The sequence below is a fragment of the Halopseudomonas sp. genome, assembly GCF_036960865.1.
Lineage (GTDB): Bacteria > Pseudomonadota > Gammaproteobacteria > Pseudomonadales > Pseudomonadaceae > Halopseudomonas.
On record NZ_JBALWE010000012.1, the window covers coordinates 1 to 57,671 of the forward strand.

55 protein-coding genes (1 of these 55 running past the window's edge) are annotated in these 57,671 nt (G+C 59.7%); 28 read left to right on the top strand and 27 right to left on the bottom strand.

From position 1 onward, the window contains the following. Window positions 1–172: 172 nt before the first annotated feature. The gene (locus tag V7747_RS16195; RefSeq protein WP_335617054.1) at window positions 173–508 is read right to left on the bottom strand and encodes a hypothetical protein; all 336 of its coding nucleotides are present in this window, start codon (window positions 506–508) and stop codon (window positions 173–175) included. Between the two features lie 231 nt (window positions 509–739). Between V7747_RS16195 and V7747_RS16200 the strand changes: the two genes are divergently transcribed. Next, window positions 740–1,705 (top strand): integron integrase, encoded by a 966-nt coding sequence (locus tag V7747_RS16200; protein ID WP_335617055.1) that lies wholly within the window; start codon window positions 740–742, stop codon window positions 1,703–1,705. Between the two features lie 311 nt (window positions 1,706–2,016). Here the strand turns inward: V7747_RS16200 and purL are convergent, their stop codons facing one another. Next, window positions 2,017–5,913 (bottom strand): phosphoribosylformylglycinamidine synthase, encoded by a 3,897-nt coding sequence (gene purL, locus V7747_RS16205; RefSeq protein WP_335617056.1) that lies wholly within the window; start codon window positions 5,911–5,913, stop codon window positions 2,017–2,019. 167 nt (window positions 5,914–6,080) lie between these two features. On the opposite strand from purL, the gene mltF reads away from it, so the two are divergent. Continuing rightward, entirely contained in the window at window positions 6,081–7,523 is a 1,443-nt protein-coding gene (mltF, locus tag V7747_RS16210) for a membrane-bound lytic murein transglycosylase MltF (protein ID WP_335617057.1), read from the top strand. A 106-nt stretch (window positions 7,524–7,629) separates the two neighbouring features. Here mltF and tadA read toward each other — a convergent pair whose 3' ends face one another. From tadA to V7747_RS16230, 4 genes are all read right to left on the bottom strand, one after another. Beyond that, window positions 7,630–8,091, bottom strand: coding sequence for a tRNA adenosine(34) deaminase TadA (gene tadA, locus V7747_RS16215; RefSeq protein ID WP_335617058.1), 462 nt, complete (start codon window positions 8,089–8,091; stop codon window positions 7,630–7,632). Window positions 8,092–8,104: 13 nt separating this feature from the next. After that, window positions 8,105–10,012 carry a sulfate adenylyltransferase subunit CysN gene (cysN, locus tag V7747_RS16220; RefSeq protein WP_335617059.1) on the bottom strand — a complete coding sequence of 636 codons (1,908 nt, stop codon included), beginning with the start codon at window positions 10,010–10,012 and terminating at the stop codon, window positions 8,105–8,107. Window positions 10,013–10,167: 155 nt separating this feature from the next. Continuing rightward, on the bottom strand, window positions 10,168–11,073 hold the full coding sequence (cysD, locus tag V7747_RS16225; protein ID WP_092287902.1) for a sulfate adenylyltransferase subunit CysD: 906 nt from the start codon (window positions 11,071–11,073) through the stop codon (window positions 10,168–10,170). A 153-nt stretch (window positions 11,074–11,226) separates the two neighbouring features. Next, complete coding sequence (locus V7747_RS16230; protein ID WP_335617060.1) at window positions 11,227–11,985, bottom strand: Nif3-like dinuclear metal center hexameric protein; 759 nt, start codon at window positions 11,983–11,985, stop codon at window positions 11,227–11,229. Between the two features lie 306 nt (window positions 11,986–12,291). Between V7747_RS16230 and V7747_RS16235 the strand changes: the two genes are divergently transcribed. Continuing rightward, entirely contained in the window at window positions 12,292–13,431 is a 1,140-nt protein-coding gene (locus V7747_RS16235) for a S1C family serine protease (RefSeq protein WP_335617061.1), read from the top strand. Between the two features lie 5 nt (window positions 13,432–13,436). On the opposite strand, the gene hisC is transcribed toward V7747_RS16235, so the two are convergent. From hisC to V7747_RS16285, 10 genes are all read right to left on the bottom strand, one after another. After that, complete coding sequence (gene hisC, locus V7747_RS16240) at window positions 13,437–14,492, bottom strand: histidinol-phosphate transaminase (RefSeq protein ID WP_335617062.1); 1,056 nt, start codon at window positions 14,490–14,492, stop codon at window positions 13,437–13,439. Between the two features lie 24 nt (window positions 14,493–14,516). Beyond that, complete coding sequence (gene hisD / locus V7747_RS16245) at window positions 14,517–15,827, bottom strand: histidinol dehydrogenase (protein WP_335617063.1); 1,311 nt, start codon at window positions 15,825–15,827, stop codon at window positions 14,517–14,519. A 39-nt stretch (window positions 15,828–15,866) separates the two neighbouring features. Then, window positions 15,867–16,508 carry an ATP phosphoribosyltransferase gene (gene hisG, locus V7747_RS16250; protein WP_335617064.1) on the bottom strand — a complete coding sequence of 214 codons (642 nt, stop codon included), beginning with the start codon at window positions 16,506–16,508 and terminating at the stop codon, window positions 15,867–15,869. An 11-nt stretch (window positions 16,509–16,519) separates the two neighbouring features. Then, window positions 16,520–17,785, bottom strand: a complete 1,266-nt coding sequence (murA, locus tag V7747_RS16255; protein ID WP_335617065.1) for a UDP-N-acetylglucosamine 1-carboxyvinyltransferase — start codon at window positions 17,783–17,785, stop codon at window positions 16,520–16,522. 22 nt (window positions 17,786–17,807) lie between these two features. After that, on the bottom strand, window positions 17,808–18,047 hold the full coding sequence (locus tag V7747_RS16260; protein ID WP_335617066.1) for a BolA family protein: 240 nt from the start codon (window positions 18,045–18,047) through the stop codon (window positions 17,808–17,810). Between the two features lie 61 nt (window positions 18,048–18,108). Beyond that, window positions 18,109–18,432, bottom strand: coding sequence for an STAS domain-containing protein (locus V7747_RS16265; protein WP_335617067.1), 324 nt, complete (start codon window positions 18,430–18,432; stop codon window positions 18,109–18,111). Continuing rightward, on the bottom strand, window positions 18,429–19,073 hold the full coding sequence (locus tag V7747_RS16270) for an MlaC/ttg2D family ABC transporter substrate-binding protein (protein WP_335617068.1): 645 nt from the start codon (window positions 19,071–19,073) through the stop codon (window positions 18,429–18,431). Before V7747_RS16270 ends, V7747_RS16265 begins: the two co-directional genes overlap by 4 nt. A gap of 26 nt (window positions 19,074–19,099) precedes the next feature. Continuing rightward, entirely contained in the window at window positions 19,100–19,564 is a 465-nt protein-coding gene (gene mlaD, locus V7747_RS16275) for an outer membrane lipid asymmetry maintenance protein MlaD (RefSeq protein WP_335617069.1), read from the bottom strand. A gap of 19 nt (window positions 19,565–19,583) precedes the next feature. Then, window positions 19,584–20,354 carry a lipid asymmetry maintenance ABC transporter permease subunit MlaE gene (gene mlaE, locus V7747_RS16280; protein ID WP_335617195.1) on the bottom strand — a complete coding sequence of 257 codons (771 nt, stop codon included), beginning with the start codon at window positions 20,352–20,354 and terminating at the stop codon, window positions 19,584–19,586. 5 nt (window positions 20,355–20,359) lie between these two features. Continuing rightward, a complete protein-coding gene (locus tag V7747_RS16285) occupies window positions 20,360–21,178 on the bottom strand; it encodes an ATP-binding cassette domain-containing protein (protein WP_335617070.1) in 819 nt (272 codons plus the stop codon). A 213-nt stretch (window positions 21,179–21,391) separates the two neighbouring features. On the opposite strand from V7747_RS16285, the gene V7747_RS16290 reads away from it, so the two are divergent. The 10 genes from V7747_RS16290 to V7747_RS16335 all read left to right on the top strand — a co-directional run bounded on the left by V7747_RS16290 (window position 21,392) and on the right by V7747_RS16335 (window position 28,358). Further along, window positions 21,392–22,363: a KpsF/GutQ family sugar-phosphate isomerase gene (locus tag V7747_RS16290; protein ID WP_335617071.1), complete on the top strand. Its 972-nt coding sequence runs from the start codon at window positions 21,392–21,394 to the stop codon at window positions 22,361–22,363. Then, a complete protein-coding gene (locus V7747_RS16295) occupies window positions 22,360–22,893 on the top strand; it encodes a KdsC family phosphatase (protein WP_335617072.1) in 534 nt (177 codons plus the stop codon). Before V7747_RS16290 ends, V7747_RS16295 begins: the two co-directional genes overlap by 4 nt. Beyond that, window positions 22,890–23,468, top strand: coding sequence for an LPS export ABC transporter periplasmic protein LptC (gene lptC, locus V7747_RS16300; protein ID WP_335617073.1), 579 nt, complete (start codon window positions 22,890–22,892; stop codon window positions 23,466–23,468). Before V7747_RS16295 ends, lptC begins: the two co-directional genes overlap by 4 nt. Continuing rightward, window positions 23,455–24,033, top strand: coding sequence for a lipopolysaccharide transport periplasmic protein LptA (gene lptA, locus V7747_RS16305; protein ID WP_335617074.1), 579 nt, complete (start codon window positions 23,455–23,457; stop codon window positions 24,031–24,033). The genes lptC and lptA overlap by 14 nt, the downstream gene beginning before the upstream one ends. Continuing rightward, window positions 24,030–24,755, top strand: a complete 726-nt coding sequence (lptB, locus tag V7747_RS16310; protein WP_335617075.1) for an LPS export ABC transporter ATP-binding protein — start codon at window positions 24,030–24,032, stop codon at window positions 24,753–24,755. Before lptA ends, lptB begins: the two co-directional genes overlap by 4 nt. Window positions 24,756–24,848: 93 nt before the next feature. Further along, a complete protein-coding gene (locus V7747_RS16315) occupies window positions 24,849–26,357 on the top strand; it encodes an RNA polymerase factor sigma-54 (protein ID WP_335617076.1) in 1,509 nt (502 codons plus the stop codon). A gap of 78 nt (window positions 26,358–26,435) precedes the next feature. Then, a complete protein-coding gene (gene hpf / locus V7747_RS16320) occupies window positions 26,436–26,744 on the top strand; it encodes a ribosome hibernation promoting factor (protein WP_092287884.1) in 309 nt (102 codons plus the stop codon). Between the two features lie 21 nt (window positions 26,745–26,765). Further along, the gene (gene ptsN / locus V7747_RS16325; protein WP_335617077.1) at window positions 26,766–27,221 is read left to right on the top strand and encodes a PTS IIA-like nitrogen regulatory protein PtsN; all 456 of its coding nucleotides are present in this window, start codon (window positions 26,766–26,768) and stop codon (window positions 27,219–27,221) included. Between the two features lie 5 nt (window positions 27,222–27,226). After that, complete coding sequence (gene rapZ, locus V7747_RS16330; RefSeq protein WP_335617078.1) at window positions 27,227–28,081, top strand: RNase adapter RapZ; 855 nt, start codon at window positions 27,227–27,229, stop codon at window positions 28,079–28,081. 1 nt (window position 28,082) lies between these two features. Continuing rightward, on the top strand, window positions 28,083–28,358 hold the full coding sequence (locus tag V7747_RS16335; RefSeq protein WP_092287881.1) for an HPr family phosphocarrier protein: 276 nt from the start codon (window positions 28,083–28,085) through the stop codon (window positions 28,356–28,358). Between the two features lie 106 nt (window positions 28,359–28,464). Here V7747_RS16335 and pmbA read toward each other — a convergent pair whose 3' ends face one another. Then, a complete protein-coding gene (gene pmbA / locus V7747_RS16340; RefSeq protein ID WP_335617079.1) occupies window positions 28,465–29,820 on the bottom strand; it encodes a metalloprotease PmbA in 1,356 nt (451 codons plus the stop codon). 137 nt (window positions 29,821–29,957) lie between these two features. On the opposite strand from pmbA, the gene yjgA reads away from it, so the two are divergent. From yjgA to egtB, 3 genes are all read left to right on the top strand, one after another. Next, window positions 29,958–30,488, top strand: coding sequence for a ribosome biogenesis factor YjgA (yjgA, locus tag V7747_RS16345; protein ID WP_335617080.1), 531 nt, complete (start codon window positions 29,958–29,960; stop codon window positions 30,486–30,488). A gap of 117 nt (window positions 30,489–30,605) precedes the next feature. Further along, entirely contained in the window at window positions 30,606–31,586 is a 981-nt protein-coding gene (gene egtD / locus V7747_RS16350) for an L-histidine N(alpha)-methyltransferase (protein WP_335617081.1), read from the top strand. After that, window positions 31,583–32,794 (top strand): ergothioneine biosynthesis protein EgtB, encoded by a 1,212-nt coding sequence (egtB, locus tag V7747_RS16355; RefSeq protein WP_335617082.1) that lies wholly within the window; start codon window positions 31,583–31,585, stop codon window positions 32,792–32,794. Before egtD ends, egtB begins: the two co-directional genes overlap by 4 nt. Window positions 32,795–32,868: 74 nt before the next feature. Here egtB and V7747_RS16360 read toward each other — a convergent pair whose 3' ends face one another. The 8 genes from V7747_RS16360 to bioB form a co-directional block, all read right to left on the bottom strand. Then, window positions 32,869–34,674: a phenylacyl-CoA dehydrogenase gene (locus V7747_RS16360; RefSeq protein ID WP_335617083.1), complete on the bottom strand. Its 1,806-nt coding sequence runs from the start codon at window positions 34,672–34,674 to the stop codon at window positions 32,869–32,871. A gap of 224 nt (window positions 34,675–34,898) precedes the next feature. After that, window positions 34,899–35,660 carry a putative metalloprotease CJM1_0395 family protein gene (locus tag V7747_RS16365; protein WP_335617084.1) on the bottom strand — a complete coding sequence of 254 codons (762 nt, stop codon included), beginning with the start codon at window positions 35,658–35,660 and terminating at the stop codon, window positions 34,899–34,901. A 62-nt stretch (window positions 35,661–35,722) separates the two neighbouring features. Then, the gene (locus tag V7747_RS16370; RefSeq protein ID WP_335617085.1) at window positions 35,723–36,031 is read right to left on the bottom strand and encodes a hypothetical protein; all 309 of its coding nucleotides are present in this window, start codon (window positions 36,029–36,031) and stop codon (window positions 35,723–35,725) included. A gap of 77 nt (window positions 36,032–36,108) precedes the next feature. Further along, a complete protein-coding gene (bioD, locus tag V7747_RS16375) occupies window positions 36,109–36,789 on the bottom strand; it encodes a dethiobiotin synthase (protein WP_335617086.1) in 681 nt (226 codons plus the stop codon). Between the two features lie 11 nt (window positions 36,790–36,800). Next, the gene (gene bioC, locus V7747_RS16380) at window positions 36,801–37,598 is read right to left on the bottom strand and encodes a malonyl-ACP O-methyltransferase BioC (RefSeq protein WP_335617087.1); all 798 of its coding nucleotides are present in this window, start codon (window positions 37,596–37,598) and stop codon (window positions 36,801–36,803) included. Next, entirely contained in the window at window positions 37,595–38,305 is a 711-nt protein-coding gene (locus tag V7747_RS16385) for an alpha/beta fold hydrolase (protein ID WP_335617088.1), read from the bottom strand. The genes bioC and V7747_RS16385 overlap by 4 nt, the downstream gene beginning before the upstream one ends. Next, window positions 38,292–39,479, bottom strand: coding sequence for an 8-amino-7-oxononanoate synthase (bioF, locus tag V7747_RS16390; protein ID WP_335617089.1), 1,188 nt, complete (start codon window positions 39,477–39,479; stop codon window positions 38,292–38,294). The genes V7747_RS16385 and bioF overlap by 14 nt, the downstream gene beginning before the upstream one ends. Window positions 39,480–39,594: 115 nt before the next feature. Next, window positions 39,595–40,644 carry a biotin synthase BioB gene (bioB, locus tag V7747_RS16395; protein WP_335617090.1) on the bottom strand — a complete coding sequence of 350 codons (1,050 nt, stop codon included), beginning with the start codon at window positions 40,642–40,644 and terminating at the stop codon, window positions 39,595–39,597. 302 nt (window positions 40,645–40,946) lie between these two features. On the opposite strand from bioB, the gene V7747_RS16400 reads away from it, so the two are divergent. The 11 genes from V7747_RS16400 (at window position 40,947) to yaaA (ending at window position 55,372) form a co-directional block, all read left to right on the top strand. Then, complete coding sequence (locus V7747_RS16400) at window positions 40,947–41,453, top strand: ComF family protein (protein ID WP_335617091.1); 507 nt, start codon at window positions 40,947–40,949, stop codon at window positions 41,451–41,453. A gap of 71 nt (window positions 41,454–41,524) precedes the next feature. Beyond that, window positions 41,525–42,505, top strand: a complete 981-nt coding sequence (locus V7747_RS16405) for a serine/threonine protein kinase (RefSeq protein WP_335617092.1) — start codon at window positions 41,525–41,527, stop codon at window positions 42,503–42,505. An 87-nt stretch (window positions 42,506–42,592) separates the two neighbouring features. After that, the gene (locus V7747_RS16410) at window positions 42,593–44,395 is read left to right on the top strand and encodes an acyl-CoA dehydrogenase (protein WP_335617093.1); all 1,803 of its coding nucleotides are present in this window, start codon (window positions 42,593–42,595) and stop codon (window positions 44,393–44,395) included. Window positions 44,396–44,561: 166 nt separating this feature from the next. Beyond that, entirely contained in the window at window positions 44,562–47,978 is a 3,417-nt protein-coding gene (mscK, locus tag V7747_RS16415) for a mechanosensitive channel MscK (protein WP_335617094.1), read from the top strand. Between the two features lie 89 nt (window positions 47,979–48,067). Further along, a complete protein-coding gene (gene efpL, locus V7747_RS16420) occupies window positions 48,068–48,634 on the top strand; it encodes an elongation factor P-like protein EfpL (protein WP_335617095.1) in 567 nt (188 codons plus the stop codon). Between the two features lie 262 nt (window positions 48,635–48,896). Beyond that, window positions 48,897–50,039 (top strand): PepSY-associated TM helix domain-containing protein, encoded by a 1,143-nt coding sequence (locus tag V7747_RS16425; RefSeq protein ID WP_335617096.1) that lies wholly within the window; start codon window positions 48,897–48,899, stop codon window positions 50,037–50,039. Then, window positions 50,036–50,218: a hypothetical protein gene (locus tag V7747_RS16430; protein WP_335617097.1), complete on the top strand. Its 183-nt coding sequence runs from the start codon at window positions 50,036–50,038 to the stop codon at window positions 50,216–50,218. The genes V7747_RS16425 and V7747_RS16430 overlap by 4 nt, the downstream gene beginning before the upstream one ends. 37 nt (window positions 50,219–50,255) lie before the next feature. Beyond that, window positions 50,256–50,918, top strand: coding sequence for an alpha/beta hydrolase (locus V7747_RS16435; protein ID WP_335617098.1), 663 nt, complete (start codon window positions 50,256–50,258; stop codon window positions 50,916–50,918). A 118-nt stretch (window positions 50,919–51,036) separates the two neighbouring features. Then, entirely contained in the window at window positions 51,037–52,587 is a 1,551-nt protein-coding gene (rhlB, locus tag V7747_RS16440) for an ATP-dependent RNA helicase RhlB (RefSeq protein ID WP_335617099.1), read from the top strand. 450 nt (window positions 52,588–53,037) lie between these two features. Then, a complete protein-coding gene (locus V7747_RS16445; protein WP_335617100.1) occupies window positions 53,038–54,420 on the top strand; it encodes a PhoH family protein in 1,383 nt (460 codons plus the stop codon). A 175-nt stretch (window positions 54,421–54,595) separates the two neighbouring features. Beyond that, window positions 54,596–55,372, top strand: a complete 777-nt coding sequence (gene yaaA, locus V7747_RS16450) for a peroxide stress protein YaaA (protein ID WP_335617101.1) — start codon at window positions 54,596–54,598, stop codon at window positions 55,370–55,372. Window positions 55,373–55,387: 15 nt separating this feature from the next. On the opposite strand, the gene V7747_RS16455 is transcribed toward yaaA, so the two are convergent. Both V7747_RS16455 and V7747_RS16460 read right to left on the bottom strand, forming a co-directional pair. Beyond that, on the bottom strand, window positions 55,388–56,299 hold the full coding sequence (locus tag V7747_RS16455; protein WP_335617102.1) for an alpha/beta fold hydrolase: 912 nt from the start codon (window positions 56,297–56,299) through the stop codon (window positions 55,388–55,390). A 3-nt stretch (window positions 56,300–56,302) separates the two neighbouring features. After that, window positions 56,303–57,076, bottom strand: coding sequence for a class II aldolase/adducin family protein (locus V7747_RS16460; protein WP_335617103.1), 774 nt, complete (start codon window positions 57,074–57,076; stop codon window positions 56,303–56,305). A gap of 163 nt (window positions 57,077–57,239) precedes the next feature. Between V7747_RS16460 and V7747_RS16465 the strand changes: the two genes are divergently transcribed. Next, window positions 57,240–57,671 carry the 5' portion of a Crp/Fnr family transcriptional regulator gene (locus tag V7747_RS16465; RefSeq protein ID WP_335617104.1) on the top strand. The gene runs 285 nt beyond the window's last position, so the window shows 432 of its 717 coding nt (coding positions 1–432); its start codon is at window positions 57,240–57,242; its stop codon lies beyond the right edge, outside the window.

Genomic DNA, 57,671 nt, shown 5'->3' on the forward strand with positions numbered 1-57,671 from the left:
CCTAACGATAGATTGTTGAGGTTTGAATTTTGCGGACTTCCATGCGGGCACATTCCTTTGCTTTTATGCCTAACGCCTCAAACACTGGCTTGGTGAAGTTGGCGGCTTTTTTGCGCAAGCGAAAAAGGTGACAGCTTTACCAAGTCCGCGTGCTTTGACTTGTTAGAGGTTTTTAGATGATCCAAGGTTCGCCCCCACCAATTGAAATTTGCATTGTTTCAAATTGTTCTGAGTTATCACAAAGATGAACAGATAAACCATTCTCTAGGGTAATAACAATGGCCTTTGCACCCTGAGTTCGTACAGATTCTACCGGTACATTCATTATTTCGTAGAAAGCAGAGTCTGGCCAATTCCCTTCTTCCCACGCTCCAATCTCTACTTCGTTTTTAAACAAGCCAATTCTAGATTGGACGGCGAAGTCAACCTCACCAAAAGAAAACTGGATGTCAAATTGCCCGACTCTGATTTGAGTACACTCAGAGCCTGCCATTAGATCAAGATTCAACTCCTTTGGTATTCCGTACATATGACCTCTAACAGCTAAGTGGACCGCCGGCTTTATCATTGCATATTAGTGCCGTCTTCATATCAACGCACTACGCCGACTTCCAAGGATTAAAATTACCAAACGAAAACAATAGCTTGCGCGCGCAACGCAGTCAGCAAGCTGTAATCGCTTGACTTCCTCTTTTTCTGCTCTCAATAATACTGTACAAACATACAGCAAGGACGCCGCATGGAAACCACTGCTCCCAAACCGCGCCTGCGCGAACAGTTTCGCAACGTCATCAGGGTCAATCATTACAGCATTCGTACCGAAAAGACTTACTGGTACTGGATACGCTACTTCCTGCGTTATCACCGCATGCGTCATCCGCTGGACATGGGACCGGCTGAAGTCAACGAATTTCTTACCTGGCTGGCGGTGAGCAGGCATGTGGCTTCTGCTACACAGAATCAGGCGCTCAATGCTCTGGTGTTTCTGTATGGCAAGGTGCTGGATCGTCCGCTGGGCGATATCGGCGACACTGTTCGGGCCAAACGCCCTGCGCGCATTCCGACGGTGCTGACGCATTCCGAGGCAACCCAGATCATTGGGCTGCTGCCTGAGCCTCATAAGCTGATCGCTTCGCTGATGTACGGCTCGGGGCTGCGTGTTGTCGAAGCCTGTAGGCTGCGAGTTAAAGATATCGACTTTGACCGGCAGATCATCACGGTGCGCAGCGGCAAGGGAGATAAGGACCGCACCACGCTGCTGCCGGCGCCACTGATTGAACCACTGCGAGAGCGCCGGGCCCGCATACGGTGTGCCTGGAGCGAGAAAGACGCGTTCTACCAGTGTGACGCCAGCCTGCCCTACGCTCTGCGCCGCAAATACCCTAACGCGGCACGGTCGCTGGAGTGGCAGTGGCTGTTCCCTTCCACGGGGTTGTGCGCAGACGATGAGGGCAACATAGTTCGGCACCACTTGCATGTTAGCGCCGTGCAAAAAGTGGTGAGGCGCGCAGTGCGCGAGGCAGCGATTGGTAAGCCTGCCAGCTGCCATACCTTTCGACACACCTTCGCTACCGAGCTGCTTCGCCGTGGTAGCGATATTCGCACCGTGCAGACGCTGCTGGGGCATACCGATGTACGTACCACGCAGATTTATACCCATGTCCTTGGTAATGCCTTTGCCGGTGTACAGAGCCCGCTGGGTTAGCGGCTAATCAACAAGCACGCTACCGCCCTATCCTATCCACGGACAAGTTGGCGGAATATCAATATTAATGAGAAAAGGAGTGCCGGCTGTCCTTGCCGGGACGGTGGTTGTGAACCACCGCAGAGGCGGGATAACTGCAATTCCTTTGCTTGAACTGAGAGTAATTCAGGCCGGGCTTTTTTGTCCAAGGGCTTTTTCAAGGCGGGCGTTTCAGGGCACGCCTTTTTAGGCCGGCGTTTCAAGGTATAACGGCCAGAAAGCACAATCCCGGCGGGCGCCGGGATTGTGGGGATTTGCTACTGCAGGCGAGGTTAACCCACCCACACCCGCGCGTTGCGGAACATGCGCATCCAGGCGCCGTCCTCACTCCAGTCATCCGGGCACCAGGAGTTTTGCACAGCGCGGAACACACGCTCGGGGTGCGGCATCATGATGGTGACGCGACCATCGCGGGTGGTCAGGCCGGTAATGCCACGCGGCGAGCCGTTAGGGTTGGCCGGGTAACGTTCGGTCATACGCCCGCGGTTATCCACGTAGCGCAGGGCAACCGCGTTGGCGGCTTCACAGGCGTCGACGGCGGCGCTGTCGGCAAACTCGGCGTGGCCTTCACCGTGGGCGATGGCAATCGGCATACGTGAACCGACCATGCCGTTGAGGAAGATCGACGGCGAAGGCTGTACTTCTACCATAGCCACCCGTGCCTCAAACTGCTCGGACTTGTTGCGCACAAAGTGCGGCCAGTGGTCACTGCCAGGGATCAGTTCGCGCAGGTTGGAGAGCATCTGGCAACCGTTGCACACGCCCAGCGCAAAGGTATCCGGGCGGGCAAAAAACTCGCTGAAGGCCTCGCGGGCGATGGCATTGAACAGGATCGACTTGGCCCAACCTTCGCCGGCACCCAGTACGTCGCCGTACGAGAAACCACCACAGGCGACCAAACCACGGAAGCCTTCGAGCGTGACGCGACCACTGAGAATGTCGCTCATGTGCACGTCGATGGCGGTGAAACCGGCGCGGGTGAACGCGGCGGCCATTTCTACCTGACCGTTGACGCCCTGCTCACGCAGGATGGCGATGCGTGGCCGGTTGCCCGAAGCGATCAGCGGCGCGGCGACGTCTTCGTTCACATCAAAGCTGAGCAGCGCCTGCAGGCCAGGGTTGGCATCGTCGGCGATGGCTTCAAATTCCTGGTCGGCGCATTCGACGTTGTCACGCAAACGCTGAATCTGCCAGCTGGTCTCGGCCCAGGCGCGCTGCCAGGCGGCACGCGAGTGCTCAAGAACGTTATTACCGTTGAACTGGAAGACGATGGCCGGATCACTGCTGGGCTGGCCGATCACGGCGCAGCAGTCACCCAGGCCGGCGGCGGAGAACTGACTCAGTACGTCGGCGGTATCGTCCTGGGAGACCTGTATCACGGCGCCCAGCTCTTCGCTGAACAGCACAGCAGGCAGGGCCTTGGCATCCTGCGCCAGCACGTCGAGGTTGATGCTCAAACCGCAGCGCGCGGCAAAGGCCATTTCTGCGAGCGTGGTAAACAGGCCGCCGTCGGAGCGGTCGTGGTAGGCCAGCAGCAGCTCGTCCTGGTTCAGCCCTTGAATGACCGCGAAGAAGGCCTTGAGGTCTTCGGCGTCATCCAGGTCAGGTACGCTTTGGCCGATCTTGTTGTACACCTGCGCCAGAGCAGAACCGCCCATGCGATTCTGACCACGCCCCAGATCGATGGCGATCAGGTCGGTGGGGCCATGGTCCAGCCGCAATTGCGGCGTGAGGGTGGCGCGCACATCCTGCACTGGGGCAAAACCGGTCACCACCAGCGACAGCGGGGAGGTCACCGACTTCTCGGCGCCGGCGTCATCCCAGCGGGTTTTCATCGACATGGAGTCCTTGCCGACCGGGATGGTAATACCCAGCTCGGGGCACAGCTCCATGCCGACGGCCTTGACGGTGTCATACAGGCGGGCATCTTCGCCGGGATGGCCGGCGGCGGACATCCAGTTGGCCGACAGCTTGATGTCAGACAGACGATCAATGCGCGCGGCGGCCAGGTTGGTCACGGTTTCTGCCACGGCCATGCGGCCAGAGGCCGGGGCGTCCAGCAGGGCCAGGGGTGTACGCTCGCCCATGGCCATGGCTTCACCGGTATTCACATCAAAACTGGTGGCGGTGACTGCGCAATCGGCAACCGGCACCTGCCAGGGGCCGACCATCTGGTCGCGTGCGACCAGACCGGTAATGCTGCGGTCACCAATGGTGATCAGGAAGCTCTTGCTGGCGACCGCCGGCAAACGCAGTACGCGCTCGGCGGCTTCGGCCAGATCAACCGCGCTGGCGTCAAAGTCATCGCCCTGCTCGGCTTCGCGCTCGACGCTGCGGTGCATGCGCGGTGGCTTGCCGAGCAGTACTGAAAGCGGCATATCGACGGGCTGGTTATCGAAGTGTTCGTCGTTGAGCACCAGCAGCTGCTCTTCGGTGGCCTCGCCAACTACCGCGAACGGGCAGCGCTCACGCTGGCAGATCGCCTCAAAGCGCTCGTAATCGGCGTTCGGTACGGCCATCACATAACGCTCTTGCGACTCGTTCGACCAGATTTCCAGCGGGCTCATGCCGGGCTCGTCGTTCGGTACGTTACGCAGCTCGAAGCGGCCGCCACGGCCACCATCGTTGACCAGTTCCGGGAAGGCATTGGACAGCCCGCCCGCGCCCACATCGTGAATAAAGGCGATGGGGTTCTTGTCGCCCAGTTGCCAGCAGCGGTCGATGACCTCCTGGCAGCGGCGCTCCATTTCCGGGTTCTCGCGCTGCACCGAAGCAAAGTCCAGGTCTTCGGCGCTGCTGCCAGTAGCCATGGACGACGCGGCGCCGCCGCCCAGACCAATCAGCATGGCCGGGCCGCCAAGCACGATCAGCTTGGCGCCAACCGGAATCTCGGACTTCTCGACGTGGGTCGCGCGGATGTTGCCCATACCGCCGGCCAGCATGATCGGCTTGTGGTAACCGCGCGTTTCCGGGCCGCGCGGCGAGGCGACGGTCTGCTCGAAGGTACGGAAGTAACCGTTCAGGTTGGGGCGACCAAATTCGTTGTTGAAGGCAGCCCCGCCCAGCGGGCCTTCGATCATGATCTGCAGCGGCGTGACGATACGCGCCGGCTTGCCGTTGTCTTCTTCCCAGGGTTGGGTAAAGCCGGGAATGCGCAGGTTGGAGACGGTAAAACCGGTCAGGCCGGCCTTGGGTTTGCCGCCGATACCGGTGGCGCCCTCGTCACGAATCTCACCACCGGAGCCGGTGGAGGCACCCGGGAAAGGCGCAATCGCCGTCGGGTGGTTGTGGGTCTCGACCTTCATCAGGATGTGCACCGGCTCTTCATGGGCACGGTACTCGTTGCTGCCAGGGGCCGGGAAGAAACGACCGGCGGTAAAGCCTTCTATCACCGCGGCGTTGTCTTTGTAGGCCGAGAGCACCCCTTCGCTGTGCAGTTCGTAGGTGTTCTTGATCATGCCGAACAGGCTCTTGTCCTGCGCCTGGCCGTCGATATCCCAGGTCGCATTGAAGATCTTGTGGCGGCAATGCTCGGAGTTGGCCTGGGCAAACATCATCAGCTCAACGTCGCTGGGGTTGCGCTCCAGGGCGGTAAAGCTCTCGACCAGATAATCGATTTCGTCATCGGCCAGCGCCAGGCCCAGAGTGCTGTTGGCCTCAACCAGGGCAGCGCGGCCACCGGCCAGCACGTCGACGCGGCTGAAAGGCTTGGGCTGGGTATGCTCAAACAGGCCGGCGGCGGCCTCCAGGTCATCCAGCGCCACTTCGGTCATGCGGTCGTGCAGTTCGGCGACCAGTTGCTGACGCTGCGCAGCGTCAAACTCACCCGTGACGTAATAGGCCACGCCGCGCTCCAGCCGAGCCACCTGACTCAAGCCACAGTTGCGGGCAATGTCCGTTGCCTTGCTTGACCAGGGTGAAATGGTGCCGAAACGCGGCATCACCAGCACCAGCTCGCCAGCGGGCTCTTCAACCGCGACCGAGGGGCCGTAGCGCAACAGGCGCTCCAGCACCTGCTGGGATTGCTCGTCCAGCGCTGCGTTCAGCTCGGCAAAATGCATGAATTCGGCATACACACCGGTCACACCAGCGACGCGGTTTTGCAGGCGGGCGAGCAGTTTGCTGCGGCGAAAATCGGAAAGGGCTGGGGCTCCACGCAGGATATGCATGTCGGTAACGGCCTCGGAGATGCGGAAATGGGAAAAAGAAGGCGCATAGGATACCTCAAGCCGCGCCAACGGGCCATGCCGCGCGCAACCGCGCTGCGCACAGAATCCACCAAAACAGGGTAAAGGTCGCGCTATTGTGCTGCTGCGCTTTTGCCTATACTGGCGCCATGCAACAAAAACCGGCCCGCAAATGTCATTTCCCGGCTCTGGCAGTCGCCCTGTGCGCAGCGCTGCTGACGGCCTGCGAACAAAGCACCCAACTGGAAGATATCCGGGAGGCCGGAGAGCTGCGCGTCATTACCCGTAACACCCCTACTACCTTTTATCAGGACCGCAACGGCGATACCGGGCTGGAATACGAGCTGAGTAAGCGCTTCGCCGACAGCTTGGGGGTAGAGCTGCAAATACAAAGCGCCGATACGGTCGAGAATCTCTACCAGCAGCTCGGCAGCGACAAAGGCCCCGATCTGGCCGCTGCCGGTCTCACCGTCAACCCCGAGCGCGAGGCTCAGATACGCTTCGCCACGTCCTATCTGCAAGTCACCCCGCAGGTGGTTTACCGTCGCGGCAGCAGCAAGCCGCGACGCATCGAGGATCTGTATGGCCGCCGTCTGATGGTACTCAAGGGCAGCACCCTGGCCGATGAATTGCGCGCCCTGCAAAGCGATCATCCAGAGCTGATATTCGAGGAATCCGACAGCGTTGAAGTGGTCGACCTGCTGCGCATGGTCAACGATGACGAGATTGACGCCGCCGTGGTCTACTCCAACGAGCTGGTGGTCAACCAGGCGTTCTATCCGGCCGTCAGCGTGGCCTTTGATCTGGGTGAAGAGCAGCCCATGGCCTGGGCTCTGAAACAGCGCCCCGACAGCACTCTGCTGGAGGCCATCAACGGATTTTTTGCCGACATCAAGTCCGATGGCACGCTGGATCAGCTGATCGAGCGATTTTACGGCCACTCCGACGTACTCGACTACGTGGGCGCACGCGCCTTTGCCGAGCACATGCAGTCCCGGCTGCCGCGGTATGAAACCTTTCTGCGTCAGGCTGGCGAGCAATACAGCCTGGACTGGCGCTTGCTGGCTGCCATGGCCTATCAGGAGTCGCTCTGGGACGAGACGGCACGCTCGGCCACCGGGGTGCGCGGTTTAATGATGCTGACCCTGCCCACGGCCAAATTTGTGGGTGTCACCAATCGCGTGGACCCGCAGCAGAGCATCATGGGTGGCGCACGCTACCTGGTGTGGGTGCGCGATCAGCTGTCTACCGACATTCCAGAACCGGACCGCACCTGGTTCGCGCTGGCCGCCTACAACGTCGGGCTGGGGCATCTGGACGATGCACGCAAGCTGACCGAGAAGAACGGCCGCGACCCGAACCGCTGGATCGACGTGAAGGATTTTCTGCCACTGCTGCAGAAAAAGCAGTGGTACACCCAAACCCGTTATGGCTACGCCCGCGGTTCGGAACCCGTGCACTACGTACAGAACATTCGCCGCTATCACGATATTCTGCAGTGGGTAACGCAGCCGCAATCGGAATCGCGCCAACAGGCAACCGAGCAATATCTGGCACCGGGAATTCTCGAGCAACTGCCGGACGGCATCTAACAGGGAAGCACCACACAGCGGCGCAGCAAGCATCTTGCCACTAGCGCGCCAGCAAGGCGCGCGTTATTGCAAACGACTCAACCCCATTGCAGGGTAAGCCCATCATTCAACCCTTCGCGCGCCGCTCCCGGAAAAATCCCGTCAGCAGTTCACTCGCCTCTTGCGCCAACACCCCACCCTCGACCAACATCCGGTGATTCATCCAGCTTTGCTCCAGCACCTGACTGCGACTGATCACAGCGCCGGAGCGTGGCTCCTGTGCACCATAGACCAGGCGTCCGATGCGGCTGTGAATCAGCAGCCCGGCGCACATAGTGCAGGGTTCCAGAGTGACATAAAGGGTGGCACCAGGCAGACGGTAGTTCTGCACGGCAGCGGCGGCCTGCCGAATGGCAACCATTTCTGCGTGAGCACTGGGGTCCTGGCTGCTGATCGGCTGATTGAAGCCCCGGCCGATCACCTCGCCATCGCGCACCAGCACGGCACCGACCGGGACTTCACCCAGCTCGGCGGCGCGCTGCGCCTCAGCCAACGCCAGCCGCATGAAGTCGATATCCGCTGGCGTCATGGCTGTACCCGCATCAGATCAGCTTGCGTTCGCGCAGCAGGCCAACCACCTTCTCGACACAGCCGTTAAGGTCCAGCTCGGCGGTGTTGAGTACCAGGTCGGCATCTTCCGGCGCCTCGTAGGGGAAGGACACACCCGGGATGGTGCCTTCTACATTCGCGGCATAGATACCGGACGGATCGCGCGACTGGCAAACATCCATAGGGGTATCCAGATACACCAGCAGGCAGCGCTCACCCAGAATGTAACGCGCCGTCGCGCGGCTTTCTTCGGTCGGTGCCACAAAGGCGCCAATGGCGATCAGACCCGCTTCGTTCATCTGGCGAGCAATGCGTGCCCCCTTGTGCAGGTTTTCGGCACGGCCGGCGGCGTCCAGCGGTAGGCCCTTGCTCAGATCCTGACGCAGCTCTTTGCCATCCAGCACGTAGCAGGCGCGACCGGCGTCAAACAGTTTGCGCTCCAGCGCGTAGGCAATACTGCTCTTGCCGGAGCCCGACAGACCGGTGAACAACAACGTGACTGGGTCCTGACCAAAACGCTCGGCGCGCTCGCGTGCGGTCACGTGTGCAAAGGCGCCATGCTGGCTGGTACCGTCGCTGTGACTCTGCGCTCCTTTGGCGACGATCATGCCGGCACCCACGGTGCCGTTGGTCATGCGGTCGATGACGATGAAGGCACCCGAGGTGTGGTTGCTCTGGTAGTCGTCATAGGCAATCGGACGCTCAAGCGACAGCTCGACGCGACCGATTTCGTTGAGCGCCAGCTGCGCCGCGCTCTGCTCTTCCAGCGTATTCACATCAATACGGTGCTGAATGCGGGTGAAGGAGCCTGGGCTGTTGCTGGTGGCGCGCTTGATGTCGTACTTGCGGCCAGGTTGCATTGGCTGCTCAGCCATCCACACCAGGGTGGCGTCGAACTGATCGCCGATCAGCGGGCGGTTGTCGGCGTGGCACAGCACGTCACCGCGGGAAATGTCGATCTCGTCTTCCAGCGTCAGGGTTACCGCCTGGCCGGGGCCGGCCACTTCCAGTTCGCCGTCAAAGGTGACAATGGATTTGACCTGGCTGCGCTTGCCCGAGGGCAGCACGACCAGCTCGTCACCCTTGTGCACCACGCCCGAGGCGATGGTGCCGGCAAAGCCACGGAAGTTCAGATTCGGGCGGGTCACCAGCTGCACCGGGAAGCGCAGATCGGTGAGGTTGCGATCGGCCGCGATCTCGACCGTTTCCAGAATTTCCATCAGCGTCTGGCCGGTATACCAAGGGCTGCGTTCGCTGCGGTTAACCACGTTGTCGCCCTTGAGCGCGGACATGGGCACAAAATGCACACTGTTGCCATCGAGCAGTTCCAGGCCCTTGGCAAACTCGCGGTAGTCGTTGCAGATGCCTTCAAAGACGTCCTGATCAAAGTCCTTCAGGTCCATCTTGTTGACCGCTACCACGATGTGCTTGATGCCCAACAGCGAGGCGATAAAGCTGTGGCGCTTGGTTTGCGTCTGCACGCCGTAACGTGCGTCAATCAGAATGATGGCCAGATCGCAGGTGGACGCACCAGTCGCCATGTTGCGCGTGTACTGCTCATGGCCAGGAGTATCGGCGATGATGAACTTGCGCTTGGCGGTTGAGAAGTAACGGTAAGCCACATCAATGGTGATGCCCTGCTCACGCTCGGCTTGCAGACCATCGACCAGCAGCGCCAGATCCACTTCTTCACCGGTGGTACCGGATTTTTTGGAGTCGCGGGTGATGGCTTCCATGTGATCTTCATAGATCATTTTGGAGTCGTGCAGCAGACGCCCGATCAGCGTGCTCTTGCCGTCATCCACGTTGCCGCAGGTTAGAAAGCGCAGCAATTCCTTGCGTTCATGCTGGGACAGGTAGGCCAGGATGTCCTGACTGATCAAATCCGACTGGTGACTCATTGTGCTAGCTCCAAGCTGCAGGCATCACGCTCTTGCCTGCATCCATAAAATAATTCGTGTGGCGCAACCCGTTTCGGGTTGATCGGTGCGCTGGCGACTGCCTGCACTCACCGGCCTGTCTGTTCACTGCTCCGCCGCGTGCGGTCGGACACAGCCTAGAAGTAACCCTGACGCTTCTTCTCTTCCATCGAGCCGGCCTGGTCGTGGTCGATGACCCGGCCCTGGCGCTCGGAGGTACGCGTCAGCAACATCTCCTGAATGATTTCCGGCAGGCTGGCGGCGGTAGACTCCACCGCACCGGTCAACGGGTAGCAGCCCAAGGTACGGAAACGCACCTGCTTCATTTCCGGCGTTTCGCCCGGCTCCAGCGGCATACGGTCATCATCAACCATGATCAGTGAACCGTTGCGCTCCACCACCGGACGCTCGGCAGCAAAGTACAGCGGGACAATCGGGATGCTTTCCAGATAGATGTATTGCCAGATGTCCAGCTCGGTCCAGTTGGACAGCGGGAAGACGCGAATGCTTTCGCCCTTGTGCACCTTTCCGTTGTAGACATTCCACAGCTCGGGGCGCTGGTTTTTTGGATCCCACCGGTGGTGCTTGTCGCGGAAAGAGTAGACGCGCTCCTTCGCACGGGACTTTTCCTCGTCACGGCGGGCGCCACCGAAAGCGGCGTCAAAGCCATACTTGTCGAGCGCCTGCTTCAGACCCTGGGTCTTCATCACATCGGTGTGCACCGCACTGCCGTGGGTGAAGGGGTTGATGCCCTGCGCTACGCCCTCGGGGTTTTGGTGCACCAGCAGGTCGAGGTCCATTTCCTTGACCATTTTTTCGCGAAACTCGTACATTGCCTGGAATTTCCAACCGGTATCGACATGCAGCACCGGGAACGGCAAACGGCCGGGATAGAAGGCCTTGCGCGCCAGGTGCAGCATCACGGCGGAGTCTTTACCGATCGAATAGAGCATGACCGGGTTCTGGAACTCGGCTGCCACTTCACGAATGATGTGAATGCTTTCCGCTTCCAGTTGCTTTAGATGGGTCAGTTTTTCCAGCATGGTGTACTCGCGTTGAACGGGGGGAATTAGTCCCGGGCACAAATTTGGCAGGCATTGTAACAAAGCGCTGTGATTCTAATAAGCGCCGCCCCAATACCTATAAGTTATAAAGATATAGCCGGAACGTGGTTGTTCTTCCTTACTCCGGCGTGCTCATACCGGGTTATCCATATCGATAAAACGGTGCTCCAGGCCGAATTGCTGCGCCAGGTGCTCACCCAGCGCCTGCACACCATAACGTTCAGTGGCATGGTGGCCTGCGGCGTAGAAGTTAATCCCGTTCTCGCGCGCAGCGTGCACAGTGGGTTCCGAGACCTCGCCGGTGACAAAGGCATCCACCCCCTGGGCGATCGCCTTGTCGATGTAGCCCTGCGCTGCGCCAGTACACCAGGCAATACGCTTGACCGCGCGCTGATGACCAGCAATGAACAGCGGCGCACGACCCAGCGCAGCCGCCAACGCCTGCGCCAGTTGCTCGCCAGTCTGCGCTTGCGGCAACTCACCCACGAGCCCCACCGAGCGCGGATTGCCAAGCTCCAGCGGACCTCTGACCTGCCACCCCAGCAGCTTGGCCAGTTGAACGTTGTTTCCCAGCTCGGCGTGCACGTCCAACGGCAGATGGTAGGCCAGCAGATTCAGGTCATTGCTCAGCAGCGTCTTCAGGCGCCGCTGCTTGATCCCCGTTACCGGTGCGGACTCGCCTTTCCAGAAATATCCGTGATGCACCAGCAGCAAATCGGCCTGCGCGGCGACGGCTGCATCGAGCAAATCCTGGCTGGCGGTGACGCCGGTAACGATGCGCTGCACCTGCTGCGTCCCTTCAACTTGCAGCCCATTGGGGCAGTAGTCGTTAAAGGCGTCGCTGGCCAACAGGGTATTGCAGTAATCCACCAGTGTGTTGCGATCCACCATCCAGCGTTCCTCCTATACAGATCAGGCGGCCATTTTCCGGCCTCTGCGCCCTAGTTACAACAATAGGTAGATCACGCCTGCATAATCCGTGGTTAACCCTTATAATGCGGGCCACGTAGGCGGTATTCACAATCACCGCCACGGCCTCGCCAACATCCACTGCAACAGGCCAGGCGAGATAGCCAGATTCAACAGCATATTGGCAGCGCAGATCGATCTTCATGCAACCTGCCAGACAGTACAGATCGAGCGCAATCTCGGCACCAAGGTGCCCCTAGCGCTCAACACACGTCAGGACAGGGTTTGATGAAGAATCTCTTGCGCAGTATGGGCTGGCCAGTGGTTTGCGGGGTATTGCTGGCGATGGTGATCATTCAGCAGTTCCCCCAGTGGCTTGGCCTGCCGGCACACGATATCGTACTGCGTGAAGTCTCCGAAACACGTTCCGACATGGGCCTGGTGTCTTACTCGGCCGGCGTCGAACGCGCAGCACCAGCGGTCGTCAATATCTACACCAGCAAGCAGACGGCCTCACGTGCCAACCAGAACTTTGATAATCCGAGCGTCAGAGACTACGCCGACTCGCTGCCGAATCCCGAGCGTCGCCAATCCAGCCTGGGCTCGGCGGTAATCCTCAACTCTGATGGCTACCTGCTGACCAATAACCACGTCATTGCCGGCTCGGACGAGATTCTGGTGGCGCTGCAGGACGGCCGCGAAGCCCTGGCCAGATTGATCGGCACCGACCCCGAAACGGATCTCGCAGTACTCAAGATCGATCTGCCCAACCTGCCGGCTGTGACCATCGACTCGCGCGACCAGCAACGCATTGGTGACGTGGTCATGGCCATTGGCAACCCCTTCGGGCTGGGTCAGACAGTCACTATGGGCATTATCAGCGCCACCGGCCGCAACCAGTTGGGGCTAAATACCTACGAAGACTTTATCCAGACCGACGCGGCGATCAACCAGGGCAACTCGGGTGGCGCACTGGTGGATGCCCAAGGCAACTTGATTGGCATCAATACCGCGATCTTCTCCCAAGCCGGTTCGGCACAGGGCATTGGATTTGCTATTCCAGCCAAGCTGGCGGTCGAAGTGATGCAGGCCATCATTCAGCACGGACGGGTCATCCGCGGCTGGCTGGGTGTTGAGGTACAGCCGATGACACCAGAACTGGCCGAATCCTTCGGGCTGGATATCAGTCAAGGCATTGTAGTGGCCAGCCTGTACCGCAACGGGCCGGCGTGGAATGCGGGCCTGCTGCCCGGCGATGTGATCCTGCGAATTGACAACCAGCCCGCCACCAGCGGCCGTCAGGCGATGAACCAGGTCGCCCGCGCCAAGCCCGGCGACCGTATCAAGCTGAATGTGTTGCGTAACGGCGAAGAGATCAGCTTCAGCGCAGAAGTGGGTGTGCGCCCCAGCTTCCGCGCAGCCAGCTAAGACAATTACAGGATCGCTTTGAGCGCGGCCAGTAGCGCCTGGTTCTGCGCTTCGGTGCCAATGGTGATCCGCAGGAACTGGTCGATACGCGGCAGCTTGAAGTGCCGCACTATCACTTTCTGCTCGCGCAGTCCCTGCGCCAACTCGGCAGCGTCACGCTGCGCGTGTCGGGTAAACACGAAGTTGGCCTGCGATGGCAGCACTTCAAAACCCAACGCCAACAGCGCCTCGGTGAGCTGGTCACGGCTAGCAATAACGGCCTTGCGGGTGTCATCGAACCATTGCCGGTCCTGCATCGCCGCTACGGCGCCCACAATCGCCAGACGATCTAGCGGATAGGAGTTAAAACTGTTCTTGATGCGCTCCAGCGCCTCGATCAAATCAGCGTGCCCTACCGCGAAGCCGACACGCAACCCAGCCAGCGAGCGCGACTTCGACAGGGTCTGAGTGACCAGCAGGTTGGGGTAGCGGCCGACCAGGGCAATAGCTGTTTCGCCGCCGAAATCGACATAGGCTTCATCCACTACCACCACCGAATCCGGACTACCCCGCACTATTTCCTCGACCTCCGCGAGCGGCAAGCCGACGCCGGTAGGCGCATTGGGGTTGGGAAAGATAATGCCGCCATTGGCTTGCCGGTAATCAGCGGGCGACAGGCAGAAGTCCTCATCCAGCGGCTGCGGCGCAGCGTCTATACCGTACAGCCCACAGTAGACAGGATAAAAACTGTAGGTGATGTCCGGATAGAGCACCGGTTGCCCATGCTGAAACAGGCCGTGAAAGATATGCGCCAACACCTCGTCCGAGCCATTGCCGACAAATACCTGGGCGCTGCTAACGCCGTAATACTCGGCAATCTCTGCTTTCAGCGCGTCGGCGTTGGGCGCCGGATAGAGGCGCAGGCTGTCATTCAGTTCCCGCTGAATAGCGTCCACCACCCTGGGCGACGGGCCGTAGGGGTTCTCGTTGGTGTTCAGCTTGATCAGGTTTTCAACTTTGGGCTGCTCACCTGGCACATAGGGCACCAGATCCTTGACGAAAGGGCTCCAGAAACGGCTCACAGGGACTCTCCAGATGTGCAGGGGTCAGGGTTTAATTCGGTATTCCGCGCTACGCGCGTGGGCGGTCAGGCTTTCGCCGCGGGCCAGTACCGATGCTGTTTTGCCCAGATCGGAGGCGCCTTCGGGCGAGCAAAAGATCACCGAGGAACGCTTCTGGAAATCATACACACCAAGCGGCGAGGAAAAGCGCGCGGTGCCCGAGGTAGGCAGCACATGATTCGGGCCCGCGCAGTAATCCCCCAAGGCTTCCGGAGTGTACCGCCCCATGAAGATTGCACCCGCATGACGAATCAGCGGCAGCAGGGCATCAGGGTCCTCAACGGACAGCTCAAGGTGTTCTGGCGCAATGCGGTTGGCCAGTTCACAAGCCTGTGCCAGATCCTCTACCTTGATCAGCGCCGCGCGGTTTTCCAGCGAGACCCGCACGATGGACTCGCGCTCGAGCTCGCCCAGCAAGCGATTGAGACTCGCCTCTACGGCATCCAGGAAGTCGGCGTCAGGTGAGAGCAGGATGGACTGCGCGTCTTCGTCGTGCTCTGCCTGGGAGAACAGGTCCATGGCAATCCAGTCCGGGTCGGTCTGACCATCACATACCACCAGAATTTCGGAAGGGCCGGCGATCATGTCGATGCCCACCTGGCCGAACACCGCACGCTTGGCGGTCGCCACATAAATATTGCCGGGTCCGACAATCTTGTCGACCCGCGGAATGGATTCGGTACCGTAAGCCAGCGCGGCTACCGCTTGCGCACCACCCACAGTAAACACGCGATCGACACCCGCCAGGCAGGCTGCCGCCAGTACCAGCTCGTTGATTTCACCACGCGGCGTGGGTACCACCATCACTACCTCGGGCACGCCGGCAACCTTGGCCGGAATCGCATTCATCAGTACCGATGAGGGATAAGACGCCTTGCCGCCCGGGACGTAGAGGCCGGCGCGATCCAGCGGAGTGATCTGCTGACCCAGCACGGTGCCATCGGCTTCGGTATAGCGCCAGGACTCCTGACGCTGATGCTCGTGATAGCGCTTGACCCTTTCGGCGGCCACCGCCAGGGCTTCCCGCTGCTCGGCGGTGATGCGCTCAAGAGCTTGCTCCAGACGTGCGCGATCCAGCACCAGATCAGCCATGCTGCTGACCTGCAGGCCATCGAAGCGGCCGGTGTATTCCACCAGCGCCGCATCACCACGCTCGCGCACAGCCGCAATGATTTCCTCAACCCGGTCATTGACCGCCTTATCGGAGACACCCTCCCAAGCCAGCAGCGCGTCCAGATGCTGGGAAAAATCGCTCTGATTGGCGTTCAGACGGGCGATTTTCAGCGGCGTGCTCATAAGGGGTACCTTCGACAGTGGGGTAGGAATAAACAAATACTAATTGGCGCGTTGTTCGACCGCGGTCGCCAGCAAATCAATCAGCGCCTTGATACGCGCGTGCTTCATTTTCATGGATGCCTTGTTGACGATCAGCCGCGAGCTGATGTCAGCGATCATCTCCTGTGGCTCAAGCCCATTCGCCCGCAGCGTGTTGCCGGTATCGACAACGTCGATGATCTTGTCCGCCAGACCCACCAGCGGCGCCAGCTCCATGGAGCCGTAGAGCTTGATCACATCAACCTGACGCCCTTGCTCGGCATAGTAACGGCGCGCCACATTGACGAATTTGGTTGCAACCTTCAGCCGCCCGCTTGGCTCCGGCGTATTCACCGGGCCGGCCGTCATCAGCTTGCAGATAGCAATCTTCAGATCCAGCGGCTCGTAGAGCCCCTGGCTGCCGTACTCCATAAGCACATCCTTGCCGGCCACACCAAGGTCAGCGGCACCATGCTCGACATAGGTCGGCACATCGGTGGCCCGCACGATCAGCAGGCGCACATCCGGATCGGAGGTGGAGAAAATCAGCTTACGGCTTTTCTCCAGGTCTTCAAGCGGCTCGATACCAGCTTCTTTCAGCAGCGGCAGGGTATCGTCGAGGATGCGCCCCTTGGACAGCGCGATGGTCAGACTCTGGCTCATGACAACTCTCGTTATGCCGGCACCCGACGGATGATACCGCCAAGGGCCTGCAGTTTTTCTTCAATGCATTCGTAGCCGCGATCAATGTGATAAATGCGGTCAACCATGGTGTCGCCTTCAGCAACAAGACCGGCAATCACCAGACTGGCAGAAGCGCGCAGATCCGTTGCCATGACGGGGGCACCTTTGAGCTGCTCCACGCCGGTCACAATGGCCGTGTTACCTTCAACCAGAATGTGCGCGCCCATGCGGTTCATTTCCTGCACATGCATGAAGCGGTTTTCAAACACGGTCTCGATCACGGTACCGGTCCCCTCGGCTACGGTATTCATAGCCACAAACTGCGCCTGCATGTCGGTCGGGAAAGCCGGGTACGGCGCCGTACGCAGGTTGATAGCACGCGGACGGTTACCTTTCATATCGAGCTCGATCCAGTTCTTGCCGGTATCGATATGGGCGCCCGCCTCTTCCAGTTTGAGCAGTACCGACTCGAGAATAGAGGCGTCGGTGTCCTTTACCTTGATACGGCCGCGCGTCGCCGCGGCCGCGACCAGATAGGTACCGGTTTCAATACGGTCAGGCATCACCGAGTAACGCGCACCATGCAGGCGCTCCACACCGTGAATGGTGATGGTGGCAGTACCGTGGCCGGAAATCTGCGCGCCCATGGCGATCAGGCATTCAGCCAGATCCACTACCTCAGGCTCACGCGCAGCGTTCTCCAGAACCGTTTTACCCTTGGCCAGGGTCGCGGCCATGAGAATATTCTCGGTCCCCGTCACCGACACAGTGTCGAAAAAGAAATGCGCGCCACGCAAGCCGCCAGGTGGCGCTTCAGCCTTGATATAGCCACCGTCGACGGTAATGGTTGCGCCCATCGCCTCAAGACCGCGAATGTGCAAATCCACTGGCCGCGAACCGATCGCACAGCCACCGGGCAGCGCCACCTCTGCCTTGCCGAAATGCGCCACCATCGGCCCAAGCACCAGAATCGAGGCACGCATGGTTTTCACCAATTCGTAGGGTGCAACCAGCGTGGTGATACTGGTGGGATTGACCTCTACGTTGAGCTTTTCATCCACCACCGGTTGCACGCCCATGCGACCAAACAACTCGATCATGGTCGTGATGTCGTGCAGGTGCGGCAGGTTGCAGATGGTGACCGCCTCATCCGCCAGCAGTGTGGCAGCCAGGATCGGCAGGGCGGAGTTCTTGGCTCCGGAAATACGAATTTCCCCATCCAGGCGGTTGCCGCCGGTGATGATCAGCTTGTCCATACGGAATCTCTTTCTCCAGACCTCAGGCGCGACTCGCCCAGGCCTCTTGGGTATAAAACTTCATGGTTACCGCATGGATACGACCATCGGCAATATAGTCATTCAACAAGGCATAAATCTGTTGCTGGCGCTTGACCGGCGATTGCGCGGCAAGTGCATCGCTGATCACGTTGAGCTGAAAGTTGCAGCCCTCACCTTCTACCGCCACCTGGGTATCGGCCAGGCTGGATTCAATCAGCTGTTTCACTTCAGTGGATTGCATGGTCTGTGTCTCCATCGGCTGGCCTGCCTCGCGGCAAACCACAACATAGGCAAAACGGGGTTCAGGCAGCGGATACCTGATGCAGCCATACATCCAGACCACACACCTCGGCAATGCTCCGCAGACCTGCGGGCACACCGCTCAAGCGCAAGGTACGCCCAGACTCGGCTGCCTGCTCGGCAACGCGCAACAACAGCGACAAACCGACGCTGTTTACCCGCTGCAACCCCGAAAGGTCGAGCATGATATCACCTCTGCTGGCAGCAATCCGCTCTGCCAGCTGTTCACGCACAGCCAGCACGCTGACAAAGTCGAGATCGCCCTGCAATTGCAGCAGGCCGTTCTCGCCCGTCTGCACGCTGGCGCGTGCCGGCTCGACACTCACTGATTGGCTTCCTGCTTGACAGTGTCACGCGACTTGGCAACCACGCTGCCCCAGTTATCGATCACGGCATCGAGATCGTTGCGATTGGCTTTCATCGCCTGGGCAAACTGATCGCGGAACAGCAGCCCGATATTGATGCCCTCGACGATCACGTTGCGCACTTTCCACTGACCATCAACTTCACTCATGGTGTAGGTGGCGGTGTAGATCTGACCATCATTGGCCTTAACCTGCATGTCGACGCTGGCCCGATCCGGGCGTGGCTCACGGCTGTTCGGCGGCAGCACGGTAATTTCACCGCTCTTGAACTCCAACAGCGCATTCCCGTAGAACTGCACCATGCTGCGCTTGAAGGTATCAATGAAGCGTTGTACCTGCTCATCTGACGCGCTACGGCTGTAGCGAACTGTCATCACACTGCTGGCAATACCTTCAAAGTCGACGACCGGATCAAGCACTTCATTGAGCCCCTGCAAAAAAGCGTCAGGATCGTTGCGATAGGTTTCACGGTTGGCGTCCAGCACCTGCATGACCTTGCGCGAGGTATCGTCCACCACCTGCTGAGGTGTGGCTGCAGCGGCCAGCACCAAGGCAGGCATACTGACCATCAGGGCCAGAAAAAACTGGGTTACTGCACGCATGGTGACTCTCCTGTTAGCTACGCTGATCAATCTTCTTTGCTCACGGTATTGAGCAGAAAGCGCCCAATCAGCTCTTCGAGCACCAGGGCTGACTGGGTGTCATAAATTTCCGAACCGTCAGTCAGCACTTCATCATCGCCACCCACGGAGATGCCGACATACTTCTCGCCGAGCAGCCCGGCGGTCAGAATCGAGGCTGTACTGTCCGCCGGCAGGGTATTGATATTGCTTCTGATCGCCATGTCGACGCGGGCACTGTAACGGGTCTTGTCAAACTCGATAGCGGTGACCTGGCCGATGGTTACCCCCGACATGGTGATTTTGGCCTTGGGCGTGAGCCCGGCCACATTATCAAAATAGGCATGCACGCTATAGGTGTCGCCGGCACTACTGGGGGTGAGCCCACTTACCCGAACCGCCAGCACAGCCAGGGCAAGCAGCCCCGCCAAGATAAATACACCGACGATCAATTCCAGATTACGGGTACGCATTGGTTGTTTCCTTGGCTAATCAGAACATCAAAGCAGTGAGAATAAAGTCCAGCCCAAGCACGGCCAGGGAGGCATAGACGACAGTGCGCGTGGTTGAGCGACTGATGCCCTCCGAGGTCGGCTCACAGTCGTACCCCTGAAATACCGCTATCCAGGTAACCACAAAGGCAAAGGCCACCGCCTTGACCATGCCGTTGAGCACGTCATCGACGAACTCAACCGAATTTTGCATATTCGCCCAGTAAGAGCCGGAATAAACCCCCAACCAGTCCACCGCGACCAGTGAGCCACCCCAGATGCCGACCACACAGAAGATCATGGCCAGCAATGGCATGGATATAAACCCGGCCCACAGCCGCGGCGCTATCACGTACTTCAACGGATCAACACCGATCATTTCCATGCTGGACAGCTGCTCGGTGGCCTTCATCAGACCGATCTCGGCGGTCAGCGCAGACCCCGCACGACCAGCGAACAGCAGCGCCGTCACTACCGGGCCCAACTCTCGCAACAGCGTCAGCGCAACCATCTGACCGACCGCCTGCTCTGAGCCGTAACCAACCAGAATGTTGTAACCCTGCAGGGCCAACACCATGCCGATGAACAACCCCGACACGATAATAATGGCCAGCGACAGCACACCCACCGAATAGAGCTGCTGGAGCAGCAACGTAAAGGCGTTCCCGAAACGCGCGCGCCCCAGCAATGCGTTGAATAGAAACAGTCCAGAGCGACCCAGTGCCGAAAGGGTATCCAGACCAGCGCGGCCAAGCAGGCCAACCCGCGACATCACGCTCACTGCTTGTGCTCCCGCTGCAACAGGTCCGACAAGTATTCAGGCGCCTGAAAGTGGAAGGGGACCGGACCATCCGGCTCACCCTGCATGAATTGACGAATGCGCGGATTATCCGAATTCATCAGTTCATCCGGCGTACCCTGGCCCAGAACCTGACCGTCACCCACTACATATAAATAGTCAGCAATGCTCGCGGTTTCCGCCAGATCGTGCGAAACGACAATACTGGTCAGCCCCAACGCATCGTTCAGCAAACGGATCAGGCGTACCAGCACCCCCATGGAAATCGGGTCCTGGCCCACGAAGGGCTCGTCGTACATCATCAACTCAGGATCCAGCGCAATCGCTCGTGCCAGCGCTACCCGCCGCTTCATACCACCAGACAGCTCATCGGGCATCAATTCGCGCGCACCGCGCAGGCCAACGGCCTGCAGCTTGAGCAGCACCAAGTCACGAATCATGTCTTCCGACAGCTCGGTATGCACACGCAGCGGAAAGGCTACATTCTCGAAGACGTTGAGATCCGTAAAAAGGGCACCACTCTGAAACAACATGCCCATATGCTGACGCGCGGCAAACAGCTGCTCGCGACCCAGCTCGGGAATATTCTGACCATTGACCCAGATGGCGCCACTGTCCGGCCGCAGCTGCGCGCCAATCAGGCGCAACAACGTGGTTTTGCCGCAACCCGACGGCCCCATGATGCCGGTCACCTTGCCGCGTGGAATGCGAATATCCACGCCATCGAAGATCAGCCGCGAGCCCCGTCGAAAGGTAATCTGCTGCAGATCAACAATGTAATCCGAAGAATCGGTCATATCTGGATGTGCTCTTCCCGATCGCGCCCACACCTCGGGCAAGTTAAGCCGCGTAATATATCAGTTACACCAGTACAGCCCAAGGCGGGAAACAATCCGTTACCCATAATTGGGTACTAGGTGGGACAGTCCGATCCGGAAAACGTGCCGGCTGGTGAGTTACGCGACACAACCCGCTATACTTCACCGCTCAGCGATCACAGATGAAGCACGATGCCCAACTTTGATTACATAGCCTCCGCGCGCCGCACAATCGGACTGGAACGCGACGCCGTAGACTCCCTGCTACAGCGTTTGAACAGCCATTTCGAGAAGGCGTGCGAAACCCTGCTAGCCTGCACCGGACGGATCGTCGTAACCGGCATGGGCAAGTCCGGCCACATCGGTCGCAAACTGGCCGCCACGCTGGCCAGTACCGGCACCCCCGCCTTCTTCGTCCACCCGGGCGAAGCCAGTCACGGCGACATGGGCATGATTACACCCCAGGACGTAGTCATCGCCCTGTCCAACTCCGGCAATACTGCTGAAGTCGTCACCCTGCTGCCGCTGATCAAGCGCATGGGCGTGCCGCTGATCAGCATTACCGGCAACCCTGAATCCACCATGGCTCAAGCCGCCGTTGCCAACCTCGATACGGCAGTGGAGCAAGAGGCCTGCCCACTGAATCTGGCGCCGACTTCCAGCACCACAACCGCTCTGGTCATGGGCGACGCACTGGCCATCGCATTACTTGAAGCCCGCGGCTTCAGCGCTGAAGATTTCGCCTTCTCGCACCCGGGCGGCAGCCTCGGCCGGCGCCTGCTGTTGCTGGTCGACGATATAATGCATAGCGGCGACAGCATGCCTTTGGTTAAGCAACAGACCTCGTTGCGCGATGCGCTGCTGGAAATGACTCGCAAGGGGCTGGGGCTGACCGGCGTGATCAATGAGCAACAACAGCTGATCGGCATTTTCACTGACGGCGATTTGCGCCGCACGCTGGACCAGAGCGTAGACTTCCATGCGATGACCATCGCCGAAGTGATGACCGCACACAGCAAGACCGCACGCAGTGGTATGCTCGCCGCCGAAGTGCTGAAAATCATGGAAGACGCGAAAATCAGCGGCCTCTTTGTCGTGGACGCCGAAGGCCTGCCCGTCGGCGCCCTGAACATGCATGACTTGCTGCGCGCAGGAGTAGTATGAACCAGACCCCGAAACAACTGACCGAGCGCGCTCGCGCCATCCGCTTGGCCATCTTTGATGTCGATGGCGTGCTCACCGATGGTCGCCTGTACTTCATGCCCGACGGCACCGAATTCAAGTCGTTCAACACGCTCGACGGCCATGGCATCAAGATGCTCATCGCCTCGGGCGTGGAGACCGCCATCATCAGCGGCCGCAAGTCACCCCTGGTGGAGCGCCGTGCTGCCGCCTTGGGCATCAAACACCTCATTCAGGGCCGCGAAGACAAGCTCACCGCGCTCGGCGAGCTGCGCGAACTGGTGCCGGTTGAGCTGGATGAAATCGCCTTTCTAGGCGACGACCTGCCCGACCTGCCGGTGATTCGCCGGGTTGGCCTGGGCATCGCCGTGGCCAGCGCCGATGGCTTTGTGCGCAAACACGCCCATGGCGTGACCCAGGCCAACGGCGGCGCCGGTGCGGCGCGCGAGTTCTGTGAGCTGATCATGCAGGCACAGGGCACGCTAGAAGATGCCCAGGCCGCCTACCTGTGAAACTCAGCGTACCGCGCTACCTGTTGACCGGTCTGCTGGTGCTGCTGGGGGTGGTGCTGGCGCTGAGCATGGGTTACTGGAATATTCGCCCGGCCAGCTTTGCACCCGCCGGCAGCCAGTCCGCTGCGCGCCCTGACTTCTATATAGACAACGCCCGTATCCAGGCATTGAACGAACAGGGCAAAACCACCTATGAGCTGACCACGACGCACGCCATTCACCAGGTCGAGGATGGCAGCACTCATCTGGAACAGCCAAAATTATTGTTTTATCGGGGCGACGAACCGGCACCTTGGCTACTCGAAGCTGACGAAGGCCTGGTGACCGAAAAAGGCGATCGCGTTGACCTGAGCAGCAATGTGCTGCTGCAACAGGAGATCGCCAATCAGCCGACTCGTCGCCTGACCACCTCCGCCCTGACGCTGTTTCCGGCGCGCGATTATGCCGAAACGGACCAAGAGGTTAAAATCGAAGCAGCCCGCAGCGTCACCACCGCCAAGGGCATGCAGTTATTTCTTAATGACGGCCGCCTGCAGCTGCTGTCCACCGTACGAGGCCAACATGAGGTGCGCTAAATCCCTCTTTGTCATGACGTTGCTGCTGTACCCAGCCGCGGCCGTATTTGCCCTGCCCAGCGACAGCGCCCAACCCATTCGCATTCAGGCTAACGCCGCCACGCTGGATGACAAGCGCAACACCGCCGTCTACACCGGCAATGTCATCATCACCCAAGGCAGCATGCGTCTGACTGGCAGCCGCGTCACCCTGACCACTGACGCCAATGGCGAGCTGAACAAGCTGGTGACTCAGGGCGGCCCGGCCACTTATCAGCAGACGCCGGAAGCCAACAAGGCGCCGGTCAAGGCCCGCGCACAGACCATCGAGTACCACGCCGCCGATGAGCGCGTAGTACTGATCGAGAAGGCCTTTCTCGAGCAGTCCGGCAACACTTTTCAAGGTGACTATGTGAGCTATGACATTCCCGCTCAGGTAGTTGATGCGGGCCGCAACAGCAACAGCGGGGCAAGTGGCGCCGAAAGCAACGGCAATGGCCGCATCGAGATAACCATCCAGCCGCGCAGTCGCAACGCAGAGAGCACCGTACCGGCCGAAGACACCAGCGAGCCAGACGCGCCATGAGCACGTTACAGGCCCGTAACCTGGCGAAGGCCTACAAGGCACGTCAGGTCGTCAAGGATGTCTCGATCTCAATTGACAGCGGCGAGGTTGTCGGCCTGCTGGGACCCAATGGTGCTGGCAAGACCACCTGTTTTTACATGATTGTCGGCCTGGTCAAATCCGATGAGGGCGCGGTACAGATTGACGACCGCGACATCACCGCACTGCCCATGCATGGCCGTGCCCGCGAAGGTATTGGCTACCTGCCTCAGGAAGCCTCGATCTTCCGCAAGCTCACGGTCGCCGACAACATCATGGCCATCCTGGAAACGCGCAAGGATCTCAACGCCGAAGGTCGTAAGGGCAAGCTGGAGTCGCTGCTGCGCGAGTTTCACATTCAGCATCTGCGGAACAGCTTGGGCATGAGCCTGTCGGGTGGCGAGCGCCGCCGCGCCGAGATTGCGCGCGCCTTGGCGACTGACCCGAGTTTCATCCTACTCGACGAGCCTTTTGCCGGCGTGGACCCCATTTCGGTCAGCGACATCAAGCAAATCATCCAGCACTTGAAAGACAAGGGTATCGGTGTCCTCATTACCGATCACAACGTGCGGGAGACACTGGATATCTGCGACAAGGCCTACATCGTCAACGACGGTCACATTATCGCCGAAGGTGACGCCGATACCGTGCTGGCCGATCAGACAGTCAAGGACGTCTACCTGGGCCACGCCTTCCGGCTATAAAACGGCAAAGGTTTCAGGCATGCTACAAAACAACATGAGCCCGAGCGGCCTCGATAACAGTTTGATCAAGCGCACAAGGTAATTCGCCACACAATGAAACCCTCGCTCGTCCTCAAGATGGGGCAGCAGCTGACGATGACGCCGCAGCTGCAGCAAGCCATCAGACTGCTACAGCTATCCAGCCTCGACCTCCAGCAAGAGGTGCAGGAGGCGTTGGAGGCCAATCCCATGCTGGAGATGGCCGATGAAGGCGACGACGATTACAGCGCCGGCAGCAACGATGCCAACGACAGCGACAACGGCGGGGACGACACTGCAGTCACCGTGCCCGAACCGGTCTCGCTGGACGCCATTGATCAGCACAGTCAGCCCGAGCAAGACGGCAACTGGAACGAACAGATTCCCAACGAGTTACCGGTAGACACCCAATGGGAAGATGTCTATCAAACCTCGGCCAGCTCCCTGCCCAGTCAGGATGAAGAGGATTGGGACTACACCTCGCGCACCGGCACTGGTGAAACCCTGCAAAGCCACCTGGAATGGCAGCTTAACCTCATCCCGATGTCGGAAACCGACTATGAAATTGCCATTGCGCTGATCGACGGCATCAACGCTGACGGTTATCTGGAAGAATCCCTGGACGATATTCTCGCCTCGCTACCTCCCGAAATGGAGGTCGAAATGGACGAGGTCGAGATGGTGCTGCACCGCATTCAGCAGTTCGAACCGGTTGGCATTGGCGCACGCGACCTACGTGAATGCCTGCTGCTGCAGATTCGGCAGTTGCCGGCAGATACACCCATGCTGGAGCAGGCTACCAGGGTCATCCGCGACCATCTTGAACTGCTCGGCAGCCGCGATTTCACTCAGCTGATGCGCCGCAGCAAACTTAAAGAAGATCAGCTTCGTGATGCTGTGGCGTTGATCCAAACACTGAATCCAAGGCCCGGCGGTGAGATTGCTTCCGGCGAGCCTGAATACGTCATCCCCGATGTAATAGTGCGCAAGGACAACAATCGCTGGCTGGTCGAGTTAAATCAGGAGTCAGTGCCCAAGGTTCGGGTCAACGGCCAGTACGCCTCCATGGTCCGCCGTGCCGATTCCAGCGAAGACAACACCTACTTGCGCAATCACCTGCAGGAAGCGCGCTGGTTCATCAAGAGTCTGCAAAGCCGCAACGAAACCCTGATGAAGGTCGCCACCCAGATCGTCGAACATCAGCGCGGTTTTCTTGAGCAGGGTGAAGAAGCAATGAAACCGCTGGTTCTGCATGACATTGCCGAAGCTGTGGGCATGCACGAGTCGACCATTTCGCGGGTAACTACGCAGAAATTCATGCATACACCACGCGGTATATTCGAACTCAAGTACTTTTTCTCCAGCCATGTGGGCACCAGCGAAGGCGGCGAATTCTCCTCCACTGCCATCCGTGCGCTGATTAAAAAGCTGGTTGCTGCAGAAAACCCAAAGAAACCATTGAGCGACAGCAAGATCGCTGGTTTACTGGAAGAACAAGGCATTGAAGTGGCCCGCCGGACCATCGCAAAATACCGCGAATCGCTCAACATCGCGCCGTCGAGCGAACGCAAGAGACTGGTTTAAGCTGTCAAGGAACATACAGTGGCACCACCGGGTGACGTCTGGTCACCCAGCAACATCAAGCCAATCAGGAGAAGCCGTATGCAACTGAACATCAGCGGTCATCAACTCGATATCACTGACGCACTGCGCGATTACGTCACTGAAAAAATGGCCCGCCTGGAGCGGCACTTTGACAAGATCACCAACGTCCAAGTAACCCTTGAAGTCGAAAAACTCCGTCAGAAAGCTGAAGCAACCCTGCATGTCGCCGGCGGCGAAGTTGTCGCCCTTGCCGAGCATACCGACATGTACGCCGCCATCGACCAGCTCACCGACAAGCTTGACAGGCAACTGATCAAGCACAAGGAAAAACACATCGATCGCCTGCAAGGCGCCAACGACCGTTAACGCGAATCTCACCGCATAACCATGCAAATAGACCATATCTTGACCCCTGACCGCACCTTTTCGGGCGTTCAGGGGGGATCCAAGAAGCGTGTGCTGGAGCTGATCGGCAAGCTGGTTGCCCAGCACACCAACCTTGACCCCGACGCCATCTACGAAAGCCTGATTGCCCGCGAAAAGCTGGGCTCTACCGGCTTCGGCAATGGTATCGCCATTCCTCACTGCCGTCTGGGAGACTGCCATCAGGCAATCGGTGCCCTGCTGCAGCTTGATGGAAAAATCGATTTCGATGCGCTGGACGGCCAACCGGTTGACCTGATCTTTGTTCTTCTGGTCCCTCAGGAAGCCACCGACCAGCACCTGCAAATTCTGAAAATGCTGGCGGGTAAACTCGACCAGGCCGAGCTGCGCGATGCGCTGCGCGCCGCCCCCGATGCCCAGAGCCTTTACGAGGTCATGACCGCCGGCGATGGAGGCTGAAGCCAATGCGCCTGGTTGTCGTCAGTGGCCGTTCCGGGTCAGGTAAAAGTACCGCGTTGCACCTGCTGGAAGACAATGGCTTCTACTGCATAGACAACCTGCCGGCTGGCCTGCTACCGGAGCTGGCCAAACAGGCCAGCGAGGCCGAGCTGAGCCTGCCCGCAGTGGCCATCAGCATCGACGCCCGCAACCTCGCCAGCGACCTGCAACGCTTCCCGGAGCTGCTCAAACAGGTTCGCGATGCCGGTGTACACTGCGACGTACTTTTCCTTGCCGCAACCGATGAAGTATTGATAAAACGCTTCTCGGAAACCCGTCGCAAGCATCCACTGACCGATAGCGAACGCTCTCTGGCAGAAGCCATTGCCCAAGAACTGCGGATCCTTGAGCCTATCATTGACCTGGCAACACTGAAGATCGACACCAGTCACCTGAACCTTTACCAGTTGCGCGATCAAATCAAGCAGCGGTTGCTGGGTAGCCAGGGCAGCACGCCCTCGGTGCTGATCCAGTCGTTTGGCTTCAAGCGCGGTGTGCCGGCCGATGCTGATCTGGTTTTCGACGTACGCTGCCTGCCAAACCCGTACTGGCGCCCGGACCTGCGTGCTTGTTCAGGGCGGGACGAGCCGGTCCGCGAATATCTCGACAGCCAACCCGATGTTGAAGATATGTATCAGGACATTCGCCAGTTTCTGAAAAAATGGCTACCGCGCTACGCTGCCGGCGAGCGGAGCTACATGACGATAGCGATAGGCTGCACAGGCGGACATCATCGGTCGGTTTATCTGGTCGAGCGCCTGGTAAAAGAGCTGGGCGAGAGCACACCCAACCTTTTGATTCGCCACCGCGACCTGCCCTGATATGCCAACCACCCGCGTAGAAATCATCAACAAACTCGGCCTACACGCGCGCGCTGCGGCGAAATTCGTTGGCGTTGCCAACCGCTACGGCTGTCAGGTTAGGGTCGGCCAGGACGAAGAGAGCCTGCAGGTCGACGGCAAGAGCATCATGCAGGTGATGATGCTCGCTGCCAGCAAAGGCAGCGAGATCTGCATCAGCTGTGAAGGCGAGCAGGCCGAGCAGGCGCTGGATGAGTTGCTTGCGCTGATTAATGATTATTTCGGCGAAGGCGAATAGCTGCACTCCCCCTTTCCCTGCCAGAGCTGATCCGCGGCCGAGGTGCGGCCGCTTGATTCGCTCCAGCGCAGCGAAAAGATACTCGCTAGCTTTTGAGCTGCACGCCCTAAGCGCCGCCCACCGTCATGCCATCGACCAGCCAGCTACCGGTCAGATAATTGCCACGACGCTCCAGATCGTTGCCCACACAGCGCAGGTTGGCGTACATATCGCGCAGATTACCAGCAATGGTCACTTCATTCACCGCGTGTTGAATCTCACCGTTTTCAACCCAGAAGCCCCCAGCACCGCGTGAATAGTCCCCGGTTACACCGTTAACCCCCTGCCCCATCAACTCGGTGACCAGCAGACCGGTACCCATCTCCTTGAGCAGCGACTGCAGGTCACCGGCGTTACTGGTTACCTGCAGGTTGTGCACGCCCCCAGCGTTGGCCGTACTGGGCATGCCGAGCTTCCGGCCGGAATAGGTGGAAAGTATCCAGCTACTCAGCCGCCCCTGGTCGATGAAGGCTTGCTCGCGCGTCGCCAGGCCATCGCCGTCGAAGGCGGAACTGCCCAGCGCACGCAGCTCAAACGGTCGCTCCTGCATGGTCATCCAGTTCGGGAAAACTGGCTCGCCTAGTGCGTCCAGCAAAAAGGTCGATTGCCGGTATACCGCCCCCCCGGAGATAGCGCCCAGCAGATGCCCAACCAGCCCCACCGCCTGATCGGCCGCGAACAGCACCGGCACCTTGGCGGTCTTGACCGGTTTTGGGTTGAGGCGCGACAGGGTACGTTCAGCCGCTTTACGGCCGATTGACTGCTCACTCGGCAGCCGCGAAGCAACCCGGTCCACCGCGTACCAGTAATCACGCTGCATGCTTTGTTCGGAGCCGACAATCAACACAGCGGCGGCGCTGTGCCGGGTGCCCATGGAACTGCCGATAAAACCGTGGCTATTGCCATACACACGGCAGCCCTGCTGGGTGCTGATCTGCGCACTGTCGGTAGTCAGGCGCGAGTCAACCTCCAAGGCAGCCGCTTCCAGCAACAGCGCCTTGTCGATGGCAGCCTCGGCGCTGATATTCCACGGGTGAAACAGGTCAAGATCCGGTATTTGCTGCGCCATCAGCGCGGCGTCGGCCAAGCCCGCGCTCGGGTCTTCGGACGCGTGCCGGGCAATCACCAGCGCGGTTTCCACCGCCTTGCGAATCGCGTCGTCGGAGGTGTCAGAGGTGCTAACCGAGCCTTTGCGCTGGCCCACGTACAGCGTAATGGCAAAGCCCTGATCACGGTTGAACTCAACCGTTTCCACCTCGCCCTTGCGCACCCCGACGGAAAGCCCGGTACTTTGACTCACGCCGACTTCACTGGCACTGGCGCCCTGGCGGCGTGCCTCATCAACGATAAAGGCTACGCGCTGCTCCAGGCTGGCACGCAGCACCTGCGGATCTTCGGATTGCGTCGCAATTGGTGCAGTCATAATTCCTCCATGGCAATGCGCCCCATTGTAGCGGCCTTGCGCCGCAGCCGACCACAGCGGATTACCCCTGTGCACGCCAGAACGGGTATCATAGGCCCGCAGCGCAATCACCCAGAGCAACTTTCAACAGGCACGCCATGACCGAGTTTCACGAAGACGAATCCCTCGAACCCGTTGACGAAGGCAAGAGCAAAAGTCAGATCAAGCGGGAAATGGATGCCTTGCAGGAGATGGGCCGGCGCCTGATCGCCCTCAAGCCCGAGCAACTGAACAAACTTGAGCTGACCGACAAACTGCGCCTAGCCCTGGCCGAAGCACCAAAACACACCGCGCGGGGCGCGCTCAAGCGCCACATGAGCTTTGTCGGCAAACTGGTACGCGACCAGGATACTGACGCCATTCAAACCTACCTGGATCTCATCGACAGCAGCACCCAGGCACACGCGCAGCACTTCCACCAGATGGAACGCTGGCGCGATCGCCTGCTGACCGGCCGCGCTGACGAGCTGGAGCTTTTCATGCTTGCCTACCCGTCCGCCGACCGACAGCACATCCGTCAACTGGTACGCCAAGCCAACAAAGAAGCAGAGCAGAACAAGGCACCTACCGCCGCGCGCAAGTTATTCAAGATTATCCGCCAGCTGGCAGACAGCGCCAAGGGCCTCTGAACCCAGCCGGTACTAGGTCACACACCCGCGCCTCACTCGACAACTACATTGGCATGATCAGAAGCGGCCTGCTAGGTTTTAAGACACGCGTCTTTGACCTGCGGAGGAAAACGCTTCGTGAGCCTTGCCCTTGAACTGCCCCGACTAGAGACCACCCTGCGGCTTCCAGCGCAGGATGAGCGCCAGCAACTGCTACACGGGTTGCTGCAAACACAGGCACACATCGACTCAAAGTATTTCTACGATGACCGTGGTTGTGAGCTATTCACCGACATCTGTCGGCTTGACGAGTATTACCCCACCCGCACCGAAGCCCAGATATTCTCCGAACACCGCGACGCCATTGCCGCCCAGCTGCCCAGGGACCTGCAATGGATAGACCTTGGCTGCGGGGACTGCGGCAAAACGCTGCAATGGCTGAGTTCTATAAAACCTGCACGTGTCATCGGTGTCGACATTGCGGGTGAGTTTCTACAAAGCTCGATGATCAGCGTTGCCCAGCAGCACCCGCAACTCGAGTGCGTCGGCGTGGTCAGCGATTTTACCCAACACCTCGACTTGCATGCGCTGCTGGCAGAAGAGCCCAACGCCCCGCCGGTGTTTTTTTACCCGGGCTCTTCTATCGGCAATTTTGAACCCCGCGCCGCGATGCGCTTCCTGCGACGCATAAGAGCCCACTGCGGAGAGCACGGTCGACTGCTGATCGGCGCGGACCTGATAAAGCCCAGAGCCATTCTGGAGGCTGCATACGATGACGCTCTCGGCGTTACTGCCGCTTTCAACCTGAACGTACTCGAGGTCGTCAACCGCGAACTGGATGCCGACTTCCAACCGGAAAGGTTCCGTCACTTCGCACAATTCGACGAGGCGCATCGGCGTATCGAAATGCATCTGATCGCCCGTGAGAAGCACAGCGTCAGCCTGGGTCGCCATACCCGCCGCTACTTCGGTAAGGACGAGGGCATACTGACCGAATACTCACACAAATACAGCCTGGATGAGTTCCGCGCCCTGCTAGCAGCTAGCGGTCTGCGGTGCAGCCACTACTGGACTGATCCGCAAGACTGGTTCGGCGTCTTTCTGGCTGAGCCGGTATGAATACTCAAGCCAGACAGAGCGCAAACACCGGCCTCGCGTTCGGCTACGCGCAAACCCGTGCATACTCACTTGAACTGATCCGCGGCCTCAGCGCCGAGGATTGTCAGTTACAGTCCATGCCAGACGCCAGCCCACTGAAATGGCATCTGGCACACACCACCTGGTTTTTTGAAACGTTCGTGCTGGGAGCCTTGCCCTCCCCTCCTGACCCAGTCGACCCACGCTACAGGGTGTTGTTCAACTCCTACTACGTTGGTATTGGCGAGCGCCACCTGCGCGCTGAGCGCGGCCTGTTATCGCGCCCCTCCCTGGAGGAAATCCTGCACTACCGCAAACAGGTAGATCACCAGATGCAGGAGCTACTGGCCCACCCCGCGCAGCTAGCACCACTTACTGAGCTGGTGACACTCGGACTACAGCACGAGCAGCAGCACCAGGAGTTGATGCTCACCGATCTGAAACACCACTTTTCCTGTAATCCGCTGCATCCGGCTTGGCGCGACCGCGCCCCAGAGCAACCAGATGAACGCGCAGTCACCCAACCCGTGACATTCCGGACCTTTGCAGGCGGGCTGTGCGGTATAGGCGCGCCCGCCGGCGGTTTCAGCTATGACAACGAAGGGCCGCGCCACCGAGTCTGGCTGGAGCCTTTTCAACTTGCCGAGCGTAACGTCAGCAACGGGGACTTTCTCGCCTTTATCGCCGACGGCGGGTACCAGCGGCCTGAGCTCTGGCTTTCCGACGGCTGGGACTGGGTCTGTCAGGATCATGCTGCGTGTCCGCTGTACTGGCAACATGCAGACCAACAGTGGCAGCTATTCACCCTCGCCGGCCTGCAACCGCTGAACCACGCAGCACCACTGTGCCACGTCAATCTCTACGAAGCCGATGCCTTTGCGCGCTGGTCGGGCGGGCGCCTGCCAACAGAAGCCGAGTGGGAGCACGCAGCACAAAACGCTCCGGATCTAGCGGGCTTGTTTGGCCAGGTGTGGCAGTGGACTAACAGCGCCTACCTGCCCTACCCGGGCTATCAACCGGCATCCGGCGCTGTCGGTGAGTACAACGGCAAGTTCATGATCAATCAGATGGTGCTACGCGGCAGTTCTTGCGCCACACCGGCGGGCCACAGCAGAAACAGCTATCGCAATTTCTTCCCGGCCGCCGCCCAATGGCAGTTCAGCGGTATCCGCCTGGCGCGCGATAGCTGATCAGCGCATGACGAAAAAGGCCGCCCCGGTTCCCCGGAGCGGCCTTTTTATTTGCAGCTCAGCTGCACGCTGGATCAGTAACCCAGAGCGAAGTGCTCGGCGTCCATCTCCATCAGGTTGTCGGCGCCCGACAGCATGCTCTCAACGTGGGTACGGGTGCGCGGCAGGATACGCTGGAAGTAGAAGCGCGCAGTCTGCAGCTTGGCCTTGTAGAAGGCCTCTTCGGAAGTACCCTCGGCCAGCTTGGCCGCAGCAACCCGGGCCATGTCAGCCCAGAAGTAGGCCAGGCACGCGTAGCCGCTGTACATCAGGTAATCAACCGACGCAGCACCAACCATCTCGCGATCCTTCATGGCAGCCATACCCACCTTCATGGTCAGCTCGCCCCACTCCTTGTTCAGCTGTGCCAGGGGCGCAACAAACTCAGCGATGGATTCGTTGCCTTCGTTGCTCTGGCAGAACTTGTGCACGATTTTGGTAAAGCCCTTGAGTGCTTCGCCCTGAGTCATCAGAACCTTGCGACCCAGCAGGTCGAGGGCCTGAATACCAGTGGTGCCTTCATACAGCATAGAGATACGAGCATCGCGCACGTTCTGCTCCATGCCCCACTCAGCGATGAAGCCGTGACCACCGTAGATCTGCACACCGTGGTTGGCGGCTTCAAAACCCACTTCGGTCATGAACGCCTTGGCAATAGGCGTCAGCAGTGCCAGCAGAGCGTCAGCTTGCTTCTTCTGTTCGGCATCCTGGCTGTTCTTGACGATATCAACCTGCTTGGCGGTGAAATAAACCATCGCGCGGTTACCTTCCGCGAAGGCTTTCATGGTCAGCAGCATGCGGCGAACATCAGGGTGCACGATGATCGGATCAGCCGCCTTCTCGGGTGCCTTGGCGCCGGTCAGAGCACGCATCTGCAGACGATCGCGGGCGTACTGGATGCCGCCTTGGAAGCCGACTTCAGCGTGCGCGAGGCCCTGCAGCGCGGTACCCAGACGCGCGGTGTTCATGAAGGTGAACATGCAGTTCAGGCCCTTGTTCGGCGGCCCGATCAGGAAGCCGGTGGCGCCGTCGAAGTTCATCACACAGGTCGCATTACCGTGGATACCCATCTTGTGCTCCAGCGAACCACAGCTTACGCCGTTACGCTCGCCCTTCTCGCCATTGGCGTCAGGCAGGAACTTGGGAACGATAAACAGCGAAATACCCTTGGTGCCGGCGGGAGCATCGGGCAGACGTGCCAGAACGATATGGACGATGTTCTCGGCCATGTCGTGCTCACCGGAGGAGATGAAGATCTTGGTGCCGGAAATCTTGTAGCTGCCATCGGCCTGTGGCTCGGCCTTAGTGCGCAGCATGCCCAGATCGGTACCACAATGTGATTCGGTCAGACACATGGTGCCAGTCCACTGACCGGAGACCAGCTTGGTCAGATAGGTGTGCTTTTGCTCGTCGGTGCCGTGCTCATCCAGGGTGTTCATCGCACCGTGGGACAGGCCAGGGTACATACCCCAAGACCAGTTGGCCTGGCCAACCATCTCACTGATCGCCAGACCTAGCGACTCGGGCAGGCCCTGACCACCGTGGTTGACGTCGTGTGCCAGACTCGGCCAGCCGCCTTCAACGTACTGCTGATAGGCTTCCTTGAAGCCAGTCGGCGTGGTCACGCCATCAGCGCTCCAGGTGCAACCTTCACTGTCGCCGGCCCGGTTCAGCGGCGCAATCACCTGCTCGCAGAACTTGGCGCCTTCTTCCAGAATCGCATTGACCATATCGGGTGTTGCGTCTTCGCAACCAGGCAGGCTCTGGTAGTGCTCTTCATAACCCAGAAGCTCGTCGCGAACAAAACGGATATCACGCAGGGGGGCCTTGTAATCGGGCATGGTGCTTGACCTCAACAGTAGTATCAGATGCAAGGGCAGCCGAGGCTGCATTCTGTGCCGCAAATAGCACTTTCAAACATGTGTTTGAAACATACGTTTACGCCAAATGAAAGTCAACCCCCCATGAATGCCGGATCATAAATAGTTGTGAACAGGCACAAAGCGGGACGTCGCCGCGCAACCGCGCAGGACAGATTTAAAGTGGGAAATAGCGTGCCTGGGAGTCAGGCGCTAAGGCTGAATACCGAATCGGTCGTGCTAGCAGAGGCTGCCACATCGCGATAAAGCGAAAGGTCGCGGGCACGACCCCTCTCGGCTGGCGAAGCCTCATCAGCATCCTCGGTTGAGTCACTGGCGCTTTTCTCGTCGGACGGCCCGTCGACAGACCCGGCCTTGTCCGCACCCTGAGTTGCCAGCTCTGCTCTGGCCTGCGCAATCGCCTGCCCGGCCTGGGCCGCGACGGAACGATCCTGCCCGGAGGGTTCGGCCGGCGCCAGCGCAGCGCGGCGGACCTGCTCCATCTTCTCGATGGTCGCTTGCGGATCGCCCGGAATTGGAGACGTATCAATGCCCACCTCTCCACCCACCGCATAAAGGCGGCCGTCCGGGCCGCGATCATAATCGTATTGCACCGCACCTGCGTATTGCCCACCGACAGCCATGTGCGCCTGCTCGTGCGTGCGCACCTCTCGGTCACGCGCCGCCAGCTCACGGATTTCCTGCTGAGTCGCCTGCAACTGCTGCGCCTCGGCAGCAGCCAGTTGCGCGCGCTTTTGCTGCTCCAGGTCTGACGTTTCTTCGCTAGCCGACGCATCTCCCTGCTCAGAGTTGGTCGCAGCCGTCGCGGTGGCTTCGTCAACGGGCGCAAAACGACTGGAGACGCCAGCAGCAGGCACAGTAAGATTCGCCGACACAACACCGGTTACCGGTGCTTGAACGAGCGTAGGGGAGTATGAATAGGCGCTGAATGCGCCGATGCTTGTCATTGCGTCAGACCTCTGGAGTCCGATAGAGAGTGCCTTTCAGAGGCGCCGGCGAGGCGCCAATATCAGACGGTCACATCCAGCAGGGTGCCCAGAACCTCATCGGCAGTATCAATCACGGAAGCACCGGCTTCGGCTTCTTGGCGACCTCTCTGCAATTCCACCAAACTGTCCACGAGGTTAACCGGTCGTGCGCTTTCCACTGGTGCGCTAGACACAGCTTGGCCAGTCGCTGGTTGCGTGGGCGTCGCCTGAGCCGTCACGGGATCGACGGAGCTGCCCAAGCGCGCAATATCGGAAGCGGCGTTGGAAACACGGTTCTGTCCCTGACGCACGCTGGTCAGGCCAGATGAGATCAAGTCAAGGGTAGCCATGGGCACAACCTCAGATGTAGAGAGCCTGATGACATTCAAGCACAAAAGGCCAGTATTGAGTATCACCACCGGTCAGTTCAGACCAGCGGGGTAACATCCAGATAGGCTGCGACAGACGCGGCATCGGCATTGTCCAGACGCGGCACGCGGCCGAGCAAAGGCGCCTTTATCAACCGCTTCAGGGTCTCCAGATTCTCATCCGGGCGGCTCATATCCGGGTCAACATGGTTGGCCACCCAACCGACCAATTGCAGTCCATCGGCGGCTATAGCCTGGCAGGTCAGCAACGCATGATTGATGCAGCCCAGTCGCATCCCTACAACCAAAACCACCGGCAGCTTCAGCTCCACCGCTAGATCTGACAGCAACTCGTCGTCGTTTAGCGGTACGCGCCAGCCACCAGCACCTTCGACCAGGGTCAGATCACGCTCGCGATCAAACACCTGCAAACAGGCGCCGGCCAGAATCTCCAGTGTCAACGCGGCGCCCTCTTCCTGGGCTGCGATATGCGGCGCAATAGCCGCCTCCAGCGTGACCGGATTAATCAATTCATAGGCCAGTGCCGGAGAGCACTCCGCCTGCAGTGCCAGCGCATCTTCGTTGCGCAGCCCTTCGCTGGTGCGCTCGCAACCTGCCGCGACCGGCTTGACGGCAGCCGTGCTCAATCCACCGACACGCGCGGCATGCAGCAACGCGGCCGCGATGGTGGTCTTGCCGATCTCGGTGTCGGTGCCAGTAACAAAATAGCGTTTGGACATGCTCTACTCCATCAAACCTGATCAAGACCCTTGAACAACAGGATCTGCGCTACCTGATAGGTCGCCGGCAACCCGGCAGCCTGACGTTGCGCTTCATAGGCGGCGGTCAACGCCCGCAAGCGCGCTCGCCCGGTCAACCCACTGGGGCGACCTGCGTTAAGATTGTGCGCCCCCAGGGCCTTGAGCTCGTGGGTCAACTCACTCAACTGACCATAGTGCAATACATGCCGCTCCACCTCACAGTGCCAGCGGGCGAATCCGGACTGCGCCAGCACCTGTTGTAACTGGGCTAGCGGCATGAAGCGATTGACATGCACAAACCCATCCACTGCAAGCCAGGCGTCGCGCAGTTCAGCCAGGGTACCCTCCACCAGGGTATTGAACGCCATGCAACCGCCAGGTCGCAGCACGCGGAAAGCCTCCGCCAGCGCTAACGGCAACTGCGGGCACCATTGCAGGGCAAGACTGGAAAATAGCAGGTCCTGACTGGCCGAACGCAATGGCAGGCTTTCTGCGTCGGCGGTCGCCCAGCCCAACGAATCCGGACTGTGCTCCCGCGCATAGCGCAGCATGCCTTCGGAGATGTCTAATCCCAACACTGGCTGACCGAATCGCTCAGCCAGTGCGCGGGTGAAATAACCCGTGCCGCAGCCTATATCAGCCAGTTGCCTGGCACACGCCGCGTGCGGCAGGCGCGCCAGCAGGTTGTTACCCACATTACGTTGCAGCTCGGCCACCTGGTCATAGGTCCCGGCAGCGCGACTAAAGGAGGCTGCAACCTGGCGCTTGTCGATGACCGCATCGCTCATGCCCGCTGCACCCGCTCGGCGATCTGCTGCGCCAACCATTCCGGCTGTTCCAACGGCAGCGCATGGCTGGACTGCGGATGCACCACCACTTTGGCCTGCGGATTAAGCGCCTGCAGCTCAGCCGCCGCCGCGGCCGGCACCAGCGCATCCTGCGCCGCCAGGCAATGCAGCACCGGCTGCTCGCAGCGACGCAGATGAACGCGGTTATCCAGCACCCCCAGCAATGCCAGGTGGTTCAGCCGCTGCAGCGGGTCGGCGTCGCTCCACTGCAGTTTCCGGCTGAGCTCCCGCTGCTGCTCGGCGCCCTGCGTCACCAGCAGCGCAAAGCGTTTGAGCATTTTCTCCGGCTGCTCGCGCGCCTCACTGAAGAACGTCTTGAAGGACTCGGTTGGCATGGCTTCAGGCCATTCGGCACGAGCTGAAAAACAGGCGTTACTGGTGATGGTAACCGCACCGCAAAAGCGCTCTGGGTAGCGTCTAAGGAGTTGAATGGCAAGCGTGCCACCCAGCGACCAGCCAACCAGCCAGCCGGGCTGCAGACTGCCAGCCAACTGCTCTAGGTCAGCCTCCAGGTTCGACATCTGCATGGGTGGCAGTTCATGACTGGTCACCGCGTAATTTGGCAGACAGCTCTGTAGCGCCTGTCGCAGTGCATCGAGATTACTGGCCGCCAGCGACCAACCTGGCAGCAGATTAATGGTGTTCATTGGTGTTCTCTTCGTTGGACAGCACTGCCAGGGCTGCTTCCAGCGCCTGCAGCAGCTGCGTCACATCGTCTTCAGTGTGCGCAGCAGAAAGGGTCACCCGCAATCTTGCCGTGCCACGCGGCACAGTGGGCGGGCGAATGGCGGTCACCAGAATACCGCGTTGGCGCAGCGCTGCCGAGAGCGCCAGCGCCCTGGCACTGCTGCCAATCAGAATGGGTTGGATCGGGGTTGGGCTGTCCATTAATTGCAGGCCCAATTCGGCAGCCCCGGTGCGGAATTGGCTGATCAACTGCTGCAAATGGCGGCGGCGCCACTTTTCTTCACACAGCAGTTGCAGACTCTTGAGCGTGGCACAGGCGACTGCCGGTGGCTGGCTGGTGGTGTAAATGTAGGGCCGGGCAAACTGAATCAGGCTTTCAATCAGCTCCTCGCTGCCGGCAACGAAGGCACCGGCAGTGCCGAAGGCCTTGCCGAGCGTGCCGACCAATACCGGCACATCATCCACCCCCAAACCAAAGTGCTCGACGATACCTCCCCCCTGCTCGCCCAGACAGCCGAAACCATGGGCGTCATCGACCATCACCCAGGCGCCACGCTGGCGGGCTTGAGCACAGAGCTGCGGTAGGTCGGCGAGATCACCGTCCATGCTGAATACACCGTCGGTCACTACCAGCGTATTGCCAACTGCCTTACTCAGGCGTGCGGCAAGACTCGCGTGGTCGTTGTGCAGATAGCGTGAGAAGCGTGCACCACTGAGCAGACCGGCATCGAGCAGCGAGGCGTGATTAAGGCGATCCTCCAGCACGGTATCGCCCTGCCCCACCAGCGCCGTGACCGTACCCAAATTGGCCGTATAACCGCTGGACATCAGCAGGGCGCGCGGGCGGCCGGTAAATTCCGCCAGCGCCGCTTCCAGCTCATGGTGGGGCGTACTGTGCCCCACCACCAGATGGGAAGCCCCGCCGCCCACGCCCCAGCGCTGCGCGCCGTCCGCGAAGGCTCGAATTACCTCTGGATGATTTGCCAGCCCGAGATAATCGTTGTTGCAGAACGCCAGCAACTCGACACCATCCACCCGCACTCGCACGCCCTGAGGAGAGTCCAGCAGGGGACGACGACGATAAAGGTGGGCGGCGCGGCGTTCGGCCAGGCGGGAGGTGAGATCAAAGGGCACGGGAAGACTCGTTTGACATGTAGCCAAAAACAACCCACCTCAAGCCACCAGAGGAACCGCGCTATGCTGCGTCCCGCTGGTAACCAAGGGCGCGCTGCCAGATGAACCGCTGCATTCAGACCGCAGCGGCATTGCTGAACAGTGCGCTATCGCGCTGTTCGACCAGCGCCTGTTCGATCGCGGCCTGGTGCACCTCGTCGTCATGCTCTTCGCGCTCTTCGGGCTTGATGCCCAGGCGCTCGAACAACAGCATGTCCTTCTCTGCCTGCGGGTTGGCGGTGGTCAGCAAACGCTCACCATAGAAGATCGAATTGGCACCGGCGAAAAAGGCCAGCGACTGGGTTTGCTCGTTCATCTGTTCACGGCCGGCGGAAAGACGCACGTGGGATTTGGGCATCATGATGCGCGCTACCGCCAGCGTGCGAATGAAATCGAAGGGATCAACGTCTTCGGCGTTCTCCAAGGGCGTGCCCTTGACCTTGACCAGCATGTTGATCGGCACGCTCTCAGGGTGTTCCGGCAAGTTGGCCAGCTGGATCAGCAGGCCGGCGCGATCCTCGACCGTCTCGCCCATACCCAGGATTCCGCCGGAGCAGATTTTCATGCCGGCGTCACGCACGTAGGACAGCGTCTCCAGCCGGTCGCCGTAGGTGCGCGTGGTGATGATATTGCCGTAGAACTCGGGCGAGGTATCCAGATTGTGGTTGTAATAATCCAATCCAGCGTCGGCCAGCGCCGCGGTCTGCTCCTTGGTCAGCTTGCCCAAGGTCATGCAGGTTTCCAGCCCTAGCTCGCGCACGCCGCGAACCATCTGCAGTACATAGGGCATGTCTTTTTCAGACGGATGCTTCCAGGCCGCTCCCATGCAGAAACGCGTCGCGCCGATCTTCTTGGCAGCGGCGGCCTCATCCAGCACCTTCTGTACTTCCAGGAGCTTTTCCTTATCCAGGCCGGTGTTGTAATGGCCGGATTGCGGACAGTATTTGCAATCCTCGGGACAGGCGCCGGTCTTGATCGACAGCAAGGTGGAGACTTGCACACGGTTGGGGTCAAAGTGCTCGCGATGCACTGTCTGAGCGCGGAACAGCAGATCGTTGAAAGGCAGGCGGAACAGGGCCAGCACGTCGGCCGGCGTCCAGTCGTGGCGAGTCACGGAGGCGGTCATGGGTAGGAGTCCTTTGATTATTGCCTTGGAACCCTCAAGGGTTCACGCTATGGCAAGCATGATAGCGACGGCATGGAGGCTGTCAACCATTGATAAAACACAAGGTTTACAACTGGACAAAAAACAACCTTTGCAGTCAGTGCCTGCTCTGCGACCTGCGCACAGAGCATCCGCAGGCCGGACTCTGCCGAGGGTGTCTCGCCGATCTGCCATGGCTGCATGAGCATTGTCGCCAATGCGCCCTCCCCCTGCCTCAGGCCGATACCCTATGCGGCCAGTGCCTGCAGCAGCCCCCACCCTTTGTGCATGCTACCGCGCCTTTGCTTTACCGCTTTCCGGTGGACTCGCTGGTTCCGGCCTTCAAGTATCACCGGCAGAACGCCTATGGGCAGCTACTCGGCCAACTGATGCTGCTGCACTTAACGCATTATCTGGAGCAGTTCCCCGAGCGCCGTCCCGACCTGCTGATTGCCATGCCGATGCATTCGGCGCGACAAGCACAGCGGGGTTACAACCAGGCCTTTGAACTGGCGCGCCAACTGGCCGGTGAACTGAAAATACCGCTGCAGCGCAACGCCCTGCAGCGCAGCCGTGCCACCAAGCCACAGCAGGGCCTAAGCGCCCGCGAGCGCCAGCAAAACCTGCGCGACGCCTTTCGTTGCCGCTACCCAGAACAGATCGCCGGCCGTGACATCGCCCTGATCGATGACGTGATGACCACCGGTACGAGCGCCGCCGAAGCCACCCGAACCCTACTCCGCGCTGGCGCCGCGTCCGTTCAAGTCTGGTGCGCCGCCCGCACGCCCTGAGCGCAGAGTTGCCACCTGCCCCCTGACTTGTGCCACCATAGCTACCCTTTTCTGACGCAGGCGAACCGGTTATGGACGCGCACCATCCCTTTGCTTTGCTCACGCCCGACACCGTACTCGACGCAGTCGAGTCACTGGGCTTCCTCTCCGACGCGCGCACCCTCACGCTGAACAGCTACGAGAACCGCGTGTTTCAGGTCGGCATCGAAGACGGCCAGCCATTGATCGCCAAGTTTTACCGGCCGCTGCGCTGGAGCGATGAATCCATTCTTGAGGAGCATGCGTTCTCCCTCGAACTGGTCGAACGCGAGAACCCAGTGATCCCGCCGATGCAAATCAACGGCGAAACCCTGTTCGAGTTCGCCGGGTTCCGCTTTAGTCTGTTCAAACGCTTTGGTGGCCGCGCCCCCGAATTCGACGACCCTGATCACCTGCTGATGCTGGGCCGCCTTGTCGGCCGGCTGCATGCGGTCGGCGCCATGCGTCCCTTCGACCATCGCCCGGAGCTGACCGTACAAACCTTTGGCACTGACAGCCTGGACTTTCTGCGCAGCGCCAATGTGGTGCCACAGGCTTTGCAAGCCGCATACTTTTCCGTCGCCGATGATCTGCTCAAGGTAGTGGCTGAACGTTTCGCCATGCACCCCTGTAGCACCCTGCGCCTGCACGGTGACCTGCACGTGGGCAACCTGTTGTGGCGCGATGACAGCCTGTTCATGGTCGATCTGGACGACTGCCGGCAAGGCCCGGCAATCCAGGATTTGTGGATGATGCTGTCCGGCGAGCGCGATCAGCGCCAGGCCCAACTGGCCGAACTGGCCGATGGCTACAACGAGTTTTACGACTTCGACCCCAGCCAGCTGGCACTGATCGAGCCCTTGCGCAGCTTGCGGCTGATCAACTACAGCGCCTGGCTGGCGCGGCGCTGGGACGACCCGGCCTTCCCCATGCACTTTCCCTGGTTCGCCAGCGAGCGCTATTGGGCCGAACAGATACTGACCCTGCGTGAACAACGCGCCGCGATGGACGAGCCGGTGCTTCGGCTGTTCTGATCTGGCTGCATAAAGGACATCAATGGCCATTCCCAGCAGGGGAATCAGCCAATACACTGCTTCGCGTTAAAATTTGAGGTGACCTCCATGACCGAGATACTGCTTGATCAACGCAACCTGGCCTTCGAACTCTATGAAGTGCTGGATGCCGAAGGCCTGACCCAGCGTGAGCGCTTTGCCGACCACAACCGGGAGACCTTCGACGCAGCCATTGGCACCGCTCGCACCATCGCCGAAAAGCTCTTTGCCCCGCACAACCGCAAGAGCGATGAGAACGAGCCCCAGTACGTTGATGGCGCAGCAGAGCTGATTCCCGAGGTCAAGCCGGCGGTCGATGCCTTCCTGGAAGCTGGCTTTCTGAACGCTACTCGTACCTTCGAGCAGGGCGGCATGCAGATGCCCAACCTGTTGTCGCAGGCCTGTTTCGCCCACTTCCAGTCGGCCAACGCAGCGACCTCGTCCTACGCCATGCTGACCATGGGCGCAGCCAATCTAATTGAGAACTTCGGCACCGAAGAGCAGAAAGAGCGCTTCCTGCAACCGATGATCGAAGGTCGTTTCTTCGGCACCATGGCCTTGACCGAACCGCATGCCGGCTCCTCGCTGTCGGACATTCGCACCAAGGCGGAACCGGCCGGCGATGGCAGCTACCGCCTCAAGGGCAACAAGATTTTCATTTCCGGTGGCGATCACCCGCTCTCGGAAAACATCGTGCACATGGTGCTGGCCAAGTTGCCCGATGCGCCACCGGGTGTGAAGGGTATTTCGCTGTTCATCGTGCCCAAATTCCTGGTCAACGACGACGGCAGCCTGGGCGAACGCAACGACGTTACCCTGGCTGGCCTGTTCCACAAGATGGGCTGGCGCGGCACTACCTCTACCGCACTCAACTTCGGTGACAAGGACAACTGCGTCGGCTATCTGGTCGGCAAGCCGCACCAAGGTCTGGCCTGCATGTTCCAGATGATGAATGAAGCACGCATCGGCGTCGGCATGGGCGCGGTCATGCTCGGCTACGCCGGTTACCTGTACTCACTGAACTATGCGCGCGAGCGTCCGCAAGGTCGTCTGCCCGATGGCAAGGATCCGACTGCGCCGCAGGTTTCGATCATTGAGCACACCGACGTCAAGCGTATGCTGCTGGCGCAGAAAGCCTATGTAGAGGGCGCCTTCGACCTGGGCCTGTATGCCGCACGCCTGTTCGACGATACCGAGACCCTGGAAACCGAAGCCGAGCGCAAGACCGCGCTGGAGCTGCTTGACCTGCTCACGCCGATCGTCAAGGCCTGGCCGTCGGACTACTGCCTCAAGGCCAACGAACTGGCAATCCAGATTCTCGGTGGCCACGGTTATACCCGCGAGTATCCCGTCGAGCAGTACTACCGCGACAACCGTCTGAATCCGATTCACGAAGGCACCAACGGCATCCAGTCACTGGATCTGCTGGCGCGCAAGGTGGTGATGAACAACGGTGCAGCAATGAAACAGCTCTCGGAGCTTATTCTGGCTACCTGCAAACAGGCCGCTGCACATCCTGAGCTGAACGGGCTGCGCGAGCCACTCGAGAAGCTGCTGGCGCACCTGGGTAAGGTTACTGTCGCGCTACTGGGCGATATGGGTCAGGGTAGGGTCAATCAGGCTCTGGCCAACTCCGCGCTCTACCTCAAGGCCTTTGGTCACATGGTGATCGGCTGGCGCTGGCTGCAGCAGGCGGTACACGCACAGAACGGCCTGAACGCCGGCAACCAGGCCGACCGTGATTTCTATCAGGGCAAGCTGCAGGCGGCGCGCTACTTCCTCAATTGGGAAGTCCCCTCCTGTCACCACGACCTGAACGTACTGGAAAATCGTGACCCCACCTGTTACGACATGCAGGACGCCTGGTTCTGATCGGCAACGTGACCCGCAACTGATCGACAGCATCTCAACAGGCCACCCCACCCGGGTGGCCTGTTGCTTTTTGGGCCGGGAAACTTTGCTGAAGCAGACCGGTCAGCTTCCCAAGCGCCAGCCTTGGGGCTACCCTTCAGATCAGAACTCTTCAGGATCACCTTTCATGTCGCGTTTTTTGTCATCGCTCCTTTTCTGCCTGTTTATCAGCACCAGCGCCTTGGCTCAGGAAGCGCCATCGACCGATGATCTCAACCAGCGCATAGACGCAACCAACACCAGTGTCGAGACCCTGAATAGCAGCTCCCTTGCTGAGCCGGACAAGCGCGAGCTGAATGAGCTGTATCAGAGCACGCTGAATTACCTGAAGCAGAGCATTCAGGCCAAGGATGAGCAGGACAAGCTGCAGGAAGAAATCGCCAGCGCACCGCGTGAAACGCAGAGCATCCGCGCGCAACACAATCAGCTGGCCAAACGCGACAGCTCAGGCTCTGCCCACAAGGACAGCCTGCAAAAGACTGACCTGCACCAGCTGGAGGCCAAGCTGGCCGAACAAGTGAACCAAATGTTCACCTGGCAGAACGAGCTGACCGCCGTCAACGGCGAGCTGATTGCTGCCCAGACACGGCCGGAACGCACACAGGCCAGCGTGTCCGACAACCAGAAGCGCGCACAAACGGTCGCAGAGCAGCTACGCACCCTGCAACGCCAGCCGCCGACCCAGCAAAGCCGTGCGCGTATCGACATGCTGCAGGCCGAGCGCGATTACCTGCAAATCACCAACGATCTGCTGCGCCAGAAGCTGTCGGGCAACAACGTGCTGCAGGATCTGGCGACCCAGAAGAAGAACCTGCTGAGTCTGCAGATTCGCCAGATTGAAGACGACATCAAAGTCCTGCAGGACGTCATCAATGAAAAACGCCGTAGCCAGTCGGAAAAGGCCGTCAGCGACGCCACCCTGCCGGAAGACGAATCGCAGAATCAGGTGTTGCAACAACAGAGCAGCATCAACCGCGAACTGAGCGAAGAGCTACTATCGGCAACCAGCCAGATTGGTGACCTGACGCGCCGCAACATCGAAACCAAACAGCAGACCGAGCACCTCAGCCAGGTGGACAAGGCACTGGAGCAGCAGATCGATGTTCTGGAAGGCAGCCTGCTGTTGTCGCGAATCTTGCACCAGCAAAAGAACGCGCTACCCAAGGTCAGCATCGACAGTCGCATTGCCGATCAAATCGCCGATCTGCGCCTGCGTCAGTTCGAGCTGACCCAATTGAGCAACGACCTGAGCAACCCCGACGCCTATCTGAACAACCTGTTGCTGCAAATACCCGTCCGCCAGCGCGACGCGTTGCGCCCAGGGCTGGAACAGATGGTCAATAGCCGAGTCACCCTGGTCGAGCAACTGAACAACAACATCAATACCTTGATCAATCTGGCAATCAGCCTGCAGATCAACCAGCGCCAACTGCAGCAGCTGAGTGATGACCTGAAACGTACCATCGACGACCAGCTGTTCTGGGTCGCCAGCAGTAAACCCCTGGACTTGAGCTGGGTAAGGGAGTTTCCTGCCCAAGCCAAGCGGCAGATCGGCAGCCTGCACCTGAAACAGGTGGCCGGCAACGTGCTCAATACAGTGCAGATGCACTACCCATGGGGCATCCTCTTCGCGCTGTTCGTCGCGCTCTATCTGTGGCGCCAACCCAGCATGCGCCGCAAACTCAACACCCTGCACGATGAAGTGGGTCACTTTCGCCGCGACAGCCCCTGGCACACGCCACGGGCCCTGGGCCTGACCATTGCGTTGATCAGCCCCATCCCGCTGGCGTTACTGTTCCTCGGACTGATCATGCATCTGGGCAAGGAACCGGCGATGCCCGCATTGGGGCTGGCATTGCTCAAACTCAGTCTGGCCTGGTTCGTCCTGCACTTACTCTATCGTGTGCTGGATCCGCGCGGCATTGCCGCACGCCACTTCCACTGGGATGACAGCCTGGTGGAGCGTTTGCACAAGCTGGCCCGCCGACTGGCCTGGATAATGCTGCCGCTGGTGCTGGTGCTAGGCCTGCACGGCTCGCTGCCGGAGCAGTTGGGCGGCGACGCACTGGGGCGCGCCATAATGCTGCTGGGCATGGGATTGCTCGCAGGCTTGCTGGGCCGGATGATGTGGCGCAGTGAGCCACTCTATCATTCGCGAATACTGCACTTCAGTGCCACCGCCGTGCTGATTCTGGCGCCACTGGCGCTGGCTGGACTGACGGCCTGGGGCTATCACTACACTGCGGTCAAACTGGCCGAACGCTTTATCGACAGTCTTTACCTGATCGTGCTCTGGATGCTGCTGGAAGGCACCGTGGTGCGCAATCTGAACGTCGCTGGCCGCCGCCTGGCCTACCAGCGCGCCGTGGCCAAACGCCAGGCTGCCGAGGCACGTGAAGGGCAGGACAGTGAAATACCCTCGGTCGAAGTGCCGGAAATGAACATTCAGCAGATTAACCAGCAATCACTGCGGCTGGCCAAGCTGGCACTGGTCATTGCCTTCAGCATTGCGTTGTATTTCACCTGGGCGGATCTGATCAGCGCGGCCTCCTACCTCGAGTCGGTCACGCTCTGGCAGTACGAGGGCGATGGCCTGAGCACAGGCCAGTCCGTGCCGATCAGCGCCGGTGACATCCTCAGCGCGCTGGTGACTTTGATTCTGACGTTTACCTTGGCCCGCAACCTGCCAGGCCTGCTGGAAATACTGGTGCTCTCGCGCATGGAGCTGCGCCAGGGCACCAGCTATGCGGTGACCACTCTGCTGAGCTATGTGATCGTCGGTTTTGGTCTGGTCAGCTCACTTTCATCGCTGGGTGTCAGTTGGGACAAGTTGCAGTGGCTGGTCGCGGCATTGGGTGTTGGTCTCGGTTTTGGTCTGCAGGAAATCTTCGCCAACTTCATTTCCGGTCTGATCATCCTGTTTGAACGTCCGGTCCGTATTGGTGATGTGGTTACCATCGGCCCGCTGTCGGGCACCATCAATCGTATCCGCATTCGCGCCACCACCATCACCGATTTCGACAACAAGGAAATCATCGTTCCGAACAAGAACTTCGTGACCGAGCAGATCATCAACTGGTCGCTGCAGGACACTATAACGCGGGTGATCATCAAGGTCGGGGTGGCCTACGGCTCAGACGTGGCCAAGGTACGGCAACTGCTGAAAGAGATCGCGCAAAACAATCCGCGCGTGCTGAAGGACCCCGAGCCGTTGGTGTTTTTCCTCAATTTCAGCGACAGCACCCTGGAGCACGAACTGCGCATCCACGTAAAGGAATTGGCCGACCGCAACCAGGCAACCGACGAGATCAATCGCGAAATAGACCGGGTGTTCAAGGAGAATGGAATCGAAATCGCCTTCCGCCAGCTCGACGTCAACCTGCGCAGCAGCAAGGGGCTGGAAAAGCTGGTGCATAGCTATCGCGTGGGCGAGCCCAACCGCGAGCGAGCAGACGCCATCCCGGTTAAAACCGGTGACCCCGACCCGGAAACACCTGCCGAGCGCACTGACGATGAACCCGGTAGCGGCTCGCCACCGCTCTAGGCAAAGGCCTGCCCGCCGCACACTATTGCCGAGTGGCGGCGGGCGGGAGCAAAATACGCGCCTCGTTCAACCTCGTTGAGTCACCCGTCATGCCCAGAGCCGCCGAACTGAAAAAAGGCCAGATCGTCCAGATCAACAACCAGCCCTATATCGTCAGCCAGATCGATGTAAAAAGCCCCTCCTCGCGCAGCGGCACAACGCTCTACAAGGTGCGCTTCAATCACGTGCAGACCAAGCAGAAGCTGGACCAGAGCCTCACTGGCGATGACATGCTGAGCCCTATCGATTTCCAGAAGCGCCAGGTCCAGTTCCTGTATCAGGATGCCGACGGCTACACCTTCATGGATAACGAAGACTTTGCCCAGTTCACCTTGAGTGCCGACCAGCTTGCCGAACAACTCGACTACCTGTTCGACGGTATTGAGGGAGTGTACGGCCTGCTGGTGGAAGGCAACCTCGTGGGAATCGAACTGCCCGCTGTGGTGGAAATGCCGATCGAGGAAACCCCGCCCGCCATCAAAGGCTCATCTGCCAGCGCGCGCACCAAGACTGCTCGCTTCGCTACCGGTTTGGAAATCCAGATCCCCGAGTACCTGGAAACCGGCGAAGTGGTGCGCATCAACACCGAGTCAGGCAAATTCATGTCTCGCGCTTGAGCAAACCCGCCCGGTTGGGGGTAAACAGCCGGGCGACGCAAGCTCCTTCTCCTTCTCCTTCTCCTTCTGCTGTCCCGCCACGCTGCCACACGTTGTATTCATGGCGACCATGCCGCAGAATACGACTCATTATCGTTATCATCTCCCCCGTTGCATTACGCCTCTTGGTAACGTCCACGGTCGCGTCGAACGAAGCGCAGCCAGCCTGCGAAGCCGCTGACAGCTGGCCCAGACCATGGAGCTTAAGGACAGGACTGCCACAATGAACGTCAAAGCCTGGTTTCTGGTTCATAAATGGACCAGTCTGATCTGCACACTGTTTCTGCTGATGCTCTGCCTTACCGGGCTACCGCTGATCTTTCATGAGGAAATTGATCATCTATTCGGCGATGAAGTGCAAGCCCCTGCGCTGCCCGCACACCTGCCAGACGCCAGCCTCGACGAGCTGGTAAGCGCCGCTCACGCCCATCGCCCGGACGAGGTTATCCGCTTCATGTTCTGGGATGAGCATCACCCGCACCTGGCGTTTGTCAGTATGGCCAGCAGCATGGATGCGCCCGGCGATGAGAACCACTCGCTGGTCATCGATACCCGCACTGCCGCCATACTCGATGAGCCTGAGCCCGACCGCGGCTTCATGTATGTGATGTTCAAGCTGCACGTGGACCTGTTCGCCGGGTTACCCGGCATGCTGTTTCTCGGACTTATGGGACTGCTGTTCGTGGTCGCCATCGTCTCCGGCGTGGTGCTTTATGCGCCTTTCATGCGCAAGCTGGACTTCGGCACTGTGCGCCGCCAACGCAGCCCACGGCTGAAGTGGCTGGACCTGCACAACCTGCTGGGCGTCGTAACGCTGCTCTGGGCATTGGTGGTCGGCCTGACGGGCAGCATCAATACGCTCAGCCCCATCGTCGTCGGGCTCTGGCAACAGGATCAGTTGGCAAGCATGACCGCAGCCTACGCAGAGGTGCCATTACCCGAGCAATTAAGTTCGTTGCAGCGCGCCGTGGATAGCGCGGACGCCGCAGTAGACAATATGCACATAAGCTTCATCGCCTGGCCGGGCACCCAGTTCTCCAGCCAACACCACTACGGCGTCTTCTACCGCGGCGATCAGCCGCTGACCTCGCGTCTGCTGCAACCGGTACTGGTTGACGCGCAGTCCAACCAACGGCTCGAACCACAGCCGCTCCCCTGGTATGCCCAGGCCTTGCTGCTGTCACAGCCGCTGCACTTCGGCGATTACGGCGGCCTGCCGTTGAAGATTATCTGGGCCATGCTCGACCTTGCCACCATAGTCGTACTCGGCTCCGGGATTTACCTGTGGCTGGGACGGCGCACCACCACCGCGCGCCGCTTAGCAGAAGTAAAGAGCGGCGGCCTGAGCGAGGAGGCCAACGCATGAGTAGTGCGCGCAAAGGTCTCTGGCATATTTTTCGAGCACCTCTGTTACTGGCTCTGTTGAGCAGTATAGGCCTGCTCGCCGCGCTGATCGGCGACGGCATTTACGACCTGCTGTCGTGGCTAGCACTTGGCTGCATCCCAGCGGTTATCGCTTGGTATTGGGCGAAAGCAAACGTATAAAGAGCAGCGTCTTTTTCGTTTTCTCAAGGAGTACCGCATGTCGCAACAGCCGCACATCATCGAACCCGCAGTACCGGCCACCAGCTGCGTGATCTGGCTGCACGGCCTGGGCGCAGACTGCTTCGATTTTGTCCCTGTAGTCGAGGCGCTGGGTCTGCCGCAAAACCATGGCATACGCTTTGTCTTTCCACAGGCGCCCACACGCCCGGTCACCATCAACGGCGGCTTCCCGATGCCCTGCTGGTACGACATCCTCGGCATGTCGCCGGCCCGCGCCATCAATCAGGCACACATGGACGAAGCTGTCGCCATGCTCAAGGGGTTGATTGCCGACCAGCAGGCCAAAGGCATTTTGCCCAAGCAAGTGATTTTGGCGGGCTTTTCCCAGGGCGGCGCCGTGGTGATCACTACCGCCGTGCTCAGCGGCTTGCCGCTGGCCGGCGTGATGGCGCTGTCGACTTACGGCCCCGACCTCGACGAGCTGCTGAAAAACGCGCCACAAGGCGCTGGGCTACCGGTGTTCTGTGCCCACGGACGTGGCGACGAAGTACTACCCTTGAGCATGGGCCGCGAGGCACACGACCTGCTGCAGGCCGCCGGCCACAGCACCGAATGGCATGAATACCCCATGGCGCACGAAGTCTGCCCACAGGAAATCGCTGACATTCGCCGTTGGTTGATGGCCCGACTGGGACTATAAGGCCACCGGCAGCGCATGCCGCAACTGATCAAAAAACAACCGCTACAAGGCTTCGCTAACGCGCGGCCTTGCTTTACACTGGCGCATCATTTTTTGTTCACATAACCGAGAGACGCCTGTGCTCAAAGCACTGAAGAAGCTGTTAAACAAGCCAGAAGAGCAAGCCGCACCCACTGCCGCACCGCAACCGGAACAGCAAACACGGCCCCCCAAGCAGGCTGACCAGCGCCCCGCCAGAACTCAGGATGCCCCCCGAGCGCCCAGCGCTGACGCCGCGCCAGAAGCCCCCAAGAAGCCACGCGCTCCACGCCAGAAAACAGCACCGGCAGCGCCTACAAAACCCTGGAGCCTGGCCGACTTCGCGGTTGAACCCGCCGAAGGCAAAACCCGATTTCATGACTTCCCGCTACCTGACTCGCTAATGCGCGCCATTCAGGATCAGGGCTTCAGCTACTGCACACCGATCCAGGCCGCCGTCCTCGGTAATACCCTCAAGGGCCACGACGCCATTGGCCGCGCCCAGACCGGCACCGGCAAAACTGCCGCCTTCCTGCTCTCCACCATTACCCAACTGCTGGAAACGCCGCCGCCGGATGAGCGCTACATGGGCGAACCGCGGGCGCTGATCATTGCGCCAACCCGCGAACTGGTGATGCAAATCGCCAGCGATGCCGAGGGCCTGACCAAGCATTGTCCGCTGAACGTCATGGCCTTTGTCGGCGGCATGGATTACGACAAGCAGCTCAAGCAGCTGGAACGCAACTACTGCGACATTCTGGTCGCCACGCCGGGCCGCCTGCTGGACTTCTGCAACCGCGGTGAAGTGCACCTGGATCTGATCGAAGTGCTGATTCTTGATGAAGCCGACCGCATGCTGGATATGGGCTTCATCCCGCAGGTTCGCCAGATTATCCGCCAGACCCCGCGCAAGGGCGACCGCCAAACCCTGCTGTTCTCTGCCACCTTCAGCGACGACGTGATGAACCTGTCGCAGCAGTGGACGGTGGAACCGGCCATCGTCGAAATCGAGCCCGAGCGGCCGGCCTCCGAGAACGTAACCCAGAAGGTCTACGCAGTCAGCGGCAAGGACAAGTACAAGGTGCTGTATAACCTGGTAACCCAGCTGGAGCTTGAGCGCGTCATGGTCTTTGCCAACCGCAAGGACGAGGTGCGCCGTGTGCAGGAACGCCTGGTACGCGACGGCATCAATGCCGCACAGCTGTCGGGCGATGTGCCGCAGCAGAAGCGCGTGCGCACGCTGGACAACTTCAAGAGCGGCAAGCTGCGGGTTCTGGTGGCCACCGATGTTGCCGGGCGCGGCATTCATATCGACGGCATCAGCCACGTGATCAACTACACCCTGCCCGAAGATCCTGAAGACTACGTACACCGCATTGGGCGTACGGGCCGCGCCGGCGCCAAGGGAACCTCGATCAGCCTGGCCGGCGAAGACGACGCCTTCCAGATTCCGCCGATTGAAGAACTGCTTGGCGGCAAGCTGGAATGCATTCCACCGGAAGAACAGTTCCTCAAGGCGATCCCTCAACGTCACCAGACCGCAGACGAAAAAGCCGCCAGCGATGCCAATGAGGCAGAACAGGCGGCCGCTGCGGCCGCCAGCCGCAAGCGCGCCTCCGGACGTCGAGATCGTCCGCAGGGTCGCCGCTAGTCTCCCGGTAACAGGGCTGCTATCCGGCAGCCCTGTTACACTACCCAGCTTCCTCGCAACTACCACCCAGGCCGGCTGCGGCTTAACCAAGCTAAAGGGAACGGCACATCGCCAGCCTGTCGGCCATCGGAAAAATGCTTAGGGAGAGCGCGGAAAAAGTGGTTTTTGGCGGGATAAATCGACGGTGTTCAACACACCGGGCCAATGACTATAACGCGCTTTTTCCAGCCCTGCCCAGCCCCATTCGTCTATTTCGAACTTTTTTGAAATTATGCCTTTTGCATGCTTGTGAAGGTCATCTTCTTTGCGTTATATCTCGCTCAACCGGCCCACGCCAGCAGGTGATCCCTTGATACCCGCTGGCTTGCGAGCTGGCCCTGTGGACTGCCAGGCGCAGCTCAGGCGCCTGATACAGACCAAGTGTCACCGGCCCTTGCGAGGTAATAGCATATGGAAGCGTGCGGACCTACCGAACACACCTTCTACGTCCTCGATACCAACGTCCTGATTCACGATCCCAACGCCCTGCTCAATTTCGAAGAACACCACGTGGTCATCCCCATGACCGTTCTGGAGGAACTCGACAAACTCAAATCCGGCAAGACCAGTATCGCCGCCGACTGCCGCCAGGCCATCAGACTGATCGACAAGACTCTCGGCGTCGCCCCGCCAGACCAGGTAGAGGAAGGCGTTCCAATCGAGCGCGGCAAGCTAGGGCCCAACGGTACGCTGGCCATCCTCATGGAAAGGACCCTGATTCCGGCCCACTGCCTGCCCAACGACCTCAACGACAACAAGATCATCAACCAGCTGTGTCATCTGCAGACCCTGCATCCCGACGGCCGCATCGTGCTGGTGTCCAAAGACATCAACATGCGTCTCAAGGCGCGCGGCTGCGGCATTGATGCCGAGGATTACCACACCGACCAATTGCTGGATGACATTGACCTGCTGGCCCGCGGTTATCACCAGGTACCCGGCTCATTCTGGGATAGCGTAAACAAGGTGGAAACCCGACAGCTGACCGGCCAGACACTGCACAACGTGCAGCTGACCGACAACCTGCCGGCGCTGCACCTGAATGACTTCATCATTGATGAACAGGGCTTTATCGGTTGGGTCAAGGCCATCGATGGCGACCGGCTGACCATCCGCGATTTGCACCAGGAGCCACTGTTGCATCAGGAGTGCTGGGGGCTGCGACCGCGTGACATCTTCCAGGCACTGGCGATGTTCGCGTTACTCGACCCGGATATCCACCTGGTCAACCTCACCGGCGCCGCCGGTTCGGGCAAGACCATACTCGCGCTGGCAGCCGCCATCGAGCAGACCATGGTCACCAAGACCTACCGCCGCATCATCGCCACCCGCAGCACCCAGGGACTGGACGAAGACATCGGCTTTTTACCGGGCACTGAGAAGGAGAAGATGGAACCCTGGCTTGGCGCAATCACCGACAACCTTGAAGCCCTGCACATGGATGACGAGAGCACCCACGGCAGCGTGGAATACATCCTCGACCGCGTGCCCTTGCAGTTCAAATCGCTGAACTACATTCGCGGCCGCAGCTTCCAGCAGAGCTTTATTCTGATCGATGAAAGCCAGAACCTGACGCCGCACCAGATCAAGACCATCATCACCCGCGCCGGTACCGGCTCGAAGGTCGTCTGCCTCGGCAACCTGGCGCAGATCGATACCCCTAACCTGAACGCCACCAGTTCCGGCCTGACCTACCTCACCGAATGCTTCAAAGACTTTCCTCACGGCGTACATATCCATCTGCAGGGCGTACCTCGCTCCGCCTTGGCTGAATACGCAGAAACACACCTCTGAACCAAAGCGCCGGCCACACGGCCGGCGCTTTTCCATTAGCAAGTTACCCCTGCGGCCACGCCAACCTTCAGCCGACTTCCAGCCAAGCAATAGCGCTGCTCTATCATCCCTATTTCCCGCACAGGCTTCGCTTTCCGGCATAATGCCGGCAACGTTTTAACAGGAGCCAGCATCCATGCTGATGGTCATATCCCCCGCCAAGACCCTCGACTACGACACACCACCTATCACCGAACAATCTACCCAGCCGCGCTTTCTAGACCACAGCGCCGAGCTGATCGACGTGCTCAAGGAAAAGTCACCTCAGGATATCGCCAAGCTGATGTCGTTGTCGGACAAGCTGGCCAGCCTTAACGTAGCGCGCTACGGCAGCTGGGAGCGCAAAAGCACCCCGCAGAATGCCAAACAGGCACTGCTGGCGTTCAAGGGTGATGTATATACCGGGCTGAACGCCGAAGACTTCAGCAACGATGACCTCGCCTTTGCGCAACAGCACCTGCGCATGCTGTCCGGCCTGTATGGCCTGCTACGCCCGCTGGATCTGATGCAGCCTTACCGCCTGGAAATGGGCACCAAACTTGCCAACCCACGCGGCAAGGATCTGTACACCTTCTGGGGCGAGCGTATCAGTGAATGGCTGAACGAGGATCTTGCAGCCCAGGGCGATCAGGTGCTGCTCAACCTGGCATCGCAGGAGTACTTTGGGGCGGTCAAACCCAAGGCATTGCAGGCGCGGGTCATCGACACGGTATTCAAGGACTGCAAGAACGGGCAGCACAAGATCATCAGTTTCTATGCCAAAAAAGCGCGCGGCCTGATGGCCCGCTACGTCATCAAGGAGCGCCTGCAGGACCCTGAAGGCTTGAAGGATTTCAACTCGGACGGCTACTACTTTGATGCCAGCGCCAGCAGCGAGAATAAGCTGGTGTTTCTGCGCGACGAACAACACTGAAATAAAAACCCCGGCTCAGGCCGGGGTTTTTATTTCCGCATCGACTACAGCGGCATCGCAGGTTTGTCGAAACGCAAGGTAGTGAGCCAGCACCTGCTCGGGTGCTTCCACTTGTGGATAGTGCCCGATACCCTCGAGCAAAACGGTATCAGGATCAGCAATCAACTCGCGATAACGCTTGACCATGTGCGCACCTGACACGGGATCAACCGCACCATCAATAACCCGCATGGGCACCGCATTGCGCTGCATCGCAGCCAACCAGCGCTCACGCTGGACCCGGCGCTCGGCGATGTAATGGATCAGCCGGTGCATCACCCGCGGCCCCTGGTTGAACGCTAGCATGCGCCAGAACGCGTCCAACTCCTGCTCATCCGGCTTGGTCTCTGGACCGAAAACTTTGCCAAACGCCTGCGCCAGATGCTTGCGGCGGTACAGAAGCCCGAGAAAAAAACCCAGCGGGCTCATCAATAGCTTCTGCATGCGCACTGGATGGTGCGTTTCCGGGAACAGGCCGCCATTGAGAAAGCACACCGATTGCAATTTCTGCTGCGCGGCCAATTCGCGGGCCAACAACTCCTGGGCGACGCTGTCGCCGTAGTCGTGTGCCAACACGTGGTAATCGCCGACGCCTAAATGCTGCAATACGTCCTGTAGCAGGTCGGCCTGATCCAGCAAGCTGTAAGCGTAATAACGCGGCTTGTCGGAAAAGCCGAAGCCAAGCATATCAACCGCTATCACGCGGTAGCGCTCGGCCAGACTCTGCCACAGGTAATGCCAATCCCAAGAACCGGATGGAAAGCCATGAATCAACAGCAGCGGCTCGCCCTGTCCGGCGCACCAGTAACGTACCTTATGACCCCGATAAATCAGGCTGCGGCCCTGGCTGAACCAATCATCCAGGGCAATGCCAGCGAGCCCGTTCACCGGTCAAGCATCGTAGCCAGGGCTTACGCGCTGTACCTTGCGCAGCAGAGCCGGCCAGGCAATACCAGCGCCAGCGCCGTTGGTGGCTTTTTTCATACTCGCTTTGGCGCCATCGAGTACCGCTTGCGGAATCGGAATCAACTCCGCGTTCTGGGCCTGTGCGCGCACCTGGATTTCGCAGCAGCGTTGCAGGGTATACATGGTCAGGAAGGCGTCAGCCACGGACTTGCCGCAAACCAGCAGGCCATGGTTGCGCAGAATCAGATTGTTAGCGTGGCCCAGATCGGCCTGTAAGCGGGGTTTCTCTTCCTCGTTCAGCGCTACGCCTTCGTAGTCGTGATAGGCCAGGCTGCTCAGTACAAAGATAGACTGCTGGGAAATCGGCAGAATGCCCTCTTTCTGGGCTGATACAGCGATACCCGCGGCGGTGTGGGTATGCAGCACGCAGTTGGCATCGTGACGCACCTCGTGGATGGCGCTATGGATGGTGAAGCCAGCGGGGTTCACGTTGTAGGGCGACTCTACGACCTTGTTGCCCTGCAGGTCGATTTTGACCAGATTGGACGCGGTCACTTCGTCAAACATCAGGCCGTAGGGGTTGATCAGGAAGTGTTCGGTACCGGGAATCTTGGCCGAGATGTGGGTAAACACCAGGTCATCCCAGCCGTACATTGCAATCATGCGGTAACAGGCCGCCAGATCGACCCGGACCTGCCATTCTTCGGCACTGACCTGATCCTTGACGCTCTTGTCTACCAGTGAATGTACTGCGTTCATCGGGCAATCCTCTTTTGTTGGAATAATGTAAATGGCACCCTGTTGGGCCGCTGCCGGTACAGGACATCCCCCAGTGCTTGCGGCATACTGTGGGACGTTCGGTATGAGGAGAGTCTAGACGGTGACGGCAAAGCGGACTGTCAAACACTTTACAGTGTCAGCAATGCAGGACACTGCGCGCCTGGCCAAGCTGCTGCAGAAGAACCGCTGGTTCAGCGAACTGCCGCAGGATGCGCTCGACGAGATGCTGGCGCTGGCCCGTGTTCGCTCCCTGGATGACGGTGAATTTGTCTACGCCAAGGACGATCAACCCGACGGCCTGTATGGCGTCATCAGTGGTGCCGCGCGTATCAGCAATATTGGTCCGGATGGCCGGGAAGCGGTGCTGGCGGTACTCACTCCCGGCAGCTGGTTTGGCGAGATATCCCTGTTCGATGGCCTGCCGCGCTCGCACGACACCCTGGCCAGCGGCAATACCGAACTACTGATGATTCCTCGCGTGGGCTTTCAACAGATGCTTGAACGTCGCCCGGAGTTGTACCCCTTGTTCATGAAGTTGCTGTGCCGGCGCATTCGGATTTCCTTTGCCATGCTT

What these genes read in the sequence shown, in the direction of transcription:
- V7747_RS16200 (WP_335617055.1), top strand. Translation starts at nt 740, where the DNA reads ATGGAAACCACTGCTCCCAAACCGCGCCTGCGCGAACAGTTTCGCAAC.
- purL (WP_335617056.1), bottom strand. Translation starts at nt 5,913, where the DNA reads ATGCATATCCTGCGTGGAGCCCCAGCCCTTTCCGATTTTCGCCGCAGC.
- mltF (WP_335617057.1), top strand. Translation starts at nt 6,081, where the DNA reads ATGCAACAAAAACCGGCCCGCAAATGTCATTTCCCGGCTCTGGCAGTC.
- tadA (WP_335617058.1), bottom strand. Translation starts at nt 8,091, where the DNA reads ATGACGCCAGCGGATATCGACTTCATGCGGCTGGCGTTGGCTGAGGCG.
- cysN (WP_335617059.1), bottom strand. Translation starts at nt 10,012, where the DNA reads ATGAGTCACCAGTCGGATTTGATCAGTCAGGACATCCTGGCCTACCTG.
- cysD (WP_092287902.1), bottom strand. Translation starts at nt 11,073, where the DNA reads ATGCTGGAAAAACTGACCCATCTAAAGCAACTGGAAGCGGAAAGCATT.
- V7747_RS16230 (WP_335617060.1), bottom strand. Translation starts at nt 11,985, where the DNA reads ATGGTGGATCGCAACACACTGGTGGATTACTGCAATACCCTGTTGGCC.
- V7747_RS16235 (WP_335617061.1), top strand. Translation starts at nt 12,292, where the DNA reads ATGAAGAATCTCTTGCGCAGTATGGGCTGGCCAGTGGTTTGCGGGGTA.
- hisD (WP_335617063.1), bottom strand. Translation starts at nt 15,827, where the DNA reads ATGAGCACGCCGCTGAAAATCGCCCGTCTGAACGCCAATCAGAGCGAT.
- hisG (WP_335617064.1), bottom strand. Translation starts at nt 16,508, where the DNA reads ATGAGCCAGAGTCTGACCATCGCGCTGTCCAAGGGGCGCATCCTCGAC.
- murA (WP_335617065.1), bottom strand. Translation starts at nt 17,785, where the DNA reads ATGGACAAGCTGATCATCACCGGCGGCAACCGCCTGGATGGGGAAATT.
- V7747_RS16260 (WP_335617066.1), bottom strand. Translation starts at nt 18,047, where the DNA reads ATGCAATCCACTGAAGTGAAACAGCTGATTGAATCCAGCCTGGCCGAT.
- V7747_RS16270 (WP_335617068.1), bottom strand. Translation starts at nt 19,073, where the DNA reads ATGCGTGCAGTAACCCAGTTTTTTCTGGCCCTGATGGTCAGTATGCCT.
- mlaD (WP_335617069.1), bottom strand. Translation starts at nt 19,564, where the DNA reads ATGCGTACCCGTAATCTGGAATTGATCGTCGGTGTATTTATCTTGGCG.
- mlaE (WP_335617195.1), bottom strand. Translation starts at nt 20,354, where the DNA reads ATGTCGCGGGTTGGCCTGCTTGGCCGCGCTGGTCTGGATACCCTTTCG.
- V7747_RS16285 (WP_335617070.1), bottom strand. Translation starts at nt 21,178, where the DNA reads ATGACCGATTCTTCGGATTACATTGTTGATCTGCAGCAGATTACCTTT.
- V7747_RS16290 (WP_335617071.1), top strand. Translation starts at nt 21,392, where the DNA reads ATGCCCAACTTTGATTACATAGCCTCCGCGCGCCGCACAATCGGACTG.
- V7747_RS16295 (WP_335617072.1), top strand. Translation starts at nt 22,360, where the DNA reads ATGAACCAGACCCCGAAACAACTGACCGAGCGCGCTCGCGCCATCCGC.
- lptA (WP_335617074.1), top strand. Translation starts at nt 23,455, where the DNA reads ATGAGGTGCGCTAAATCCCTCTTTGTCATGACGTTGCTGCTGTACCCA.
- lptB (WP_335617075.1), top strand. Translation starts at nt 24,030, where the DNA reads ATGAGCACGTTACAGGCCCGTAACCTGGCGAAGGCCTACAAGGCACGT.
- V7747_RS16315 (WP_335617076.1), top strand. Translation starts at nt 24,849, where the DNA reads ATGAAACCCTCGCTCGTCCTCAAGATGGGGCAGCAGCTGACGATGACG.
- hpf (WP_092287884.1), top strand. Translation starts at nt 26,436, where the DNA reads ATGCAACTGAACATCAGCGGTCATCAACTCGATATCACTGACGCACTG.
- ptsN (WP_335617077.1), top strand. Translation starts at nt 26,766, where the DNA reads ATGCAAATAGACCATATCTTGACCCCTGACCGCACCTTTTCGGGCGTT.
- rapZ (WP_335617078.1), top strand. Translation starts at nt 27,227, where the DNA reads ATGCGCCTGGTTGTCGTCAGTGGCCGTTCCGGGTCAGGTAAAAGTACC.
- V7747_RS16335 (WP_092287881.1), top strand. Translation starts at nt 28,083, where the DNA reads ATGCCAACCACCCGCGTAGAAATCATCAACAAACTCGGCCTACACGCG.
- pmbA (WP_335617079.1), bottom strand. Translation starts at nt 29,820, where the DNA reads ATGACTGCACCAATTGCGACGCAATCCGAAGATCCGCAGGTGCTGCGT.
- yjgA (WP_335617080.1), top strand. Translation starts at nt 29,958, where the DNA reads ATGACCGAGTTTCACGAAGACGAATCCCTCGAACCCGTTGACGAAGGC.
- egtB (WP_335617082.1), top strand. Translation starts at nt 31,583, where the DNA reads ATGAATACTCAAGCCAGACAGAGCGCAAACACCGGCCTCGCGTTCGGC.
- V7747_RS16360 (WP_335617083.1), bottom strand. Translation starts at nt 34,674, where the DNA reads ATGCCCGATTACAAGGCCCCCCTGCGTGATATCCGTTTTGTTCGCGAC.
- V7747_RS16365 (WP_335617084.1), bottom strand. Translation starts at nt 35,660, where the DNA reads ATGACAAGCATCGGCGCATTCAGCGCCTATTCATACTCCCCTACGCTC.
- V7747_RS16370 (WP_335617085.1), bottom strand. Translation starts at nt 36,031, where the DNA reads ATGGCTACCCTTGACTTGATCTCATCTGGCCTGACCAGCGTGCGTCAG.
- bioD (WP_335617086.1), bottom strand. Translation starts at nt 36,789, where the DNA reads ATGTCCAAACGCTATTTTGTTACTGGCACCGACACCGAGATCGGCAAG.
- bioC (WP_335617087.1), bottom strand. Translation starts at nt 37,598, where the DNA reads ATGAGCGATGCGGTCATCGACAAGCGCCAGGTTGCAGCCTCCTTTAGT.
- V7747_RS16385 (WP_335617088.1), bottom strand. Translation starts at nt 38,305, where the DNA reads ATGAACACCATTAATCTGCTGCCAGGTTGGTCGCTGGCGGCCAGTAAT.
- bioB (WP_335617090.1), bottom strand. Translation starts at nt 40,644, where the DNA reads ATGACCGCCTCCGTGACTCGCCACGACTGGACGCCGGCCGACGTGCTG.
- V7747_RS16405 (WP_335617092.1), top strand. Translation starts at nt 41,525, where the DNA reads ATGGACGCGCACCATCCCTTTGCTTTGCTCACGCCCGACACCGTACTC.
- V7747_RS16410 (WP_335617093.1), top strand. Translation starts at nt 42,593, where the DNA reads ATGACCGAGATACTGCTTGATCAACGCAACCTGGCCTTCGAACTCTAT.
- mscK (WP_335617094.1), top strand. Translation starts at nt 44,562, where the DNA reads ATGTCGCGTTTTTTGTCATCGCTCCTTTTCTGCCTGTTTATCAGCACC.
- efpL (WP_335617095.1), top strand. Translation starts at nt 48,068, where the DNA reads ATGCCCAGAGCCGCCGAACTGAAAAAAGGCCAGATCGTCCAGATCAAC.
- V7747_RS16425 (WP_335617096.1), top strand. Translation starts at nt 48,897, where the DNA reads ATGAACGTCAAAGCCTGGTTTCTGGTTCATAAATGGACCAGTCTGATC.
- V7747_RS16430 (WP_335617097.1), top strand. Translation starts at nt 50,036, where the DNA reads ATGAGTAGTGCGCGCAAAGGTCTCTGGCATATTTTTCGAGCACCTCTG.
- V7747_RS16435 (WP_335617098.1), top strand. Translation starts at nt 50,256, where the DNA reads ATGTCGCAACAGCCGCACATCATCGAACCCGCAGTACCGGCCACCAGC.
- V7747_RS16445 (WP_335617100.1), top strand. Translation starts at nt 53,038, where the DNA reads ATGGAAGCGTGCGGACCTACCGAACACACCTTCTACGTCCTCGATACC.
- yaaA (WP_335617101.1), top strand. Translation starts at nt 54,596, where the DNA reads ATGCTGATGGTCATATCCCCCGCCAAGACCCTCGACTACGACACACCA.
- V7747_RS16460 (WP_335617103.1), bottom strand. Translation starts at nt 57,076, where the DNA reads ATGAACGCAGTACATTCACTGGTAGACAAGAGCGTCAAGGATCAGGTC.